Genomic DNA, 55700 nt, shown 5'->3' on the forward strand with positions numbered 1-55700 from the left:
GGGCGCACGGCCGCCTGCCGCCGCGCGCGGCTGGCCCTGGGCGGGACGCGAGCGGCCCGAGCCGCCGTTGCCGCCACGGCCGCCATTGCGATGGCCGCCGCGCATGTTGCGCGAGTCTTCGTCGCGCTCCTGGCGCTCGAACGACGCCGCGCTGGTGGCCGGAGGTGTCCAGCCTTCCACGGGCTTGCGCTCGATGGTCTTCTTGATCAGGCGCTCGATGTCCTTGAGCAGCTTGATCTCGCTGTTGTCGACCAGCGAGACCGCGGCGCCGGTGGCGCCCGCGCGGCCCGTGCGGCCGATGCGGTGGACGTAGTCTTCCGGCACGTTGGGCAGTTCGAAGTTCACGACCTGGGGCAGCTGGTCGATGTCCAGGCCACGGGCGGCGATGTCGGTGGCGACCAGCACGGTCACGGTGCTGTCCTTGAAGCCGGCCAGCGCGCGCGTGCGTGCCGATTGGCTCTTGTTGCCGTGAATGGCCGCGGCGGTCAGGCCGTCCTTGACGAGCTTTTCGGCCAGGCGGTTGGCGCCGTGCTTGGTGCGCGTGAAGACCAGCACCTGGTGCCAGCCGCTTTCACGGATGATGTGGCTGATCAGGTCGCGCTTGTGGTGCTGCTCGACCATGTGCACCGTCTGCGTGACGAGTTCGGTGGCGGTGTTGCGCGGGGTGACCGAGACTTCGCCCGGATTGTTCAGCACGCCGCGCGCGAGAGTACGGATCTCGTCGGAGAACGTGGCCGAGAAGAGCAGGTTCTGGCGCTGCTTCGGCAGCAGGGCGAGAATCTTGCGGATGTCGCGGATGAAGCCCATGTCCAGCATGCGGTCGGCTTCGTCCAGCACCAGGATTTCCACGCCCGACAGATCGACCGTTTTCTGGCCGCAGTGGTCCAGCAAGCGGCCCGGGGTGGCGACCAGGATGTCCAGCGGCTTGCGCAGCGCGGAGATCTGGGGGTTGATATTGACGCCGCCGAACATCACCATGGACGTCAGCGCGGTGTACTTGCCATAGGTCTGCACCGATTCGGCGACCTGCGCGGTCAGTTCACGCGTCGGGGTCAGGATCAGGCAACGGGGGCGGCCGGGCTTGCGAGCCTCGGGCTTTTTCTGCGACAACAGGTGCAGGATCGGCAGCGTGAAACCGGCGGTCTTGCCGGTGCCGGTCTGGGCGGCTGCAAGCAGGTCGCCGCCTTTCAGCACTTGGGGAATGGCCTGGGCTTGAATGGGCGTGGGCGCGGTGTAGCCGGTATCGGCAATGGCGCGCAACAGCGAATCAGCCAGCCCGAGGTCGGCGAAAGGGGAAGTGGTAGTCAAAACAGCTCCAGCGGCAGCCTGTCGCTCTATTTGAGAGACTCCAATCCAGGCGGTCGGTATAAGGAGAAAAGGGAAGCGCCCATCAGGGGCGAAGCTTGGCAGCGAAGGGCCTAGCGGACGTGCGCAGATTGGCTTGGCGCACGAAGTGGATTGTAGCTGATGTGGCGGCGCAGCACGTGGTCAAAAGGTCCCTATAGAATCAAACAGCAATATTTTGTATTAAATGCGAACAAAATAAGTGTTTTCCCTAGTCGGCCCTCCCTATAATCCGTCGGCTTTCATCTATTCAAAATAAAAGGGATGCAATGAAGAAATCGGCAATAGTTGGCATCGTCGTCGCGCTGGGCGCGGTCTGGACCGGCACGGCCTGGTACACGGGCCAAAAGGCCGAGGAATTCGTCAAGCAGGCCATCGAGGACTCGAACGTCGAGCTCAAGAAGGTCGCCGACAAATGGGGCATCAATGCCGTCGCCGAACTGGTCTCGTTCGACCGCGGCGTCTTCACCTCGGTGTCGCGCTACCGCATCAAGTTCACTACGCCTGCCGCCGACGGCAAGCCCGCGCAAGAGCGCGACGTGGTGTTCGTCGAACACCTGAGCCACGGTCCCCTGCCGTTCTCCAACCTGAAGTCGGGCAAGTTCATGCCGGCCATGGTGGCCAGCGACTTCGCGCTGGAAGAGACGGACACGGTCAAGGACTGGTTCGCCGCCGCCAAGGGCGCCGTGCCGCTCTCGGGCCACTACAGCGTCAGCTACGGCAAGGACATTTCCGGCAAATTCAACATGGCGCCGGTCGAAGTCGCCAAGGATGCCACCAAGCTCGTCTTCTCGGGCATGAAGGGCGACTTTGAATACGCCACCTCCACCAAGCGCGGCGTCTTCGACGTGGCGGCAGACAGTCTGGAGCTCTCGGGCCCGTCTGAAAACAGCGACATTACCGCCATGGCGGTCAAGGGCATCAGCCTGACCAGCGACCTGAAGCCGGCTGCCAACGAGATGTACGTCGGCAGCCAGAAGCTGACGTTCAAGGACTGGACGATCACGTCCCGCGAAAAGCCGCCCGTCCAGTTCAAGGACACGTCCATCGCCGTGGACATGACCGAAAACGGCCCGGCCATGGGTGCCAAGATGGCCGTGGACTTCGGCATGATCAACGTGCAGGCCAAGGACGTGGCCGGCATGAAGCTGGTCGTCGACGCGCAGAACCTGGACTCCAAGGCGCTGAAGTCGCTGAACGACGTCTATGAAGCCGCCTCGCGCCGCATGCTGCAAAGCCAGGGCGAAGAGCAGACGCCGCAGTTCACGGAAGAAGAAAAGGCCGTGCTCAAGACCAACTTCGAGCAGCTCTTGGCCGGCAACCCGACGCTGGCCGTGTCCCCGCTGGAAGTGCGCACCGCCAACGGCACGTCGACCTTCAACCTGAACCTGGCGCTGGTCAAGCCGGCCGCGCTGGAAGGCGAGGCCTCCGACATGGCGTTGCAGGCCCTGAAGAAGCTGGATGCCAAGCTGGTGCTGTCCAAGGGCAACCTGGCGGACCTGATGGCCATCGAACCGCAAATGCGCGGCGTGGCCGCCGAGCAGGCCGCGCAGACCGCCAAGGGCCAGGTGGAAATGGTCGGCACCATGGCCACCGCGATGGGTCTGGGCAAGGTCGAGAACAACAATATCGTCACCTACCTGAACTACGCCGACGGCCAGGTGGACTTCAACGGCAAGAAGATGCCGCTGCAGCAGTTCCTGATGATGGCGATGGGCGGCGTGATGGGCGGCATGCGCTAAGCTGCCGCAAAACGAATGGCGCGCCGCAATCGTCTCGGCGCGCCTGACACGGGCTGTCTTGCGACAGCCCGTTTTTCTTTGATGCGACCGATCGCGGCAATGGCGGGGTTTCACAAACGGACAGGGGCAACATGAACAAGCGGATCGTGGCGGGTGGCGTGTTGGTGGCGGCAGTGGCCGCTGCGTGGGTCGGCACCGCGTGGTACACGGGCAAGCAGATCGAAGCCCGGCTGGCGCAGGACGTGCAGGCGTTGAATGCGCAGGCGCAGCGCCTGGGTGCGAAGGTGGGCGTGCCCGTGACGCTGGAACTGCTGTCGTTCGAACGCGGCGTGTTTTCTTCCGAAGCGCGGTTCGGTGCGAAGGTCACGGTGCAGTCTGGGCCCAAGCCTGCCGAGAAGGCGTTTGCGTTCACGAGCAAGATCGAACACGGGCCGTTTCCCGCTTCGCGGCTTGCGTCGGGCGCTGTCGCGCCCGTGATGGCGGCGGGCCGGCTGCATATGACGGAGACGCCCGATGCCGCCGCGTGGTTTGCGGCTGCTGGCGGATCGGCCCCGGTGACGGCGAACTTCCTGATCGCTTATGACCGCGACTTTTCCGGCGATCTGGCGCTGGCGCCCGTCAAGTATGCCGCCGATCCGATCACGTTCGACTTCTCGGGTTTGCAGGCGCAGGTCGAACATGCCGGCGACGGCACGCGCGACGCGGTGTCCTTTGCCGTTGGCAAGGTTGCGCTGTCCGAAGTGATCAAGGGCACCCCCAACACGGTGACGCTCGATGAACTGGCGGTGTCGCATCAGGTGTCCAGCACCGCGGCGTCCTCCACGAGCAGCTCGACGCTGACGGCAAAGAAATGGACGTCCGATATGGACAAGCTGCCGCTCGGCCTGAAGGAAATTGCGCTGACGCTGGGCTCGGACGGAACGCCTGAGCGCATGACCGGAAAGATGACGCTGGACGTCGGCAGCATCAGCGTGCGCGGCCTGCATGTGGCCAAGTTGCGGATGGCGGCGGGCGGCAAGGACATGGACGTGGCCTCGCTCAAGGCATTTCAGGAGGCCACCGCAAGCGCGCCGATGCGTGGGGAAAAGGCCGATCCCTTATCGGGTGACGGGATGCTCGCCGCATCCCATCTGCTCAAGTTCCTCCTGGCTCGTCCCAGCTTCACGCTGTCGACATTGCAGGTCGACACGGCTCGTGGCACGTCGTCGCTCAGCCTGGATATCGGTCTGGATTCGCCGTCATTCTGGAAAAGAGACTCCATTGCCATCATCAAGGAAGTCGTGCGCAACGTGAGCGTGCGGCTCAAGCTGTCGCCGGAAAACATGGCCGATCTGATCGCGGCGCGGGCGGAACTGAAGGGCGCGACGCGTGAGGCAGCCCGGTCGGCGGCAGAGCGGGAAGCCGCGGGGGTGCGCGGCCTGGTCGCGGCAACGCCCTGGGGCCGTATCGAGGACGGCGTGATCCAGTTCGAGGCAGACTACCGGGATGGCCAAGTGGACATCAACGGCAAGCGCATGCCCATCGAGGTGTTCGTAAGCCAGTTGTTCATGCGCGGATCGCCGGGCGCCGACCCGGCTCGCTGAAATTCAGAACGGCAAGGCCCCTGCCGCCAGTTCGCCGTTGCGCAGCACAGCCACGTGAAAGCGCTTGTCGGCGGCCTTCATGATGTCTTCGGCGGGGTCGCCCTGCACCAGCAGCAGGTCGGCCACCTTGCCCTCAGCAATCACGCCGTGATCGGTCATGCCCATCAGGTCATGGCCGCGCGACGTGCCGGCGATCAACGCGTCAACCGGTGTCATGCCGAACTCGACCATGTACGCCAGCTCCATCGCGTTTTCGCCGTGCAGGTTGAATGGCGTGCCCGCGTCCGTGCCCAGCGCAATGCGCCCGCCCGCCTTGTAGTACATCTGGAACGATTCGCGATGCCGCTGTTCCACCGCGCGGGCCTTTTCCACCGCGTAGGCGGGAATGCCGTTGTCGGCATTGGCGATGATGTTGCGCACGGCGGCGATGGTCGGCACCAGATACGTCTCGGCCTCCAGCATCTCGCGCAGGCAGTCGTCGTCCATGAAGATGCCGTGCTCGATCGAATCGATGCCCGCGCGCACCGCATTCAGGATGCCCTGCGTGCCTTGCGCGTGACTGGCGGTGCTTTTGCGAAAGCGCTTGGCCTCGTGCACGCCCGCCTTCATCTCGTCGAAGCTGTAGTGCGCGTCCATGGGGCTGACGCCCGGCGTCATGACGCCGCCCGTGGCCATAATCTTCACGAGGTCGCAGCCCGCGTGGACCTGTTCGCGCACCGCCTTGACGACTTCCTCGCAGCCGTCGGCCACGCGGCCGATGCGGTTGCCGTGGCCGCCCGTCATGCAGATGATGCGGCCCGAGGCCTTGATGGCGGGACCGGGGAACACGCCACGCGCAATGGCGTCGCGCACGCCGAATTCCAGATAATCCTTGCCGCCGCAGTCGCGCAGCGCCGTGACGCCGCCGCGCAGGCTGGCCTGCGCGTTCTCCAGCGCGGTCAGCGTGATCTGCGCGGGGCCCTGCTTGCTCAATTGGGCGTTGGGGTCGGCGCCGCCCGTGTAGACCAGATGCACGTGGCAATCGGCCAGGCTCGGCATGAGCGTCATGCCGGTGGTGTCCACGCGGGCGCCTGCATAGCCTGAGAATTCCGCAGCGGGCGCCACGCGGGCCACGCGCGCGCCTTCGACCAGCACACCGTGTCCGGGTAGCGTCTGCCCTTCTCCGTCGAATACCTTGCCTCCGATGAAGAGGGTCTGTCGTGTCGCGGTCATGTCAGTAGGCTCCGGGGGCGCGCGGTGTCAGCTCACCACGTCCAGCCCCTCGCGGGACATGGACTGCAGGCGAGGCATCAGGCCGAGCAGGTGTTGGCTGTAGGGATGCTGCGGATGTTCGAACAGGGATTCGGTGTCGGCCACTTCCAGCAGTTCGCCGTGGCGCATCACGCCGACGCGGTCGCACATCTGCCGGATCACCGGCAGGTCGTGGCTGATGAACAGCATGGTCAGGCCCAGCTCTTCCTGCAGGTCCTTGAGCAGGTTCAGGATCTGCGCCTGGATGGACACGTCCAGCGCCGAGGTGGGTTCATCGCAGATCAAAAAGCGCGGCCGCGTGGCCAGCGCGCGCGCGATGCAGATGCGCTGGCGTTGCCCGCCCGAGAACTCGTGCGGAAAGCGTTCGGCGGCGCGGCTGCCCAACCCCACCACGTCGAGCAGGTCGGCCACGATGCGGCGCGTTTCGGCTTCGCTGGCGGCCAGCTTGTGAAAGCGGATCGGCTCGGCCACGATGTCCAGCACGCGCATGCGCGGGTTCAGCGACGAGAACGGATCCTGGAAGATCATCTGGATCTGCCGCCGGAACGGGTTCAGTTCCTTCTCGCCCTTGAGCGCGGTGAGATCGGTGCCGCCAAACGTGACCGACCCTTCGCTGGGCGTGTAAAGCCCCGAGATCAGACGCGCCACCGTCGATTTGCCGGAGCCCGATTCGCCGACCAGCCCAAAGACTTCGCCTTCGCCGATTGACAGGTTCACGCGTTTGACCGCGTCCAGCGTGCGCTGGTTGCGCTTGAAAAACGCGCTCTTGAGCACGAAGCGCATCGACAGGTCGCGCGCCTGGACCAGCGGGCCTTCGGTGCGCTTGCCGAAGTCGCGGCGCTGGCCCAGCCAGTGCGTGGCCAGGTCCAGCGGTTGCGCGGGCGTCTTCACGTCCTCGATGTAGGTCACCAGCGGAAAGCGCCTGAGCTTGATGTCCGGACGCGGCACGGCCGAGATGAGGCTGCGGGTGTAGGGATGATCGGGGTCGCCCAGGATCTTGGCCGTGGGGCCTTGCTCCACCAGCTTGCCGTGATACAGCACGGCCACGCGGTCGGTCACGTCGGCGATCACGCCCATGTCATGCGTGATGATGATCATGCCGACCTGCTCTTCGCGGCACAGCTTTCTGAGCAGATCGAGGATCTGCGCCTGGATGGACACGTCCAGCGCGGTGGTGGGCTCGTCGGCAATGATGACTTCGGGTTCGCAGCACAACGCCAGCGCAATTACCACGCGCTGTCGCATGCCGCCCGAGAACTGATGGGGATACTGCTGCACGCGCAGCTCGGGCTGGTCGATGCCGACCTGCGCCAGAAGCTGCACTGCGCGCTTTTTTGCCGCGTCGTGCGTCAGATCCAGATGCACCAGCATCGTTTCCACCAGCTGGCTTTCGACGGTCTGCAGCGGGTCGAGCGAGGTCAGCGGATCCTGGAAGATCATGCCGATGCGCCGGCCTCGAACCTTGCGCTTCTGCGCGGGCGTGAGCGTATCGATGCGCTCGCCGTTCAGCAGCACCGCGCCGCCCGCCAGGCGGCCGGGCGCTTCGAGCAAACCGATGACGGCATTGCCGATCGTGGATTTTCCCGCGCCGGATTCGCCGACCACGCCCAGGATCTCGCCTTTCTCAAGCGCGAGCGATACGCCGTCCACCGCCACCAGCGTGCCGCGGCGGCTGGGGAATTCGATGCGGATGTCTTCGATGTTCAGAAGGGCCATGACGTCCTCAGCGCAGCTTGGGGTTGAGCGCGTCGCGCAGCCAGTCGCCCAGCAGGTTGACCGACAGCACCAGCGCCACCAGCGCGATGCCGGGGAAGATGGAGATCCACCACATGCCCGAGAAAAGATAGCTGTTGCCGATGCGGATCAGCGTGCCGAGCGACGGCGCGGTGGGCGGCACGCCCACGCCCAGGAACGACAGCGTGGCCTCGGTGATGATGGCCACCGCCAGGTGGATGGTGGCAATGACCAGCACCGGCCCCATGACGTTGGGCAGGATGTGGCGGCGCAGGATGGTGATGGGGCCGATGCCGATCAGCTTGGCCGCCTGCACGTATTCCTTGTTGCGCTCGACCAGCGTCGAACCGCGCACCGTGCGCGCGTACTGCACCCAACCGGAAATGCCGATGGCGAAGATCAGCACATACAGCGCCAGCTGGTCGTGCATGTCGCGCGGCAGCAGGCCACGCGCCACGCCGTCGATCAGCAGCGCAACCAGGATCGCCGGAAACGAAAGCTGCACGTCGGCGATGCGCATGATGAAGCTGTCCACGCGTCCGCCCGCGTAGCCGCTGATGAGGCCGAGGGTCACGCCCAGCACCATCGAGAACAGCACCGAGGCAAAGCCGACCAGCAGCGACACGCGCGAGCCATACATCACGGCCGACAAGATGTCGCGGCCCTGATCGTCCGTGCCCAACAGGAAGTCGGGGCTGCCGCCCTCTTCCCAGGCCGGCGGCGTGTTGGCGTCCATGATGCTGAGCGACGCGAGATCGAAGGGGTTGTGCGGTGCCACGACCGGCGCGAACAGCGCGCCCAGCACGATGACCAGCGTGACGATCGCGGCGACGATGGCGCCGGGCGAACGCTTGAAGCTGTGCCACAGGTCGCTGTCGGCGGCGCGCGTGAAGAAGGGAGCGATGCGAGCAATCATGGGGTGAATCCTTTATTTGCTCTGCACGCGCAGACGCGGGTCCACGGCGAAGTAAAGCAGGTCGACGACCAGGTTGATGACCACGAACATGAAGGCAATCAGCACCAGATACGCGGCCATGACGGGGATGTCCACCATGCTGATGGCCTGGATGAACAACAGCCCCATGCCGGGCCACTGGAACACCGTCTCGGTGATGATGGCGAAGGCAATGATGGAGCCGAGCTGAAGCCCGGTGATGGTGATGACGGGCACCATCGTGTTCTTGAGCGCGTGGCGGAAATTGATCAGCCGTTCCGGCAGCCCGCGCGCCCGCGCGAACTTGATGAAATCGGCGCGCAGCACTTCCAGCATCTCGGCGCGCACCAGACGCATGATGAGGGTCATCTGAAAGAGCGCCAGCGTGATGGCGGGCATGATGAGCGCGAGCCATCCGGACTTGGTCAGAAAGCCCGTGGTCCACCATCCCAGGCTGACGACGTCGCCCCGCCCGAAGCTGGGCAGCCATCGCAACTGCACGCCGAAGAACAGGATGAGCAGGATGCCGATAAGAAAGGTGGGCAGCGAAATGCCGGCCAGCGAAATCGCCATGAATGCCTTGGACAGCACGCCGTGCCGCTTGAGCGCGGTGTAGATGCCCATCGGAATGCCCAGCGCCAGCGCCATGACGGCGGACACGAACGACAGTTCCAGCGTGGCCGGCATGCGCTCTTCAAGCAGCTCGCTGACCGGGCGGCGGTGGCGGTACGACATGCCGAAATCGCCCTGCACCGCGTTGGCGACGAAGTGGGCGTACTGCACGATGAACGGATCGTCCAGGCCGAGCTGTTCGCGCAGCTGCGCGCGTTGTTCGGGGGTGGTGTCCTGGCCGACCATGCTGGCGACCGGGTCGCCCACGTAGCGGAACATGGAGAACGCAATCAGCGCCACCGTCAACATCACGAGCACCGACTGCACCAGCCGCTGCGCAATAAAGGAAAGCATGTCTGAAAGCCCTTTGGTTCGGACGGCGCCGGGCCGCGTTCCGCGCGCGAGGCGGGGGTGGGGGCTGGGCCGGGCGCGTCCGGGCGGCGCGCGCCGCCCGGGGTGGCATCACGCGGCGTTTACGGCAGCACGACGTTGCGCAGGTCGAGCACGTCGTCGGCGCGCTGGATGACGGTGACGTTTTCCTTCACGCCCCACGACATGGGCTGCTGGTGCAGCGGCAGGTAGCCGAAGTCGCTGCGCACGATGCCAAAGGCTTCCTTGATCATCGCGTTGCGCTTGGCCTGATCGGTTTCGACGCCGATCTTGTTGGTCAGCTCATCGACCTTCTTGTTGCAGTAGCCGCCCAGGTTGAACTGGCCCGCGGCCGTCTTGGCGTCGCGGCACGAGGTCAGGTTCAGGAGCGTGTTGTGCGCATCGGTGGAGCTGGGCGTCCAGCCCAGCATGTACATGCTGGTCTGGTTGCCGGCCTGCAGCAGGATCTTGCCGAAGTACTTGGACTTGGTCTGCGCCAGCAGGTTGATCTTGATGCCCACGCGCGCCAGCATGCCGGCCACGGCCTGGCAGACCTTCTCGTCGTTGACGTAGCGGTCGTTCGGGCAGTCCATCGTCACGGTGAAGCCCTTGGGATAGCCGGCTTCGGCAAGCAGCTTCTTGGCGCGCTCGGGATCGGGCTTGTACGGCGCGCCGAACGATTCGTCATAACCGTTGATGGACGTGGCGATCAGGGTGCCCAGCGGCTTGGCCGCGTTGCGCATGATCTTCTCGTTGATGGCCTTGGTGTCCACGGCCAGCACGACGGCCTCGCGCACACGCGCATCCTTGAACGGGTTCTTGCCCTTCACGTCGGAGAACAGCAACTCGTCGCGGTCCTGGTCCATGCCGATGAAGATGGCGCGGGCTTCGGGCGCGGTCAGCGGCTTGACGCCCTTGGCGTCTTCCAGGCGTTTCCAGTCCTGCACGGGAACCGGCTGCACGACGTCCATCTCGCCCGAGATCAGCGCGGCCACGCGCGTGGCTTCCTGCGTGATCGGCTGGAAGACGACCTCGTCGATGTTGGTCTTGATGTCCTTGTTCCAGTAGCCGTCGTAGCGCTTGAGCACCGTCTTCACGTCGGGCTGGCGTTCGGTCAGCATGAAGGGGCCGGTGCCGTTGGCGTGCAGGTTGGCGTAGTTGCCCTGGTTGTCGCCCTTGACGTTGGTGGCCTCGGTGGTCTTGTTCTTTTCCGCCCAGTTCTTGCTCATGATGTACAGGAACACCCATTCGCGCGGCAGGATGGGGTTGGGCGTGGGCGTGGTGACTTCGATGGTGTAGTCGTCCACTTTCTTGATGTCGCTGGCCTTGGCGCCATAGCCCTTCATGTCCGAGCCCGGCGTCAGGCTGCGCTTCCACGAGAAGATCACGTCGTCGGCGGTGAAGGGTGAGCCGTCATGGAACTTGACGCCCTTGCGCAGCTTGAAGACCCATTTGGTGGGCTCGGGGTTTTCCCAGCTCTCGGCGAGCAGCGGCGTGAGCTTCAGGTTGCCGTCGTAGCCCGCCAGCGTTTCATAGATGTTGCCCTGGAACCCCAGCGTGAAGGTTTCGTTCAGGGCCATGGGGTCCATCGACGTGGCGTCGCCTTGATACGACCAGTGCAGCGTTTTGGCGGCCGCGCCGGCGCTGAAGGCCAGCGAGGCGGCCACGGCAGCGGCAAGCGCCGCCTGCTTGAAGTGGGGAAAAGTACGCATAGCCCTCATGCTCCGTGTGGTGCGCGGATTGCGCGACAGAAGTGACAGGGCCCCGGCCCCAAAGGGCATCCGGGGCATGGCGTTGCTGCTGGAGTCGATAGACCCAACCCCTTGTGATTGGCATGACGGGGACGGACCCGCGCCGATGCAGATCGAATCTTATCGACGCATTCGTTTAAGCGTCAATTGGTTTGGATTGGGGTAATCACGCGCTTGCCGGATGCCGTGAATGGTGCGTGCTGCGAGGCGCGCGGGCCGCCGGTCAATCTGCCGGAAGCGGCGCGGATGCTAGGGTTTTCGCCAATTCGAGCAGCATGCGCTTGCGCCGGTCGCTGTCTTCATGGTGTTTACCCAGGGCCGACCATTCCGGCCGGCTGCGCGCTTCTTTCAGTGCGTCTGGCAAGGGGCCCTTGCGCCAGGCCTCGTCGTCCGGAAGGTCCAGGCGCAACGGCTCGCGCGCGGCGTGGCCGCGGCGCTCCAGCGCTTCGATCAACTGCCGTTGGCGCAGTGCCAGCAACCGCAGCACGGCATCGTCGACACTGATCTCGCGGTAGCCGCGCAGCTTGCCCGCCACGCGCTTGCCCAGCTTTTCGACGCCCTGCCACAGACCGCCGGCCGCCGCGCCGATCAGCATGCCGGTGCCCAGGCTGAGACCCGCGCTCATGAGGTCGACGGCCGCGCCGGCCATCGCGCCCGCAGCGGCGCCCATGCCCACCTGCACGCCCATGTCCTTGAGCGCCTGCGGATGAAAAAGATCCATGCCCCAACGCTCGCCCTGCAAGGGCAACGCGTCGTCGGCGTAGTCCGAGGTGCGAAAGTTGTAGAGCGCGAGCAGCGCGTTGACGCAGGTCTGCTCGCGCTGGCGCACCTGGTCGCGCAGTTGGGTCGAGGCGGCGGCAAGCGCGGCGTCGTCGCTGGCGCTGGACACATGCAGCGCAGCCACATCGATCAACAGGTCCGCGACCAGCTCGTAGGCCGCGGCGTGACGTTCGCGGCGCTGTGCGGCCAGGCTGTCCGACAGCCGGGCCAGCGCGCCGGCGTGACGGTCCAGCAGCACGCCAAGCTTGGCGTACAGCTGTTGCTCGCCATCGAGCGGCGGCGCGATCGTGTCGAATTCCACGACGGCGTGCAGGCCCAGTCGCGCCATCGCATCACGCCACGCGTCGGCGCGGTGCGCCGGCGCATTGACGAAGTTCAGCACCGGCAATAGCGGGCGTCCGCAGGCGGCCAGGATGGCGAGTTCGTCGCGGTGCTTGCCCAGCACCGGATCGCGCGCGTCGATCACGTACAGCGCGGCGTCGCAGTCCAGCATCTTGGTCAGCACGCGCGCCTCTTGTTCGAAGCGGCCGTGCGCTTCGGGCGTGTCCAGGAAACGGCGGATGCGCGCGGGGCCGTCGAGCCGTTCGCCGGGGCGATCCAGCCGTTCCAGGTATTCCAGCAATGCGATGCTGTCTTCCATGCCGGGCGTGTCGAACCATTCCAGCACGGGCCGGCCATCCAGGCGCAGGCGGGCGCCTTCGACGTGGCGCGTGGTGCCGGGCCGGTCAGCCACTTCGCCGAAGGTGGTGTCGCGTGTCAGCGTGCGCAGCAGCGACGTCTTTCCGGTATTGGTGTGGCCAACGAGCGCGATCTTGATGAGTTCAGCCATGGCCGGTCTCCAGCCAGGTCAGCGGCGCAACAGGCGCCAGCAGGATGGCGTCGGCCGGCAGGCCCAGCGCCAGCAGACGGTCGCGCCAAAGCTCGGCGCGGGTTTCGGTGCCAGCCCCGGCGGGGACGTGGGCGCCGGCTTGCGGCAGGATCAGCCAGACCCGCGTCTGCGCCGCGTGCGCGGACAGGTCGGCGATCAGAGATAGCGTGCCGCGATCCGGCGTCTGGCGCGCATCGCACGCGATCAAAAGGCGCGCGGCAGCCGATTGCGCCAGCGCGTCCAGCACGCGGTTGCGTTCCTCGCGCGTGTCCAGGTTGCCCGCCTGGCGGATGCCGTCCGGCAGGTCCGCGGGCGGCCACGGCAGATCCGCGGGCAGTTCCAGCGCCAGCAGCACCGGTTGACCGCCCAGTCCGTCCAGCGCCGGCGCCCGCACGCGGGGTTCGTGCAGGGGATCGACGGGCCGGTCGATGCCGGTGGACAGCGCGGGCGGCTCAAGCCGGTCGCGCAGCGTGGAGAAACCGGCCAGCGCGGGGTCGATGCGCACGCGGCGCAAGGCGCGCAGCGTGGCCGCCACGCACAGCCCGCCGGCAATCAAGCGCGGCACGATGCCGTAGACCACGAGGACGCCGATCAGCCAGAGCGACCACTGCGCCTGCGCGCTGGCCGGCAGGACTTGCGTGCCGTCGCTGGCGCGTATGGTCGCGGCGTCGGGCACCGGAAAGCCCAGATGCGCCGGCAGCCAGCCGATGGCCTGCGTCAGCCACACGAACGACTCGGGCGCGAGCAGCGTGGTGGCCCAGACGAACCGGTAGCTGGCGGTGGACAGCACCACCAGCAGCGTCGCCAGCGCGGCGCACAGCGCCGTCAGCCACAACAGATGGCTGATGCTGCCGAACAAGCCGCGCAACGCGCCCGCGCGCGTCAGCAGGTTCAGGAAGGCCTGTGGCACCAGCGCGCCATCGGGACCGCGCGCGAGCTTGCGCGTGGCCCACAGCCAGAGGCGGCCCAGGCCGGTGACGGCGGCGGGCCGCAGCAGAAAGCTCGCCAGCCACAGCAGAAAAGTGAGCGCGTGCAGCCCCAGAAGTGCGCCCATCGCCCACAGCACGTTCACGGCCCGCGTGCCGTCGCCCAGCGCGCCCAGGGCGGCGGCCGCGCCGGAGAGCACGGCCAAGACGAACAGGACGGCCAGCATGACCACGGCGCTGCGGCGCCAGCCATCGACAAGGGGAATCAGATTTTCGCGTTGCGCCAGCAGCGCGGCGCGGGCAAGGATGCGCGCCGGCAGGCCGGCATCGAGCTGGCGCACCTGGCGCACCGCCTGCGCGTCCTCGAGCGGCCCCCAGTGCGCTTCGCGCAATCGGATCAGCTCGGCCAGCCAGTGCGCGCGCAAGGGGCGCTGAACGGCGCTGTCGATGAGGGGGGATGTATCGCGAGAGGTCGGGGACGGCATCGCGTCGGTGCAGGCGGGAGAAGGCCGGGAAAGGCCAAGTGAAGCCGCTAGGGCGATGCGCCATTGTAGACCGCGTGTTGCGGCCGGCGGCATCTCGGATCGGTGGGGTCAGTGGCTGGCGCGCGCGCTGCGATACTGGCCCGGCGTGACGCCGATGGCATCGCGAAAGACACGGGCAAGGTGGCTGGCGCTGCCAAAGCCGCTGGCTTGCGCAATGGCCGCCAGGTCGCCTTTGCCGGCCGCCAGCAGGCTGCGGGCGCGGGCCAGGCGCCGGCCGCGCACCCAGGCATGCGGCGGTTCGCCGAACGAGGCATGGAACATGCGGGCAAAGTGATACGTGGACAGCGCGGCGACGCCAGCCAGTTCGTCCAGCGTCAGGGCATCGGACAGATGCGCGTCCACATAGTCCATGACGCGGCGGCGCACGCCCGGCGCCAGGCCGCCGCGGAGCGGTTGCGGGGTCTTGCGCGTGACACCTTGCGTCAGCAGGTGGTGCAGCACGGTCTCGGCGGCGCTGCTGGCGGCCAGCCGGTCGGCGGGCTGGTTCCAATCCGTGCCCAGGAGGCGGCGGCAGACGTCGATCAGCGAGTCGTCCTGGATGTAGGTGCGGTCGCGCAGTTCCAGCGTTCGCGGTTCGCAGTCCAGCCGCATGACGGCTTCGCGGGCCAGCCGCTGCGGGGCGATGTACAGGTGCAGGAAATGCACGTTGTCGTTCATGCTCCAGCGGGAATGGTGCTCGGCGGGCAGCACGCAGAATTTGCCCGCGCCGCCATGCAGCGAGTCCTGGCCCACGCGAAACGACCGGTCTCCGCCCCGCAGGTATAGCGACAGCGTGTGATGGCCGGGCGTTTCGTAGCCCAGCGTTTCGCGGGCGGTGCGCGACCACTGCGATATCGCCATGCCCTCGCCCAGCGACGCGGCGCGCTCAAGCGTCGCGGTCGAGCGCGACAGCGTGCGGAAAACAGAGAAATCGGCCGGAGCCGTAGCGGGGGTGCCCATGGAAAGGAATGCTACTCCCGTCCACGCGCGCTTGACGCGCCCGATTCGGACAAAAGCGCAAGAACCGGCAATCGGGGCGTGGCGTCGGGGCGCACACTGGATGTCCGGCGATCAAACATGGCCGCCGATGTCCGTATCAGCACTTCGCGTGGCCTGCCGCGCCCGTCGCATCATGAATCTTTCCCTGTATCTGCTCACTGTCCTGATCTGGGGCTCCACCTGGATCGCCATCAAGCTGCAGCTTGGCGTGGTGGCCATCCCGGTGTCGATCTTCTACCGCTTCGCGCTGGCGGGCCTGCTGCTCTTCGTGGCGCTGCTTGTCCTGCGCAAGCTGCAAAAGCTGGACCGGCGCGGTCATTGGCTGTGCGTGGGTCAGGGCCTGTGCCTATTCTGCCTGAACTTCCTGTGCTTCTATTCGGCCACGCAGTGGATCCCCAGCGGCCTGGTGTCGGTGGTGTTCTCGGCCGCCACGCTGTGGAACGCGCTCAATGCGCGGCTCTGGTTCGGCACCCGCATCGCGCCGCGCATCATGGCGGCAGGCGCGCTGGGGTTCTGCGGCCTGGTGCTGCTGTTCTGGCCGGAACTGGCAAGCCAGCAGGCCAGCCACGAAACGCTGCTGGGCCTGGGCTTTGCGCTGTTGGGCACCCTGTGCTTTTCCACGGGCAACATGCTGTCGTCGCTGCAGCAGCGCGCCGGCATCCGGCCGCTGACCGGCAACGCCTACAGCATGCTTTACGGGGCGGGCATTCTGCTGGCCGGCTGCCTGGCCGCGGGCGTGCCGTTCAGCTTCGATTCGTCGCCGGCTTATGTGGGCGCGTTGCTGTATCTGGCCGTGGTGGGTTCCGTGGTGGGCTTTACCGCGTATCTGACGCTTGTCGGCCGCATGGGGCCCGCACGGGCCGCCTATTGCACGGTGCTGTTTCCGGTCGTGGCGCTAAGCATATCGACGGTGGTCGAAGGCTACCGCTGGACACCTTATGCAATCGCCGGCCTTGCGCTGGTGATGCTGGGCAACCTGCTCGTTTTCACGAAATGGTTGCCGTTTTCCAAGCGCTCGGCGCTGGCCGGCCGCGCCTGAGCCCATTGCCGCGCTAGGCCGCCAGCTTGCGCAAGGCCTGCAGCAGGCGATCGATTTCGTCGCTGCTCGTCAGATAGCTCACGGACGCACGGGCGATCCGGTCCAGACCACGGGCCTGCATGTCCAGCGGCGTGTACGGCACGCCGTTGCTGCCGATGGTGATGCCCTGTGCGGCCAGCGCACGCTGAACATCGGCCGCGTCATGTCCGGCCAGGTTGAAGGCGACCAGCCCTGATTGCTCGCGCCCCTGGTCCAGCATCGACACGCCGGGAATGGCCGCCAGTTCGGCGCGCAGCGCCTGGGCAGTGGCGTCGATGGTGGCGCGGATCGTGTCCAGGCCCAGATCCAGTGCTTCGCGCAGGGCATTGGCCAGGCCGCAACGCAGCGCCAATGAATTCTCGGCGGATTCCAGGCGTGCGGCATCGGCGCGCAGTACGGGTTCCCCGTCCACGCCCAGCGGCGCGGAGTGCGTGTCCACGAAGGCGGGCGTGAGCCGATCCAGGAATTCGCGCCGCACATACAGCAGCCCGGTGCCGCGGGGTCCGCGCAAGGCCTTGCGGCCCGCGCCGCTCAGCACGTCGCAATCGACTTGCCGCACGTCGATGGGAATCTGCCCCACGGCCTGGGCGCCGTCCACGAAATAGGGAATATCGTGCTTGCGCGCCACGCGTCCGATCGCGGCGGCCGGATTGATGAGGCCGCCGTTGGCGGGCAGCCACGTCAGCGCAATGAGCCGCACCCTGTCGTCCAGCATGGCTTCCAGCGCCTGCGGGTCCACGCAGCCGCTGTCGTCCGAGGGGATGGTCTCCAGCGTGGCGCCCGCGCGCTGCGCGATAAGCCGCATGGCCGCCAGGTTGCCGCCCCATTCGTGACGGCCCACCAGGATGCGGTCACCGGGCCGCCAGGCCGGCAGCGCCGCAAAGGCGGCGCCCCAGCCCGGCGAGTTGCCGCCGGTCAGCGCGATCTCCTCGACCTGCGCGTTCAACAGCTGCGCGGCCAGCGTGCGGGCCGCTTCGGTCAGGTCTCGCGCCGCCACGCCCGCTTCCATCGGCCCCTGCGCCGCTTCACGCTTCAGATGCGCGTGAATGGCCTGAATCGTGGCCGTGGACGGCAAGGATGCGCCGGCGTGATTGAAATGCACAGAGCTTTGCGTGCCGGGCGCGTGGGCGCGAAGCGCCTGGATGGCGCTCGGGGTCAGGGGGGCGGTCATGGCGGTTCCTGTCGGGGGGGCGTATCAGGCCGGGGTCAGCGCGATAACGGCCTCGACTTCCACCGACACGCCCTGCGGCAGGGCAGCAACGCCGACGGCGCTGCGCGCATGGCGTCCGGCGTCGCCGAATACGTCGACCATCAGGTCCGATGCGCCGTTGGCGATAACGCTTTGGCGATTGAAGTCCGGGGCGCTGGCGACGAACACGCCCAGTTTCACGACACGAGCCACGCGGTCCAGACGGTCGCCCGTGGCGGCAGCGATCTGCGCCAGGATGCCCAGCGCGCTGGCGCGCGCAGCCTGAACGCCGTCGGCGTCAGACACCTGGTGGCCCAATTGGCCCAGATACGCGGCCTTGCCATCCTTGCGGGAGATCTGGCCCGAGATGTAGAGCAGGTTGCCCTCCTGGACAAACGGCACATAGTTCGCGGCCGGGGCGGAGGCGGGATCCAGGGTCAGGCCAAGCTCGGCAACGCGGGCGGAAATGCTGCGGGTCATATCGAATCACCTATGGAAAAAGGGAAAGCGCGTCTTGACGCTCCCCCGATGCTATCGGCCGCGGCGTGGCCTGACCAATCAATTCTTGCGAAGTAGGTATGAGTAAAACTAATGTGTGTGCGCCAGCCAGTCGTGCAGCGCCTGGACCGGCGCGCTCAAGGCCCCGCGGGGCGTGACGAACCACCAGCCGATGCGCGGGTCTTGCAGCACCGCGCCCGGCAGGGCTTGCACCAGCGCGCCGCTGGCCAGGTGCGAGGAGATCAGCCGCTCGCGGCCCATCGCCAGGCCCTGTCCGGCCAGCGCGGCTTCGACGACGATGTTGTAGTCGTGCAGACGCACCGTGCGGGCCGCACCCAGGTCGAATCCAAACTCGTGCGCCCACGCGTCCCATTCGAACTGATGCCGCGCGTGAGAGACCAGCAGCGGATGGCGCAGCAGATCGGCGGGCGTCTTCGGCCGCTTCCTGCCCGCGACCAGTGCGGGCGCGCATACGACAGACAGGCGTTCGGTCATCAGCAACGTGCTGCGCACGCCGGGCCAGCCGCCACGGCCATATCGGATCGCGGCGTCGACCTCTCCGCCCGCCACATCGGCCAACGCGATGTCGGGTTGCAGTTGCAGATCGATGTGAGGATGCGCGGCCGCAAAGGCGGGCAGGCGCGTCGCCAGCCAGCGCGTGGCGAACGACGCCAGCAATCCGATTCGCAGTGTGTAGCGCGCCGGCTCGGGCGCGCGCAATGCGTCGGTGCCCTGGCGCAGCAGTTCAAATGCCGCATGCACGCTGCGGAAATAGTTCTGGCCCGCTTCGGTCAGCGCCACGGCGCGTGTGCGCCGCTCGAAGAGCGCGACGCCCAGTTCTTTTTCCAGGCGCTGGATGTGATGGCTGATGGCGCTTTGCGTGACGAACAGATCTTCCGCGGCTTGCGAAAAGCTCAGCCGCCGCGCCGCCGCTTCGAAGGCGCGCAGGGAAACCAGGGGCGGCAGGGATCGCGACGAACGCATCGGTGTGCAGGGCGGGAAGGTGCGGACCCGGGCCATGCTACGCGATGCACACGGCTTGGCAACCTGGGCGTTGACAACCCGGGCCTGGTCGCGACCCCGCGCGCCAATGCAAAAAGCCCGCAAACACGTTGCGGGCTTTTTTAAGGGTACTGCGGTACTGCAAATTCTTGGCTCCCCGAGCTGGGCTCGAACCAGCGACCTGCGGATTAACAGTCCGTCGCTCTACCGACTGAGCTATCGGGGAACAGGTAGAGGGGGCGAATTATGCACAAAAAATCGGAAGAATGCAAAGCGAGGCGGAAAATTGCGGTTTTGGCTGGTGAAGCCGGCCCTGTTTTTCAAGCTTGCCGTCATCCCGATCCCGTATCATGGCCCCCAAGAAGAAGGAAGGCTCGCAACCTCTCTCGTCTTTTCTGGGTTCACGTCATGTCTTCGTTCGACATTCAATTGCTGCTCACCGCCCTGGTGAGCGTTCTGGTCCTGGTCGCGCTGATCGTCTCGCGTCTACGCATGCATCCGCTGCTGGCGCTCCTGATCGTATCCATCGGCGTCGGCTTTGCAACCGGCATGGCCCCGGGCGCCATCGTCAAGAGCCTGACCGATGGCGCCGGCAAGACGCTGGGCGCCGTGGGCGTGGTGATCGCGCTGGGCGCCATGCTGGGCAAGATCCTCGCGGATTCGGGCACCACCGAACGCCTGGCCAACGCCATCCTGCGCCACACCTCTCCTCGCCTGATTCCGTGGGCGATGACGCTGGTGGCGTTCGTCATCGGCATCCCCATGTTCTTCGAAGTGGGCCTGGTGGTGATGCTGCCGCTGATCTTCAGCGTGGCGCGCAAGCTGGAAAGCCAGGCGCGCTTCAAGGGCTCGGCGTACGTGTACGTGGGCGTGCCGGTGATTTCCGCGCTGGCAGCCATGCACGGCATGGTGCCCCCGCATCCCGGCCCGCTGACCGCCATTGCCACGCTCAAGACCACGGTGGGCCCCACGATGATCTACGGCTTCATCGCGGCGCTGCCGGCCATGATCTTCGGCGGGCCGCTCTATGGCGCGTTCATCGCCCCGCGTATGACGACGCGGCCGGACGAGGCCCTGCTCGAGCAGTTCACTGCGTCTGCCGACAGCCCTGGCGGCACTAACGCGCCCAGCGTCGGACTGGGCGTGCTGGTGGCGTTGCTGCCGGCCCTGCTGATGCTGGTCCACGCCGTGGCCGAAATGTTGCTGCCCAAGGACTCGAGCGTGACGCATGTAGCTGCGTTCCTCGGCAACCCCGTCGTCGCCATGCTGTTGGGCGTGCTGTTTGCGGCCGTGACGCTGGTCTTCCTGCGCGGCGGCGACGCGGAAAAGCTGCGTGGCGCGCTGGGCCAGAGCTTGAAGCCCATCGCCGGCATCATGCTCATCATCGCCGGCGGCGGCGCCTTCCAGCAGGTCCTGACGAACGCCAAGGTCGGCGACGCCATCGTGCACCTGACACACCAGTTCGCTTTCCCGCCGCTGATCCTGGGCTGGCTGATCGCCATGCTGCTGTCGGTCTCCACCGGCTCGGCCACGGTCGGCATCGTCGGCGCGGCGGGTTTGCTGGCGCCGCTGGCTGGCGCGGACCCCACCCTGAATTTGCCGCTGCTAGCCCTGTCCATCGGCTGCGGTTCGCTGTTCTTCAACTACGCGAATCACGCGGGATTCTGGATGGTGAAGGAATCGTTCGGCATGACCATGGGCGAAGCCACGAAGACGATTTCCGTGGTGCAGTCGATCGTGTCGGTGGTGGGGTTGGTGATGGTGCTGCTGTTTAATATGTTGCCGGCGCTGGGGTGATGCGGGTGGGAGCGGATGCGCGTCAGGCGCGAGCCGCCTTTTCATGACTAACGCTGGGGGTCATGGATGAACCCCGGGCGCGACTCAGCGCTTGGACGCGGGCTCGCAGGGTGGGCTCGGCTCGGTAAAGCGATCAAGAAATCCGTGGCGCGTCACTATCCGCTCAATTTTCGCGCCAGGCCCGATGCAGACGTCGATTCGCCTGAATGGTTTGGTGATTTCCAGCGAGTCAGTGCCTTGGCTGGGAAATGTCAGCAGCAGCCACATGTCGGGCTTTGGAAACATGGCCGTGTATTGGGCCGACGTCTCGCCCGGGCTCATACCAAATTTCGCCGTGTTGTCGTTGTCGTTAAAAAAAACGCCAATTCGATCCGTCGCCCGCTCGGAGTAGTGCAACACCACGATCGGCGAGAACGTGCCCCACAACGCTATGCAACTCCAAAGCACCGCAAGAATTCCGACGATAACTCCGAAGAATTTGAGTAAGAAGCGCATTACGTCCCTTTGCGAACGCAGTTGTGGATCTCTTTGGCGTGATGCTCATCATTCCCCCAAGGTAACGGTACGGACTCAATGAATTGCAGGAGAGTTGCTGTCGTCAGTTCGTGGGGTCTGGCCCGATCATAAAGATTGCAGCCCAACTTGATCGAAACATGATCTTGCACATCGTCAGCGCTGGCAGGCCAGGGCCCGTTTTCCGGATGGTTTTGCATGGTTGGCCATCGCGTTTCCTTCAGGGCATTGTAGGTGTCCAAAAGCGCCTGTGCGATGCCTGCCGAATTGATGAGTTCGGCACTATCAAAGCCGAGCGCAACGCCCACGTATCCATAATGGATGTTGGACCAGATGTCATAGTAATAGTCAAAAGAGCCGTACTTCTGCCAACCTTTGTTGAGGCGGGGACCGAGCATTCGCCGCAAAATGGACTTGTGGTCCCAGGGGCGACTTGGGCCGATGATGTCGGCAAAAAGCATGTACGCGGAAAGCTGCTGTTCAACCTTCCTCTCGATGTAGGTTTTACGCGCTGACAGCCTGAGATACCAAGGTGCATTTTCCAGTTCTTTGTAATACGCCCTGATGTCATAGTGGTTGGCGTCATGGATCTGCCGACCGCGAATGGAAAATGGATTGGTCTTCATCTCACGGACGATGTACTCGGCCAGCTGTATTGCCGTGTCAGGGTGATCACAGCCGGTACGTTGGTGTTCGTTGGAGAGCCTCTGCCCCGACAATGCCTGACCTGTCAGCGAGCTTTCCGTGGATGCGCTACCGTCGACCGATGCACTAACGATGCCACCCGGATCTAGGTACACAACCGCAAAAGTTTGACTCGCGATCAGCGAAGCGCCGCATGACGTTTTCATGCCGTCGACTGCAACAAAGCTATCGTCGATAGCGAAAGTGGCGACACCTTCGGCGATGGGAAAAACGCCCTCGCAGCGAGGGCAAGTCACCATGTGCCCCATTCCCGCAGCGGCACGGCCAAGAACGTCATAGGAGGAGAACCCCTCCGTCACCGTCCCTCCATGCGTGGTCTTGTCGCCTACACGAACAATCGGGCGGCCATTCATGATTAATCCTTCGGGATTCGCAGAGCGCTTAGAACAACACTGCGTCGAACGTCGGACAATCAGAAGAATTTGGAAAACGCATCGAAGGCGGGCCGCCGGCCAATGGGGCGGCTGCCCCACTGCAAAAAAAAGGCCGATCCACAAGGAATCGGCCTTTTTGCTGGGGTATTTCTCTGGTGCCGGTGAAAGGAATCGAACCCTCGACCTTCTCATTACAAGTGAGCTGCTCTACCAACTGAGCTACACCGGCGATGCGTGCCGGGGCACGCGCAGGGACTGCATTGTAATGAAAAAAATGCAGCCCCTCTCGTGGGGTCGTTATTTGACGATGGTCAGGCGCGGGCGCTTGGGTTCGTCGTCGTCGCCGTCGTCGTCGCCAGGGGCGGGATTGGCGTCAGAGCCTTCCGGGGCGGCAGGGGCCGGCGAGGCGCCCTGGGCGCCGGCTTCGGGCGGCTCGTAGGGCTGGACCTCGAAGCCCATGCCGGCGCCGGTTTCGCGCGCATAGATGGCGCTGACGGCGCCCACGGGAACGTAGACGTTTTCGGTCACGCCGCTGAAGCGGGCCTGGAATTCAATGAATTCGTTGCCCAGCACCAGACGGTTGGTGGCCAGCGTGCCCACGTTCAGCGTGATCTGGCCGTCGCGCACGTGGGCGACGGGCACCATGGTGTGCTCGTCGACCTGCACGGTGATATACGGCGTGTAGCCGTTATCGGTGCACCATTCGTGCAGTGCGCGGATCAGATACGGTTTGGTCGAAGTTTCACCCATTACACAACCAGCCTTAGCGACGCATCACTTTTTCCGAAGGCGTCAGCGCTTCGATGTAGGCCGGGCGCGAGAAGATGCGTTCGGCGTACTTTTGCAGCGGAGCCGCATTCTTGGGCAGTTCGATGCCGTAGTGGTCCAGGCGCCAGAGCAGCGGTGCGACGGCCACGTCGAGCATGGAGAATTCCTCGCCCAGCATGTACTTGTTCTTGAGCAGCATCGGGGCCAACTGGGCCAGACGGTCGCGGATGTTCTGGCGAGCGTTGGCGAGCTTCTTTTCGTCGGGCTTGGCGCTGCGGTCTTCCAGCGTCGAGACGTGAACGAAGAGTTCCTTCTCGAAGTTGTAGAGGAACAGACGCGTGCGGGCGCGCATGACCGGGTCGGCGGGCATGAGCTGCGGGTGCGGGAAGCGCTCGTCGATGTACTCGTTGATGATGTTCGACTCGTACAGAACCAGGTCGCGTTCGACCAGAATGGGCACTTGACCGTACGGGTTCATCACCGAGATGTCTTCGGGCTTGTTGTACAGGTCGATGTCGCGGATCTCGAAATCCATACCCTTTTCGAACAACACGAAGCGGCAGCGTTGCGAAAACGGACACGTGGTTCCGGAATAGAGCACCATCATGGCGGTAAGTCCTTTATTGAAAAACGAAAGGCCAGCGCCTAAATCTAGCAGGCGCTGGCCCCAATTGCCAGGCAGGATAGGCGTACGGCCCTATCCGCCTCTTCCGTCCCCGATAGACGGGGTGGCTGGGGAACCTGGCGGGGCGTTACGGTTAGCGCACGTGTTTCCAGTACGAGGCATTCAAGCGCCACGTAACAAAGAAGAACAGGAGCAGGAACAACATGACGCCGACGCCGATGCGGACACGCAGTGTCTGGACGGGCTCGGCCATCCAGGACATGAATGCGGTCAGATCAGCGACGTCGTTGTCGTATGTTGCGGTTTGGGCCGGGTTGGCGGCCTTGAATTTGGCATCGAAGGTGGCATGGCCATGGTGATTGGCTAACGGCTCGGCCTTCACCGTGGCAAAACCCTGTGCATCGTACACCGTTGTGACGCGTTCCCAGGTTTTGGGGGCGCCGTCCTTGCCTTCGACCTCGTGGACAGCGACCGTGGTCAGCTCGCGCGGACCCTGTTCCTGCCAGAGGGCATGCGGCATGCCGACCGACGGAAAGACCAGGTTGTTCCAGCCCGTGGCGCGCGACGTGTCGCGGTAGAAGGTGCGCAGGTAGGTGTACAGATAGTCGGATCCCGAGGGGCCGGCGTTCACGGATTTGGCGCGGGCGATCACGGACAAGTCCGGGGGCGTCGTGCCAAACCAGGCCTTGGCGTCCTTTGGCGTCATGGCGACGTGCATCATGTCGCCAATCTTTTCGCCGGTGAACAGCAGGCTTTCCTTGATCTGCTGGTCAGTCAGACCGATGTCCCTGAGCTTGTTGTAGCGCATCGACGACGCGCTATGACAGTTCAGGCAGTAGTTGACGAACAGCTTGGCGCCGTTTTGCAGCGACGCCATGTCGTTGACGCGGTAAGGCGCCTTGTCCAGCGGATAGCCGCCCCCGGCGGCAAAGGTAGCGGTACACGTGAGCATCAAGGCCACGGCACCAATCAGCTTCTTGATCATGGTTAGTCCGTTATTCTCGTTGGCTCAGTGGGCGTGGAACGTGACGCGGTCGGGCACTTGCTTGAAGGTGCCCAGGCGGCTCCATACCGGCATCAGAAAGAAGAAAGCCAGGTACAGCAGCGTGCCGATCTGCGACGTCAGGTTCAACGGCGGACTGGGCGGCTGAGTACCGATGTAGCCGAGCACCAGGAAGTTGACCATGAAGATGCCGTAGATCCACTTGTGCCACGTGGGGCGGTAGCGGATGGACTTGACCGGCGAATGATCCAGCCAGGGCAGGAAGAACAGGATGACGACCGTGCCGCCCATGGCCACCACGCCCCAGAACTTGGCGTCGATGACGCGCAGCAGCACGGCGACGACGATAAGGATGCCGGGGACGGCGATGCGCATGAAGCCCTTCAGGTTGCTCTTGGCAAACAGCACGATGGCGCCCAGCACCGACGCGCCCGCCAGCACCCACGTGAATTCATCGGTGGTGGCACGAAGCATCGAGTAGAACGGCGTGAAGTACCAGACCGGCGCAATGTGCGGAGGCGTCTTCAGCGAGTCAGCGGGAATGAAGTTGTTGAACTCGAGGAAGTACCCGCCCATTTCCGGAGCGAAGAACACGATGGCCGCGAACACCAGCAGGAAGCCCGCCACGCCCACCAGGTCATGCACCGAGTAGAACGGATGGAACGGGATGCCGTCTTTCGGGCGGCCGTACTTGTCCTTCGGGCCCTGCTTGATCTCGACGCCGTCCGGGTTGTTGGAGCCGACTTCGTGCAGCGCCACCAGGTGCGCGGCGACCAGGCCGATCAACACCAGCGGAATGGCGATGACGTGGAAGGCGAAGAAGCGGTTCAGCGTGGCGTCGGACACGACGTAGTCGCCGCGGATCCAGATGGACAGTTCAGGGCCGATGAACGGGATGGCCGCGAACAGGTTCACGATCACCTGGGCGCCCCAATACGACATCTGGCCCCACGGCAGCAGGTAGCCGAAGAATGCTTCGGCCATCAGACAGAGGAAGATCGCAACGCCGAAGATCCACACCAGTTCGCGGGGCTTGCGGTAGGAACCGTAGAGCAGGCCGCGCAGCATGTGCAGGTACACGACGACGAAGAACATCGAGGCGCCGGTCGAGTGCATGTAGCGCACCAGCCAGCCCCACGGGACTTCGCGCATGATGTATTCGACGGACTGGAACGCGCGCTCGGCGTCCGGCTTGTAGTGCATGACCAGGAAGATGCCGGTCACGATTTGCAGCACCAGCACCAGAAGCGCCAGCGAGCCAAAGAAATACCAGAAGTTGAAATTCTTGGGTGCGTAATACTCGGACAGATGGGCTTTCCAGGTGGAGGTCACCGGAAAGCGCCGGTCCAGCCAGCCCAACAGGCCTGTCGTCTCGACGGTTTTCTCGCCAGCCATGTAACGGCTCCTTCTCTAATACGTGGCGTATTGTTTTTACTTACGTAGATCGGGAAAAAAGCGCGACGCGAGCGTCAGGCCTTGTTGTCTTCATCGACGCCCACGATGATGCGGGTGTCGCTGAGGTACTGGTACGGCGGAACTTCGAGATTATCGGGAGCAGGCTTGTTCTTGAAGACCCGGCCAGCCAGGTCGAACGTGGAGCCGTGGCAGGGACAGAGGAATCCGCCTTGCCAATCCGCGCCCAGACCGCCGCCGCCACCCGTTTCGAAGTGCGCGGTGGGCGAGCAACCCAGGTGCGTGCAGATGCCGACGCAGACGAAGAGCTCGGGCTTGCGCGAGCGGGCTTCGTTTTCGGCATAGGGAGGGGTGAAGCCGGGCCGCTTGGATTGCGGGTCGGCAAGCTGGGGGTCCAGCGCTTTCAGTCCGGCGAGCTGCTCGGGCGAGCGGTGGATGATCCACACCGGTTTGCCGCGCCATTCGACCGTTTTCATGGCGCCGACGGGAATGTCGCCGATATCCACTTCAACGGGCGCCCCGGCCGCACGGGCTTTTTCAGAGGGGGAAAACGTGCTCACAAGCGGCACTGCCGTTGCGACACCTGCTACGCCGCCCACAGCACAGGCGGTGGTAACCCAGAAACGTCGCGAAGGATCAGGTGGCAGGTTGGGATCAACCGCACCGTCATCGTCATGCACCAGCGTATCCTGACTCATCTTCCTATCCTTGTTGATGCGCCCGCTCAACGAGTAGCATCACTTCTGCGGCATCGGGTTCGCGGGAATATGTAACAACATAGCAACCGCGTATTATAGGCCAGCCTACCCCAGGCGTATCACGAATGGAGCGGATTTATGAGCAAATCGACTGGTTTCGTCAAAGAGTTTCGAGATTTCGCGGTCAAGGGCAACGCGGTCGATCTGGCCGTCGGTGTCATTATCGGCGCGGCCTTCGGCAGGATCGTCGACTCGCTGGTGCGGGACATCATCATGCCCCTGGTCAATTTCATCCTGGGCGGATCGGTCGATTTCTCGAATAAATTCCTCGTCCTGTCGATGCCCGAGGGCTATGCCGGTCCGATGACCTACGCGGATCTGACCAAGGCTGGCGCCAACGTGTTTGCGTGGGGCAACTTCGTCACCATCATCATCAATTTCGTCCTGCTGGCGTTCGTGATCTTCTGGATGGTCAAGGCCATCTACAAGGCCCGCAACAAGCAGGAGGAAGCGCCGGCGCCGGCCAAGACGCCGGAAGACGTCGCCCTGCTGCGCGAAATCCGCGACCTGCTCAAGCGGCCGTAAATGAAAAAGCGTCCTTGATTGGACGCTTTTGTTTCTTGCAAGGGCGGCAGGGTCAGGCGGGATTGTCGATATCCACGAATTCGACCTTAACGCCGAAGCGCTCGGCCACGGCCTGTCCCAGCGCCTGGACGCCGTAGCGTTCGGTGGCGTGGTGGCCGGCCGCGATGAAGCCAACGCCGGTTTCACGCGCCAGGTGCACCGTGGATTCCGAGACTTCGCCGGTGATGTAGACGCTTGCGCCCGCGTCCACGGCGTCGGCCATCATGCCCTGGGCGCCGCCCGTGCACCAGGCGATGGTCGCCAGCGGCTGGTCCGGATCGCCCACGACGAGCGGCGGGCGGCCCAGGCGTTGCGCCACGCGCTCGCCCAACTGGCCCAAGGTCTGCAGGCCGGTGGCCTCGCCCAGCCAGATCAGCCCGTCCTGGCCGCAGGTCAGGGGCGCGCCATCGTCGCGCCGCGCGGGGGACAGGCCCAGCACGCGCGCCAGCTGCGCGTTATTGCCCAGCGTGGGGTGCGCATCCAGCGGCAGATGATAGGCGTACAGATTCAGGTCGTTCTTCAGCGTCAGGGCCATGCGGGTGCGACGGGTGCCGATGACGCGGCGGTCTTCGTTGCGCCACATCCAGCCGTGATGCACCAGCACCGCATCCGCGCCGCGTTCGACGGCGGCGCGCAGCAATGCTTCGCTGGCCGTCACACCGGTGATAATGTGTCCAACCTCGGATCGGCCTTCCACCTGCATCCCGTTGGGACAGTAGTCCTTGAAACGGGCCGCCTGCAGGGTGTCGTCCAGCCAGCTGGCCAGGACGCGGGAGTCCACTTTATTCATTGCTAGTCCTATCAGAAACATGCGCCGATATTGGCTGATCTTCGCTCAGGCCGTCACGGTCTGCCTGGGTATTCTATTCGTGGTGACGACGTTGCGGCCCGACCTGCTGCGGGTGAACGGGCCCGGCGCGGTCCTGCCGGCCACCGCGGCGTCCGTGCGCGCGCCCGCCGGCGACGTTGGCGCGGTGTCGTACGCGGACGGCGTGGCAAAGGCGGCGCCCTCGGTGGTGAACGTATTCACCACCAAACACGTGAACGTGCCGTTGATCCCGCTGCCCGATGACCCGGTGCTGCGCCAGCTGTTTGGACAGATGCCGGGCGTGAGCCGCCGGGAGGCCTCGACCAGCCTGGGCTCGGGCGTGATCGTGAACGCGGACGGCTACGTATTGACCAACTATCACGTGGTGCAGGCCGCGGACGCCATTGAGGTGGCCCTGCGCGACGGGCGGCGCGACACGGCCAAGGTCGTGGGCGCGGATCCGGACACGGACCTTGCGGTGCTCAAGTTGTCCAGCCTGCGCGAGCTGCCGGCGGCGACGCTGGCGTCCGACAAGGGCCTGCGGGTGGGCGACGTGGTGCTGGCAATCGGCAATCCGTTCGGCGTGGGACAGACGACGACGCAGGGCATCGTGTCGGCGCTGGGTCGCAATGGCCTGGGCCTGAATACCTACGAGAACTTCATCCAGACCGACGCGGCGATCAACCCCGGCAATTCCGGCGGCGCGCTGGTGGACGCCTACGGCAACCTGGTGGGCATCAATACCGCCATCTATTCGGAATCTGGCGGGTCGATGGGCATCGGGTTTGCCACGCCGATCGAGATCGCGCGCAAGGTGATGGACGATATCGTCAAGACCGGTTCGGTCAAGCGCGGCTGGCTGGGCGTGGAGCCGCAGGACGTGACGCCGGAACTGGCGCGGGCCTTTGCGTTGCCGCGCGACACGACGGGGGTGATCATCGCCGGCGTCATGCGCGATGGCCCGGGCGCGCGCGGCGGCTTGCGCGTGGGCGACATCGTGCAGTCGGTCAATGGCAAGCGGGTGGCGGACACGACCGGCCTGCTATCGGAGATTGCGCAGGTGCCGCCCGGCCAGCGGGCCGCGCTGGGCATTTTGCGCGGCGGCAAGCCCGCGGAACTGGCGGTGGTGGTGGGTACGCGACCGGGAAAGCCGCGCTAGGCGCATTTACGCGCCGCCGCACGGGCGGCGCCGGGGCTGACGCCGGTACCGGGCTTGTCAGACAGTTCGCGCACCAGCGCCAGGATCAGCCGCTTGGTGCTGTCGGGTTGCGGCGCAAGCCGCGCACAGATTTCGGCGCAGTAGCCATCGACGCCATTGGCCGCGGCGTCTGGCAGCCGGGGCGTGGGGTTTGCCCCGGGCGCGGCGGGCACCACGCCGTCTGTCAGCCACGGCACGCTGGTGCCCAGGGCGTGCGCCAGCCGCACGAGCGTATTGCGGGCGGGCGAATAGCGGTCTTCGCGGGTAAGAATGCGATGAATGCAGGACTGCGGCACGCCCGACAGGCGCGCAAGCTGGTTCTGGCTATGGATGCCGCGCCACCGCATGAGGGTGCGCAGTCTTTGAGAAAGCGACATGACTGCAATGTAGGACTGCGGTCAGAGGCCGACAAGGTAAAACGGTCCGCTTTTATGCGGACCGTCTTGGTGGCTATGCGCCCGAGGTCAGTGGCGTTCGGTCAGGGAGTCCGACGCTGCGTCGTCCGCTGACGCACTTTCCTTTGGCGTGACCATGCGGGCGCAGATCAGTCCGACCTCGTAGAGCAGGCAAAGCGGCACCGCCAGCATGAACTGGCTGACCACGTCGGGCGGGGTGACCACGGCGGCGATGATGAAGGCGCCCACCACCACGTAGCCGCGCGCGGCCTTCAGCTTGGAGAGCTCGACCACGCCCATCTTGACCAGCAGCACGACCGCCACCGGCACTTCGAACGTGATGCCGAACGCCAGGAACATCGTCATGACGAAGCTGAGATAGGCCTCGATGTCCGGCGCCGGCGTGATGGACTGCGGCGCGAACGTGGCGATGAAGTGGAACACCGTGCGGAACACCACGAAATAGCAGAACGCCATGCCCGCGATGAAGAGAAACGTGCTGGATACGATGAGCGGCAGCGCCAGGCGCTTTTCGTGCCGGTATAGCCCGGGGGCCACGAAAGCCCAGGCCTGATACAGCACCACCGGCAGCGCCAGGATGAACGCGGCCATCATCGTGACCTTGACGGGCACCATGAACGGCGTGATGACGCCCGTGGCGATCATGCGGGTGCCTTCGGGCAGCGAGGCCAGCATGGGCGCGGCCAGCACGTCGTAGATGGCCGACGCGCCGGGATAGATGAAGAGCACGATGAACACCGCCACCACGGCGCCGACAGCGCGCAGCAGACGGGTGCGCAGCTCGACCAGATGAGAGATGAAGGTCTCTTGCTGGCCTTCTTCTTGGGTTGCGTCCTGGGTCACGACGAAGTTCCGGAAGGCGAGACGGGCTTGGCGGCAGGCGCGGCGACGTCAGCCGCGGTCGCGCTGGGCGCCGGGGCGGGTTGATGTTGGGGGGCGGCCGGGCGCGGGTCGGCGTTGGGCGCGGGTTGGGGCTCGGCGGCAGGCAGGTCCAGGTCCAGATTGTGGTTCTGGCTGGGCGGGGCGATTGTGCGTGCGGGCTCGGCGGGCGTGTCCGCGGCGGGCGCCTGCGTGGCAGTCGCCGTGGCCGGTGAGGCGGGGGCGGCCTTGCCGCTGGCTTCGCGGGCGACTTCGTCCAATTCGGCGCGGAACTGCTGCACGGGTTCCTGCAGCGAGGCCCCGGTCTCGTTCAGCGATTGCTGCACGCCCTGGGCCGCGTCTTCCATTTCAGTCTTGAACTTGCGGAGTTCGTCGAGTTCGATTTCGCGCTGGATATCGGACTTGACGTCATTGACGTAACGCTGCGCGCGGCCCAGCAGGTGACCGACGGTGCGGGCAACCTTGGGCAGGCGTTCGGGGCCGATGACGATCAGGGCGACGACGCCGATCACCATCAGTTCAGTGAGGCTGACATCAAACATTCGACGGCCGCTCGGGAATTGAAGCAATAAGGGCCGGCCCGTTCAGGGCTGGCCCGGAGGGAGGCTGGCTGACGCTCAGGAGTTGGACTTTTCCTTGGCCTGCACGTCGATGGTGTCGCCGGCAACGCGCTGCTGCGTGACCGGTTCGGCGGGCTTGTCGCTGTTGGCTTCCTTCATGCCGTCCTTGAACCCTTTGACCGCGCCGCCCAGATCGCCGCCGATGTTGCGCAGCTTCTTGGTGCCGAAAATCAGCGCGACGATGACCAGGACGACCAACCAATGCCAAATGCTAAAACTACCCATGATGATTCTCCGAATTACGCAGTGGGGGCCACGCGCCCTTTCCAGGGACGCGAGCCGCCGATGATGTGGAAATGCAGATGCGGGACTTCCTGGCCGCCTTCGACGCCAGAGTTGATCATGATGCGAAATCCGCCATCGGGGCCCGGACGGCAACCGTTTTCGGCGGCAAGCCGCGGCGCCAACGACATCATTCTACCCAACCAATCTGCGTCCTCGCCCGTAATATCCTGCATGGATGTGACATGACGTCGAGGGATCAGCAGTAAATGGACCGGCGCGGCCGGATTGATATCGTGAAATGCAACAAAGTCCTCGTCCTCGTAGACCTTCTTGGACGGGATGTCGCCGGCGGCGATCTTGCAGAAAAGGCAGTTGTCGCTCATGGGTTTGGTTTCCGTGGTCAGTCCTTCGGGCGGCTTGCCTTTTCCGCCAGGCCCGACAGGCCCTCGCGGCGGGCCAGCTCGGCCAGCACGGCTTCAGGCCGCAGGTTGAAATGCGTCAGTGCCACCAGGCAGTGGAACCACAAATCGGCGGTTTCGCTGACGATGCGGTCGGGCACGCCATCCTTGGCGGCCATGACCAGTTCCGTGGCTTCTTCGCCGATCTTCTTCAAAAAGGCGTCGGGGCCCTTGGCCAGCAGCTTGGCCGTGTAGGAAGCCTGGGGATCGCCGCCGTTTTGCGGGCGGCGCGTTTCCAGCGTGTCTGCGATGCGCGCCAGGATGTCGGCGGCGGTCAGGGTCTGATCGGTCATTTGTAGATGAGTTCCGGGTCTTTGAGCACCGGATCCACCGTGACCCACGACGCATGGTCGGTCTGACCTTCCAGGCGGCGGAAAAAGCAGCTGGCGCGGCCGGTGTGGCAGGCGATGCCGCCTTGCTGGTGGACCTTCAGGAGGACCACGTCGCCGTCGCAATCCAGGCGCAGTTCGTGCACTTCCTGGACGTGGCCGGATTCTTCGCCCTTGCGCCACAGACGCTTGCGCGAGCGCGACCAATAGACCGCGCGGCCGGTGGCGGCCGTTTCGGCCAGCGATTCGCGGTTCATCCAGGCGACCATCATGATCTGGCCGTTTTCGGCGTCTTGGGCGATGGCGGGGATCAGGCCGTTTTCGTCGAAGACGACGTCGGCCATCCAGGCAGGTTCGTTGCTCATGTTCAGTCCAATCGTACGGCGATGCCCTGTTCGGCCATGAATCGCTTGCACTCGCCGACGGTATGCTGGCCAAAATGGAAGATGCTGGCGGCCAGCACCGCGCTGGCGCGGCCGGTGGTGACGCCGTCGGCCAGATGCTGCAGGTTGCCGACGCCGCCGGAGGCAATGACGGGCACCGGTACCGCGTCCGAGACGGTGCGGGTCAGTTCCAGGTCGAAGCCGGACTTGGTGCCATCGCGGTCCATGCTGGTGAGCAGGATTTCGCCCGCGCCATAAGCGGCCATGCGGCGCGCCCACGCCACGGCGTCCAGGCCGGTGGCCTTGCGGCCGCCGTGCGTGAAGACTTCCCAGCGCGCCGGTTCGCCGGGCGCAGACACGCGGCGGGCGTCGATGGCCACGACCACGCACTGCGAGCCGTGATAGTCCGAGGCGGCGCGAACCAGGTCGGGATTGGCTACCGCGGCGCTGTTGATGCTGATCTTGTCGGCGCCGGCGTTCAGCAGACGCTGGATGTCGGACACCTGGCGCACGCCGCCGCCCACCGTCAGCGGAATGAAGACCTGCGAGGCCACCTGCTCGATGATGGGCAGGATCAGGTCGCGGCCGTCGCTGGTGGCGGTGATGTCCAGGAACGTGAGTTCGTCGGCGCCCTGCTCGTTGTAGCGGCGGGCGATCTCGACGGGGTCGCCCGCGTCGAGCAGGTTGACGAAGTTCACGCCCTTGACGACGCGGCCGGCCGTGACGTCAAGGCAGGGAATGATGCGGCGGGTCAGCGCGTTGTGCATGGACGCGCCGGCCCCGGGGGTGCTGCTGGATGTGGTCATTTTGCCAATTCGTCGGCGCGCGCCTGCGCGGCCTGGAAGTCGAGCGTGCCTTCGTAGATGCTGCGGCCCAGGATGGCGCCTTCGACACCCTCTTCCTCGACGGCGCACAGCGCCTCGATGTCCTGGATACCGGCGATGCCGCCCGAGGCGTACACGGGAATGCGCACGTGCTGGGCCAGGCGTACGGTGGCTTCGACGTTGACGCCCGACAGCATGCCGTCACGGCCGATGTCGGTGTAGATGATGGCTTCGCAGCCGTAGTCTTCGAACTTCTTGGCCAGATCCAGCACGTCGTGGCGGGTCAGCTTGCTCCAGCCATCGGTGGCGATCTTGCCGTCGCGGGCGTCCAGGCCAACGATGATCTGGCCGGGGAAGGCGCCGCAGGCGTCCTGCAGGAAGCCCGGATTCTTGACGGCGGCCGTACCAATGATGACGTAGGAGATGCCGGCGTCGAGGTAGCGTTCGATGGTGTCCAGGTCACGGATGCCCCCGCCGATCTGGACGGGAATGTCGTCGCCGACGGCGTCCAGGATCGCCTTGATGGGCGCTTCGTTCTTGGGCTTGCCGGCGACGGCGCCGTTCAGGTCGACCAGATGCAGGCGGCGGGCGCCCTGGTCAAGCCAGCGGGTGGCCATGGCGGCGGGGTCTTCGGAGAACACCGTTGCATCGTCCAGGTCACCCTGGCGCAGGCGCACGCAACGCCCGTCTTTGAGATCGATGGCGGGGATCAGCAGCATGGTTGGCAGCGAGAAAAAAAATGGGGTTGAACGGGCTGGCGCACGGGGCTCGGGGCCTACGGCTGCCAGTCTACAAAATTGCGATACAGGCGCAAACCGTGCTCGGCGCTCTTTTCGGGGTGGAACTGCACCGCGAAAATGTTAGCTGCCGCCACCGCGCAGGTAAAGGTGACGCCATAATCGGTTTCACCAACCGTCAGGCCCGGATCGGCCGGATCGGCGTAATAACTATGGACGAAGTAGAAGTGCGAGTCGTCCGGAATGCCTTCCCAGATCGGGTGAGACCGGGTGTGGCGGACCTTGTTCCAGCCCATGTGCGGCACCTTCAGGCGCTCGGGGCGGGTGTCCGCCAGACCTGCCGCGCCGGTGTCGGCCAGGCAGGCTTCGTCGTCGGCGGGGATCAGGTCGGCAAAGCCGGGGCCGGAAAAGCGGCGCACGACGCCCGGGAACAGTCCCAGGCAAGTGGTGGCGCCCTCTTCGCTGGCGTCGAACAGCATCTGTTCGCCAACGCAGACGCCCAGCAGGGGCTTTTCGCGGGCGGCGCGCACGACGGCGTCGCGCAGCCCGGATTCGTTCAGGGTGCGCATGCAGTCCGCCATCGCGCCCTGGCCCGGAAACACCACGCGGTCGGCGGCGGCGATTTCCTGGGGCTGGTTGCAGATGCGGATGTCGGCGTCAGGCGCGGCGTATTTCAGGGCGCGTGCGACGGAATGGAAATTGCCCATTCCGTAGTCGACGATGGCGATAGTGGTCACTTCTGTCTGCCTGGTGCGGTGCGAAGGGGATGGCTTGCCTGGGTTGCGTACCTTACAGCACGCCCTTGGTGGACGGCACGACGTCGCCCATGCGCGGGTCGACTTCCAGCGCCATGCGCAGCGCGCGGCCACAGGCCTTGAACACGGTTTCCGCCTGATGGTGCGAGTTGAAGCCGCGCAGGTTGTCGATGTGCATCGTGATCAGCGCGTGATTGACCAGGCCCTGGAAGAATTCGCGCGTGAGGTCCACATCGAAGCTGCCGATGTGCGAGCGCGTGAACGGGATGTGATATTCCAGGCCGGGGCGGCCGGAGAAGTCCACCACCACGCGCGACAGCGCTTCGTCCAGCGGCACGTACGCGTGACCGTAGCGGCGCAGGCCGGCCTTGGTGCCCGCGGCCTTGGCGATGGCCATGCCCAGCGTGATGCCCACGTCTTCCACCGTGTGGTGCGCGTCGATGTGCAGGTCGCCCTCGGCCTTGATGTCCAGGTCGATCAGGCCGTGACGCGCGATCTGGTCCAGCATGTGATCCAGGAAGGGCACGCCCGTGTCGATCGTCTGCTTGCCGGTGCCATCCAGGTTGATGGCCACGCGGATGCGGGTTTCGTTGGTGTTGCGGGTGATTTCTGCGGTACGCATGTTAAGCACTCAAGATCTCTTGCAGGGCGGATAGCAAGGCGGCGTTCTCGGCCGGGGCGCCCACCGAGATGCGCAGGCAGTTGGCCAGCAGCGGGTGGGCATTGGAGAAGTTGCGAATCAATATTTTGCGCGTTTTCAGGGCAAGATGCACGGCGTTGCCGTCGAGCTTGCCGGAAAAGCGGGCCAGAATGAAATTGGCCGCGGAAGGGAATACCCTGACGCCGGGCAATTGCGCAAGCGCCGCGGCCAATGGCTCGCGGTCGGCGCGCAGCCGGGCCGCCTGTTCGTCCAGCACGGCCTTGTGCCGCAGCACGGCCTGCAGCGTGGCCTGCGTCAGCACGTTCAGGTTGTAGGGCGGGCGCACCTTGTTCAGCTCGGCGATCCAGGCCGGATCGCCGGCCAGGTAGCCGAAGCGCAGCCCGGCCAGGCCGATCTTGGACACGGTGCGCATGACGACCACGTTGGGAGCCTCCAGCACGCGCGGCATCCAGGTGCAGTCCGCGAACGGCTGGTAGGCCTCGTCGATCACCACAAGCCCCGGCGCGGCCTGGATGATGGCGTCCACGTCCTCGCGCGACCAGAGACCGCCGGTAGGATTGTTGGGCGTGGCCAGGAACACGAGCTTTGGCTGATGCTGGCCGATGGCCGCCAGCATGGCGGGCAGGTCCAGGGTCAAGGCATCGGTCAGCGGCACGCCCACGAAACGCGCGTGGTCAAAACGCGCAGCCATGTCGAAGTACACGAACGACGGCCAGGGCGACAGCACCACGTCGCCCGGATTGCAGCACGCCTGGACCATCAGGTGGATGAGCTCGTCCGAGCCGTTGCCAAACAGCACGTCCGCGCCATCGGGCACGCCGAAGGCCGTCTTGACGGCGGCCTGCAGCGCGGAGAGATCCGCGGACGGATAGCGGTTCAGCGGCGTGTCGCGGACGGCGCGCGCGATGTCATCGCGCACGGCCTCGGGCAGCTCGTACGGGCATTCCATGGCGTCCAGCTTGATGCAGCCTTCGGCATGGGCAACGGGGTACGCCGCCAGCTCGCGGATGTCGGCGCGGACGGTGCCTTTGACGCGGCCGGCGACGTCCGCCGGTCCCGCGCTCATGCCTTGTCGACCCGGTACTGGGCGCTTGCGGCATGCGCCTGCAAGCCCTCGCCCAGCGCCAGTTCGGCGGCGATGCGGCCCAGCGTCTGGGCGCCGGCGTGCGAGACCTGGATCAGGCTGGAACGCTTCTGGAAGTCATACACGCCCAGCGGCGACGAGAAGCGCGCCGTGCGCGAGGTGGGCAGCACGTGGTTCGGGCCGGCGCAGTAGTCGCCCAGGGCTTCCGAGCTGAAGCGGCCCATGAAGATGGCGCCGGCGTGGCGGATGCGGGCGGTCCAGACTTCGGGCTGCTCGGTGGAGATTTCCAAATGCTCGGGGGCGATGTCGTTGGCGATCTGGCAGGCTTCTTCCAGGTCGCGCACCAGGATCAGCGCGCCGCGGTTGGCCAGGCTGACGCGCAGGATGTCGGCGCGCGGCATGGTGGGCAAGAGGCGGGCGATGGCCGCTTCGACCTCTTCGATGAAGGCGGCGTCGGGACAGAGCAGGATGGACTGGGCGAGCTCGTCGTGCTCGGCCTGCGAGAACAGGTCCATCGCGATCCAGTCGGCCGGCGTCTTGCCGTCGCAGATGACCAGGATTTCGCTGGGGCCGGCGATCATGTCGATGCCGACCACGCCGAACACGCGGCGCTTGGCAGCCGCGACGTAGGCATTGCCCGGGCCGACGATCTTGTCCACGGCCGGCACGGTGTCGGTGCCATAGGCCAGCGCACCCACGGCCTGCGCGCCGCCGATGGCGAACACGCGGTCCACGCCGCCGATGGCGGCGGCGGCCAGCACGATGGGATTGCGCACGCCGTCTGGCGTGGGGGTGACCATGACCAGCTCCTGCACGCCCGCGACCTTGGCCGGAATGGCGTTCATCAGCACGGACGACGGATACGCGGCCTTGCCGCCGGGCACGTACAGGCCCACGCGGTCCAGCGGCGTGACCTGCTGGCCAAGCAGCGTGCCGTCGGCTTCGGTGTAGGTCCAGGTCTCGGCGCGCTGGCGCTCGTGGTAGGCGCGCACGCGATCGGCGGCGGCTTCCAGCGCATTGCGCTGCGCGGCCGGCAGCCCGGCCAGGGCCGCATGCCAATCGGCCTTGGGGATCTCCAGCGTATGCGCTGCCGCGTCCGGCATGCGGTCGAACCGCTGCGTGTATTCCACCAGCGCGGCGTCGCCGCGGGTGCGCACGTCGGCCAGGATGCTGGCGGCGGCGCGGTCGATGGATTCGTCCTCGGTGGCCTCGAAGGCCAGCAGCTTGGACAGGGCGGATTTGAATCCGGGATCGCGGGAGTCGAGACGATTGATCAGGGCCATGGCGTCATGGAGCAAAGCAGGTAACGGTATCGGCCGCCGCGCCGGGCGCGGCGGGCGGGAATCAGACGTTGCGGGAGGCCGCCCTTGCGAAGGCATCCAGCAGCGGCTGCAGGCGGTCGCCGCGGGTTTTCAAGGCGGCCTGGTTGACGATCAGGCGCGACGAGATCGGCATGACGTCTTCCACGGCGACCAGGTCGTTGGCGCGCAGCGTGCCGCCGGTGGACACCAGGTCGACGATGCAATCGGCCAAGCCGACGAGCGGCGCCAGTTCCATCGAACCATACAGCTTGATGATGTCCACGTACACACCCTTGGCCGCGAAGTGTTCACGGGCTGACTGCACGTACTTCGTGGCCACGCGCAGGCGCGCGCCCTGGTGGACCGCGGCGTCGTAGTCAAAGCCGTTGCGCACGGCCACGGCCAGGCGGCACTTGGCGATGTTCAGGTCGATGGGCTGGTACAGGCCGCCGGGCTGTTCCTTGGCGTGCTCGATCAGCACGTCCTTGCCCGCGATGCCCAGGTCGGCCGCGCCGTACTGCACGTAGGTGGGCACATCCGAGGCGCGCACGATGATCAGGCGCAGGCCGGGATCGCTGGTGGGCAGAATGAGCTTGCGCGAGCTTTCGGGGTTCTCGGGGACTTCGATGCCGGCTTCCGCCAGCAAAGGCATGGTCTCTTCGAAGATGCGGCCCTTGGACAACGCCAGGGTCAGGGGGGTGACGGAGGCATTGCTCATTGAGCCTGTTCCTTGCCGGTAACTCGTTGGATATCCGCGCCCAGGGCGCGCAGTTTCACTTCCATCTGATCGTAGCCGCGATCCAGGTGGTAGATGCGGTCGACCAGCGTATCGCCATCAGCGGCCAGGCCGGCGATGACCAGGCTGGCCGAGGCGCGCAGGTCGGTCGCCATGACCGTTGCGCCCGACAGGCGCGGCACGCCGCGCACGACAGCAGTGTGGCCGTCGATGTCGATCTGGGCGCCCATGCGGCGCAGTTCCTGCACGTGCATGTAGCGGTTCTCGAAGATGGTCTCGACAATGACCGACGTGCCGTCGGCCACGGTGTTCAGCGCCATCAGCTGGGCCTGCATGTCGGTGGCAAAGCCCGGGTATTCGTGCGTGCGGAAACCCACGGCCTTGGGGCGCTTGTCCATCGCGCCGCGGATCCAGCCGGGACCGGTCTCGATGGTCAGGCCCGCTTCGGTCAGCTTGTCCAGCGTGGCGCCCAGGATGTCGGCATCCGCGTTCTTGAGCAGGATGTCGCCGCCGGCCGCGCCCACCGCGCACAGGAAGGTGCCGGCTTCGATGCGGTCGGAGATGACGCGGTGCTCGGCGCCGTGCAGGCGCTCGACGCCGTCGATCACGATGCGGTCGGTGCCGTGGCCCTGGATGCGGGCGCCCATCTTGATGAGCAGTTCCGCCAGGTCCACCACTTCGGGCTCGCGCGCCGCGTTTTCCAGCACGGTGCGGCCCTCGGCCAGCACGGCGGCCATCAGCAGGTTTTCCGTGCCGGTGACCGTGACCATGTCGGTGCGGATGGAGGCGCCCTTCAGGCGCTTGGCGCGCGCCACCACAAAGCCGTGCTCGATGCTGATTTCAGCACCCAACGCGGCAAGGCCCTTGATGTGCTGGTCGACCGGCCGCTGGCCGATGGTGCAGCCGCCGGGCAGGCTGACGCGGGCCTCGCCGAACCGCGCGACCAGCGGGCCCAGCACCAGGATCGAGGCGCGCATCGTCTTGACCAGGTCGTACGGCGCTTCCAGGCTGTCGACGTTGCCGGCCTGCAGCGTGACGATGCCGTCGTCGGCGCGTTCGGCGCGCACGCCCATGCGGGCCAGCAGGCGCAGCATGGTGCCGGTGTCGTTCAGGCGCGGCACATTGGACAGAACCAGCGTGTCGGCGGTCAGCAGACCCGCGCACAGGATCGGCAGGGCCGAGTTCTTGGCGCCGGAAATCGAGATCTCGCCATGCAGCCGCGCGCCGCCGGTAATGCGAAGCTTGTCCATTATTCGCCCGCTTTCTGGTATTCGGCGGGGGTCAGGGTGCGCATCGACAGGGCGTGGATCTCGGCTTTCATGCGGTCGCCCAGTGCGGCGTAGACAAGCTGGTGGCGCTGGATCAGGCGCTTGCCTTCGAAGGCCGTGCTGACGATGACGGCGTCGAAGTGCGACCCGTCGCCCTGCACGTCGAGATGTTCACAGGGCAGGCCGTCAGCGATGTATTGGCGGACTTGCGCGGGAGTGGGAAGCATGGACGTCAGTTCCTGAGTTTGTAGCCGCTGGCCAGAAGCCGCAGCGCGTAAGCGGAGAGCGCAAGGAACACCGCCGTCACCACCGCCAGGCTGTGCCAGGGCGAGACGTCCGACACCGAGAAGAATCCGTAGCGGAATCCGTCGATGGTGTAGAAGATGGGGTTCCAGTGCGAGACGCTTTGCCAGAACGGCGGCAGCGTATGGATGGAATAGAACACGCCGGACAGGAAGGTGGCCGGCATGATCAGGAAGTTCTGGAAGGCCGCGAGCTGGTCGAATTTTTCGGACCACAGGCCCGCGACCAGCCCCAGCGTGCCCATGATGCCGCACGCCATCACGGCAAAGACCAGCACCCACAGCGGATGCGCGGGCGCGAGCGGCACGAAGAACAGCGCCACGGCCCACACGCACAGGCCGACCGCCAGACCCCGCGCGATCGCGGCCAGCACGTAGGCGCCGAAGATGTCCCGGTGCGACAGCGGCGGCAGCAGCATGAACACCAGGTTGCCAGTGATGCGGCTCTGGATGAGCGACGACGACGGATTGGCGAACGCGTTCTGCAGCATGCTCATCATCATGAGCCCGGGAATCAGGAATGACGTGTAGGGCACGGTGCCGTACACCGTGACGCGCCCTTCCAGCACGTGCGCGAAGACCAGCAGGTACAGCAGCGCGGTGATGACGGGCGCGGCGATGGTCTGGAAGCTGACCTTCCAGAAGCGCAGCAATTCCTTGCGCAGCAGGGTCGGAAAGCCGGAGCCGGCGTCCAGGCGGGGCTGCACCAGCGGCTGGCCGGTAGGCGTGGCGGGCTGGGTCATGATGAGATCTCTTCGGGTTGCAGGGCGCGCGCGCCGGGCTCGTCGTCCTGGTGCATGATGCGCACGAAAGCGTCTTCCAGATCCACGCCGCCCACGCGGGCAAGCAGCGCCTGGGTGGTGTCCAGCGCCACGACGCGCCCGCCCTTGAGCATGGCGATGCGGTTACAGAGCGCCTCGGCCTCTTCCAGATAGTGCGTGGTGAGCATGATGGTGTGGCCGGCCTTGTTCAGCCGCGAAATGAACTCCCACAGCGTGCGGCGCAGGTCCACGTCCACGCCCGCGGTCGGCTCGTCCAGCACGATGACTGGCGGGCGGTGCACCAGCGCCTGCGCCACCAGCACGCGGCGCTTCATGCCGCCGGACAGCGCCCGCATGTTGGAATTGGCCTTGTCGGCCAGGCCCAGGTTGAACAGGATCTCGTCGATCCAGTCGTCGTTCTTGCGCAGGCCAAAGTACCCGGACTGGATGCGCAGCGTCTCGCTCACGGTAAAGAACGGGTCATAGACCAATTCCTGCGGCACGACGCCCAGCGCCCGCCGCGCCGACTTGTAGTCGGCCACGACGTCGTAACCACAGACGGTGGCGCGGCCCGAGGTGGCGTGCGCGAGGCCCGCCAGGATGGAGATGAGCGTGGTCTTGCCCGCGCCGTTGGGGCCGAGCAGGCCGAAGAACTCGCCGTGCTCGATGTTCAGGCTGACGTTGTCCAGCGCCTGAAAGCCGGGCCGGGGCGCGCGCCCGAGCAGTTTCTGCCAGCCGCGCTGGCGCGGCGAGTAGATCTTGGAGACGTTTTCTAGGCTGACGGCGGACATGACGGGGGGAGATGGCCCGGAAAGAGCGAATTGACCATTATATAAGCGCGGTGCGGCAGGAGCCCTGATGGCCCCGGTGGCAAAGGGGACGCCCCGCTTGTAGCGTCCCCAAAAACAATCGGCCCGGCGGCCCCCCGAGGGGACGCGCCGGGCCGAGCTGAGCCTGAACGGGTCTTTACTTGTTGCGCTGGTTCAGCGCCTGGATCAGGCCGTCGATGCCGTTCTGGTTGATCTGCTGGGCGAACTGGTTGCGGTAGTTCTCGATCAGCCAGATGCCTTCGACGTTCATGTCGTAGATCTTCCAGCCCTGCGGGGTCTTTTCCAGGCGGTAGTCCACGCCCACCGGCTGGCTGTTGGACTGGCTGATCAGCGTGCGCACGACCACGTCGTCGGCCTTGGGATCGCCGCGGAACGGCAGGCCGGTGATGGTGGTGCTGGACGTGACGCGGGTCAGCGCGCCGCTGTACGTGCGGATCAGCGTGCCGCGAAAGGCCTCGGCCAGCGCCGTTTTCTGCTGGTCGGAGGCCTGGCGCCAGTAGCGGCCGGCGGCCAGGCGCGTCGTCTTCTGGAAGTTGACGTACGGCAGGATGTGCTGGTCGACGACCTGGTTGATGCGGGCGGTGTTGCCGGCCCGGACCGCGCCGTCAGCCTTCAGGACATCCAGGGCCTCGTTGGCGGCAGCCAGCACGAATTGTTCGGGCGGGCCGTTGGGATCCGGCTTGGCTTGTGCGGCTGACGCGGCCGTGGCGGCGGACAGGCCGAGCAGGCCCGCGAACATCAGTCGCTGCAACAGGGAGGGAACGGAAAATCGCATCAAATCTCCTTCAGTACCGAAAGCGCAATCCGACAGCTTACTTGTTCGCGGGTTGCGGTGCAGGCACGGGGGCCGGCGCGGGGGCGGCGGGGGCGTCGTCGCCGTCGTCTTCGTAGTTGGGCAGCGAGCCTTCGTCATCCACGCGATGGCCCAGGACCATGGCGGCGCGGCGTTGCAGGAAGGCGTCGCGCACGAAGCTGTACGGGTCCAGCGCCACGCGGTCGATGGTGTCGGTCGTGTCGAGCAGGTTGGCGCGCGTGTCGACGATGCGCAGGCCCCACAGCGAATTGCGCAGGCGGACGTTGTCGATCGAGTCCACGCCCATGTAGCCGTAGGTGGTGCCGTACAGGTCGCCGACCAGGCCGACGCCGTCACGCACGCTGGAGGCGCCGAAGAACGGCAGCACCAGGTACGGACCTTGGCTGAAGCCCCAGACGCCGAGCGTCGTGCCGAAATCGTTGGGGATCTTGCGCGCGCCATTGGCCGAGGCGACGTCGAAGCAGCCGCCCACGCCCATGGTCGTGTTGAACAGGAAGCGGCCCAGCGTGTTCACGAAGTCGTGGCCGCGGCCCTGCAGGAAGCTGTTGGTGCCGGACCACAGGTCGCCGACGTTGCTGAAGATGTTGTGGATGCAGCTGCGCACGGGCTGCGGCGTCACGAACGTGTAGGCCTGCGCGACCGGCTTGAACACCGCGCGGTCGACCGTGTCGTTGAACTGGTAGACGCCACGGTTGAAGCCTTCCCAGGGGTCGCGCGGATCCGGATTCTTGGGTGCGGCGCAGCCGGCCATCAGCGCGCCCGCCGCTGCGACGGTGGCAATTCGGGAAATAGCTTTCTTATTCATGATCCGGGTATCCCTATCAACATTCTTTTGTTATCGCGACCGCGAGACGCAGCGTAGTAACGGCTTGTTTGTGCCGGGCCTTTAATCCTGCGCCTTGGGAGCGCCTTCCGGCGCGGCGGTCGTGCCCTGCTTTTCCGCCGACCCGTACAGGAATTGGCTGATCAGCTGCTCCAGGACCACGGCGCTTTGTGTATAGCGGATTTTTCCGCCGTCGGTAAAGTTATCTTCCTCGCTTCCGGCGGTCAGGCCCAGGTATTGCTCGCCCAGGAGGCCCGAGGTCAGGATGGCGGCCGACGAGTCCTTGGGGAACTGGTATGCCGTTTCCAGATCGACCGAAACGATGGCCTGGAAGGTCTTGTCGTCGAAGGAAATGTTCGTGACCCGGCCCACCACCACGCCGGCGCTCTTGACCGGCGCGCGCACCTTGAGGCCGCCTACGTTATCGAAGTTGGCCGTCACGGTATAGGTCGGGGCAAAGGAAAAGGTGCTCAAGTTGCCGGCGCGCAACGCCAGGAATCCAAGCGCGATCGCGCCCAGCAATACAAACAGGCCTACCCAGAAGTCGGTTTTTTCGCGTGACATGATCGATCCGTATCAATTTCCAAACATCAAGGCGGTGAGCAGGAAGTCCAGCCCCAGCACCGCCAGCGAGCCCACGACCACGGTGCGCGTGGTGGCGCGGGCAACGCCTTCGGGGGTGGGCTTGGCCTGCCAGCCTTCGTAGAGCGCCACCAGCGTCACCGTGACGCCGAAGACGACGCTCTTGATGACGCCGTTGGCGACGTCTTTCCATACATCGACGCCGTTCTGCATCTGCGACCAGAAGGCGCCGGCGTCCACGCCGATGAGCAGCACGCCCACGACCCAGCCGCCCAGAATGCCCACCATGGAGAAGACCGCAGCCAGGATGGGCATGGCGATGATGCCGCCCCACAGGCGCGGCACGAGCACCCGGCGTATCGGGTCCACGGCCATGACTTCCATGGCCGACAATTGTTCGCCCGCTTTCATCAGGCCGATCTCGGCCGTGAGCGAGGTGCCGGCGCGGCCCGCAAAGAGCAGCGCGGTGACCACCGGCCCCAGCTCGCGCACCAGCGACAGGGCCACCAGCAGGCCCAGGGCCTCTTCGGAGCCGTAGCGGTTCAGCGTGTAGTAGCCCTGCAGGCCCAGCACGAAGCCCACGAACATGCCGGAGACGGCAATGATCAGGAGCGAATAATTGCCGATGAAGTGGACCTGCTGCGACACCAGGCGCGGGCGGGACAGCGCGATGCCGCTGCGCGCCAGCATGGCGCCGAAGAACCGGGTGAAATAGCCGATGCCGGCGACGTGGGAACGCACCCATTGGCCCAGCACGGCGATGGCGTTGTTGGATCCGCTCATGCTTTGCGCCCTTTCTGTTGCGACAGCCACTTCTGGAAGGCGGGAGTTTCGGGATATTGGAATGCCACCGGGCCGTCCGGCTGGCCTTTCAGGAATTGCTGGACGTAAGGGTCCGGCGAGGCCGCGAGCATCTGCGGCGTGCCGGAGGCGGCGAGCTGGCCGCGGCCCACGAGGTAGACCTGGTCTGCAATGGCAAAGGATTCCTGCACGTCGTGGGTGATCAGCACCGAGGCGCAACCCAGACGGTCGGCAAGGCTGCGGATCAGGCGGGCGGTGATGCCCAGCGAGATCGGGTCCAGCCCCGCGAAGGGTTCGTCGTACAGGATCAGTTCGGGTTCCAGGACCACGGCGCGGGCCAGCGCCACACGCCGGGCCATGCCGCCGGAGATTTCCGAGACCTTCAGGTGGGCGGCGGCGCGCAGGCCCACGGCATCCAGCTTGTCGAGCACGCGGTCGGTGAGTTCGGCCTCGGGAAGGCGCGTGTGCTCGCGCAGGGGAAAGGCCACGTTCTCGAACACGTTCAGGTCGGTGAACAGCGCGCCCTGCTGGAACAGCACGCCCATGCGCTTGCGCAGGGCTTGCACTTCGTCGCGGGATGCGGCGCCGATATCCTGGCCGAACGCCAGGACGCGGCCCTGCTGGGCGGTGATCTGGCCGGTGGCCGCGCGCAGCAGCGTGGTCTTGCCGGAGCCCGACCCACCCATGACTGCCACGACCTGGCCCGCCCGGACGTCCATGGAAATATCGCGCAAGACGGTGAAATCACCGTAGCCAAGCGCCACACCTTCCAGGCGCAGGGCGAATTCCGGGGTGCTGCTGGTTTGAGCGGGCATGGGCAACGAAAGGGAGTTTCGGCGGCGGAGCTTGCCGTGCTGTCCTGCCGGCAAGCGGGCCGGAGAACCTGGCCGGCGCGGGCAAGACAGGCTGCGTCGGGAAGCGCCCTGTTACTCAGATGCCGGGGACGAGCTCAAGCGTCGGCTCCCGGCGGCGAGGCGACATTGTAGCCCGAGGCTGTGCAATCACAATCGGACCGGCCGCACGTGGAACAGTGTTTTCAATTCCACGGACAATCCGGCGGGCGGCTGGCTGCCATCTTTCTAGGCGTCACGGGTGTCTGACACCCCTGGAACGCCAGCCCAGCGCACACGCCTCTGACCCGGGTGTCAGACACCCTTTTTCGCGGCCCCGCCTTGTTCCTTCAGCGACGTGCACGCGCCGCCGCGGTTTCCCGGGCCAGACGCTGAATCAAATCCGCCGTCGATTCCCGCCGCGCCAGCGGCGCACCCTGGCCGGCCCACAGGGACAGGACGTTGATGTTGCCGCTCTTGCCGCCCGCCGTGCGCATCGGGCGCGTCAGCGCGTTCTGCAGCGGATACGGCAGGATGTCGCCGCCGATGGCGTCCGCGTCCCGCATGAAGGCGTTGGCGATGCCGCGCGCGGGGCGGCCGGAAAAGGCGCGGGTGACCCGGGACTGTTCAGCGCGGGAGGCGGGCAGGACGGCCTTGTAGGCCTCGCTGATGCCGGATTCGTCCGTCGTGAGAAAGGCCGTCCCCATTTGAGCCAGGTCGGCGCCCAGTGCAAGGGCGGCCGCGATGCCGCGCCCGTCCATGATGCCGCCCGACGCAATGACCGGGACCGAAACGGCGTCGGCCACCTGAGGCACCAGAGCCATCGTGCCGATCAGGGACGCCTCGAAGGCATCCAGGAATGTGCCGCGGTGGCCGCCCGCCTCGGCGCCTTGCGCCACGATGGCGTCCACGCCGTCCTGCTCCAGCGTCTGGGCCTCGCGCACCGTGGTGGCCGTCCCCACGGTCAGGATGCCCAGCTCGCGGCAGCGGGTCACGGCCTCGGCCGGCAGGCGGCCGAAGGTGAAGCTCAAGACGGCGGGACGGATCCGCAGGATGGCCTCGAGCTGGCCGGCCAGCGGGTCGCTTTGCGGACCGGGCGCCTCGGGGGCGGGCAGGCCCAGTTGCGCGTGGTAGCGGGCCATCAGGCCCAGCATTGCATCCGCATTGCCCGTCATGGGTTGCTGCGGCACGGACGCGAACAGATTGATGGCGAACGGTCGGTCCGTACGCGCACGGATCGCCGCGGCCGCCGCTTCGATCTGTTCGGGCGTCATGTAAGCCGCCCCAAGCGATCCCAGGGCGCCCGCCTTCGATGCCTCGGCCACCAGTTCCACCGTGGTGGCGCCGCCCGCCATGGGCGCCTGGATGATGGGATGGTCCAGCTTGAGCAGTTCAATCAGAGGGGATGCCATGGGAAAACTCCTGGGAGGTTATTGAAGCTGGATGTTTCCAGCCTTGATGACGTGCGCCCACTTTTCGCTTTCGCTCTTGATGAACGCGGCGAATTCCTCGGGCGTGCCGCCGCCGGCCTGGCTGCCGGTGTCGGCGATGGCCTTTTGCACATCCGGTTCCTTCAGGATGCGGTTGAACTCGGCGTTCAGCTTGGCGATGATCGGCGCGGGCGTGCCGGCCGGCGCGACGATGCCCTGCCAGTTGTAGGACTCAAAGCCCGGCAGGCCGGATTCGGCCATGGTGGGCACGTCGGGCAGCACGGCCAGGCGCTTGGCGGACGTGACGGCGATCGGGTGGATCTTGTTGCCCTGGATGGCGGGCAGCGCGGAGTAGCCCATTTCGAACATCATCGAGATGTGGCCGCCCATCAGGTCGGTGGCGGCCAGGCTGCCGCCCTTATAGGGCACGTGGATGATGTCGATCTTGGCCTGCTCGCGGAACATCTCGCCCGACAGGTGATGCGCGCCACCCACGCCGGACGAACCGAAAGTCAGCTTGCCCGGCTGCTTCTTGGCCAGCGCGATCAGGTCGGCCAGCGTCTTGACCGGCAGTTCGTTGTTCACGCTCAGTACCAGGGGGCTGTTTTCGATCAGGATGATCGGCGCCAGGTCCTTTTGCGGGTTGTAGGGCATTTCCTTCATCAGGGACGGGTTGACCGCCATCGGGGCCAGGTTGCCCGTGCCGATCGTGTAGCCGTCCGGCGCCGCCTTGGCGATGAGGTTGGTGCCGACCACGCCGCCGGCGCCCGCCTTGTTCTCGACCACCACAGGCTGGCCCAGCGACTCGCCCAGCTTGCGCGCCAGCAGGCGCACGCGCGTGTCGGCAAACCCGCCGGGGGCATAGGGGACGATCATGGTCACCGGCTTGGCGGGCCATTCGGCGGTCTGGGCCTGGGCGGCGCCGCCAAAGGCGGCGGTGGCGGCCAGGGCGGCAATCAGGGGGCGTAGTGCTTTCATGCTGGGGACTCCTCTTTTCCTGCTTTTTAATTGCTGTGTGATTGGCCCGAGGGGCCGATGGCATTATGCCCAGCGCCATTGCCCTCTGTCGTGACTTTTCCCAGCCCCCAGGCCGACAGCGCCAGCAGCGCCGCGCTCGCAGCCAACACCTGCGGCAACCCGGCGCCCCAGCGCGCCGCCCACGAGGCCAGCAAGGGCCCCAGGATCTGCCCGGCAGCGAACGCCGCCGTCATGATGGCCGCCGCCCGCGGCCCCGCCGCGCCGGACAGGCGGCGCGCGGTCAGCATGCCCGCCTGCGTGATCACCATGAAGGTGCCCCCCACCAGCAGCGCCGCCAGAATCACGGCGGCAATGTGGTGCCACAGCGCCACGGCCAGCATGCCGGCCGCCATCAGCGCCTGCGCTCCGCGCCACACCTGCCGGTCGTCACGGCCCCGCGCCAGCCGGGGTACCAGCAGGCAGGACAGCGCCGCAGCCATGCCAAAGATCGGCCACGCCCACCCGAAGATCGCCGGATTGGGAAAGATCTCCTTGGCCATGGCGGGCAGGAAGGTCGCGGGGATGATGTATCCAACCCCGAACACGCCGTAGTGCAGCGACAGCGCGGCAATGCCCTGCGGCAGTCGCGCCGGTGGCGCCCCGGCGCCCGTCTGGCGGACCGGGGGCGATTGCCGGCTCAGGCCAGCCCACGCCGCCGCGGACAGCGCCAGCGCCAGGACGCCCAGCGCGGACCAGGTCAGGTTGGCGTCCGCGCCCCAGCCCATCAGGGCCAGGCACGCCAGTCCCGTGAGCGCGATGCCTGCGCCCACGCCGGCGTACGTCACTGCGGACGCCGAGGCCTCGCGCGCGTCGCCGGCGGGAACCGGCCGCCACGCCACCACGCAGATGAAGGCGCTGGCGCTGGCATAGCCCGCGGCCAGCCGCAGCGCCGACCAGCCGGCCACGTTGTTCACAAGCGGCATGGCAAGCGTCAGGGCGGCCACCGCGGCCAGGCTGGCCGCCAGCGTGGCGCGCAGCCGGCGCACGGGCCAGACGATCGCGGCCAGCGCGCCCAGCAGGTAGCCCGCGTAGTTGGCCGACGCCATCCAGCCGCCCTGCGCGAGCGACAGACCAGACTCCTGCGCCATCAATGGCCAGACCGGCGTGAAAGCGAAGCGTCCGATGCCCATGGCGGCCGCCAGCGCAAGCGCCGCGGGCCACGCCAGTCGGGTGGCGGTGGCCGAGGGGTCGAGGGAAGGGTAAGCAGGCGTTGACATGGCCTCACTCTACGGCTGTACTAATATCTTGAATAGTGAATTATTAAGAACGTGAGTTCCCAAAATGAGAAACTTGGATCTCGACGCGTTGCAGATCTTCAAGACGGTCGCCGACCAGGGCGGCGTGGCGCGCGCCGCCGCGCACCTGAACCGGGTCCAGTCCAACGTCTCGACTCGCCTGAAGCAGTTGGAGACGTCGCTGGGAACGCCGCTCTTTCGCCGGCAGAACCGCCGCCTGGTGTTGTCGGATCAGGGCCGGGTGCTGCTGTCTTATGCGGACCGGCTGCTGCGCCTGTCCGACGAAGCGCAATCGGCCGTCCGGGACGGCGCCCTGCAAGGCGTGCTGCGCATCGGCACCATGGAAAGCACGGCGGCCGCCCGCCTGCCGCCCATCCTGGCGGCCTATCACGAGGCCTGGCCTAAGGTGCGTATCGAACTGGTCACCGGCACGTCGGGCGCACTGGCCGCAAAGGTGCGCAATTACGAGATCGAGGCTGCGTTCGTCGCGCAGCCCTTCCCCGCGGACGGCCTGGCAGCGATGGATGCGTTCAAGGAAGAATTGGCGCTGATCTCGCCGCTGGCCTGGGCGCCCATCCGCAGCGCGAAAGATTTGGTCAACCGCAGCGTCATCGCCTTTGCGGCGGGCTGCTCGTACCGGCGGATCCTGGAGTCGTGGCTGAACCAGGAAGGCATTGCGCCGGACAAGGTGATGGAGTTTGCGTCGTATCACGCCATCGTGGCGTGTGTGGCCGCGGGGACCGGTGTGGCGATCGTGCCGCGGTCGGTGCTGGCGGTGCTTGGGGCGGAGCATTCGGTGCGCGTGGGGGCGCTGTCTGGTTCCCACGGGCATGCGCTGACCCAGCTTGTCTGGCGTGCCGATGACGACACGCCGGCGTTGCAGGCCCTGCGGAGCCGGCTGCAGGCGCGGCAGGATTGACCGATGCGCGCGAGGCCGCGCGCATCGTCAGGGGCCGCGATCAGAAGCGGTAACCGACGCCCAGCGTGGCCACCCACGGATCGATCCGGGCGGTGCCGACGCGTTCGCCGTCCAGCGTCACCTTGGACTTGATGTCGATGTAGCGGATGTCGGCGTTCATGAACCAGCGGTCGTTGATCTTGACGTCCGCGCCCAATTGCGCGGCCACGCCCCAGGAATCGCCCAGCTTCAGGTTCGAGCCCTTCAGCGCGCCTTCGCCCTTGGTGTCGAAGAAGTGCGTGTAGTTGATGCCCACGCCGATGTACGGCTGGATCATGCTGTCGGGCAGGATGTGCCATTGCAGGCTGAGGGTGGGGGGCAGTTGCTTGGTGGAGCCGATCTTGCCCAGGTTGCTGCCGTTGACGTCATGCTGGAAGGGCCAGGCGCCCAGCAGTTCGATGCCGATGTTGCGGGTGGCCATGTAGGCCAGGGTGAAGCTGGGGCGCACGTTGTTGCTCACATCCAGCTTGACGCTGCCGTCGAGCACCGAGCCATTGTTTTGCGAGGGGCGGACTTGCGTCACGCCAACGCGGAACAGCACGTCGCCCGCTTCGTGGGCATGGGCAGGTGCGGCAAATGCGCCGGCAGCGATCAAACCGGCAATGGCGGTGGCGCGGATACGCCCGTTCAGCGAAAACATTTTCTTCTCCGATCTTTCCGTGTGGGGTGAGCCGACAGGTTCTCAGACCGCCCCGTCCCCCAACTTGACGTGTGTCAAATCGTGAAAAGACCGTTTTTAGAAAGTGGTTATGCCGCAACAGGAATGTGTGTTTTCGCCGCACAAAACAAACGCCGCCGGCGCGCAAGGCGTCCGGCGGCGTTGATAGGTCGTGTTGCGATCAACGCGGCAGATCGCTGCTTCCCATGAGGTAGGCGTCGACCGAACGCGCGCACTGGCGGCCTTCGCGGATGGCCCAGACGACGAGCGACTGGCCGCGGCGCATGTCGCCGGCGGTGAAGACCTTTTCCACGCTGGTGCGGTAGTCGTCGGTGTTGGCGCGCACATTGCCGCGGCCGTCGCGATCCACGCCGAACGCGTCCAGCACGTTCTGCACCGGCGACACGAAGCCCATGGCCAGCAGCACCAGGTCGGCCTTGATCTCGAATTCCGAGCCCTCGACCTCGCGCATCTTCATCTGGCCGGTGGCGTCGTCCTTGAACCATTCGACGCGCGCGCCGACCAGTTTTTCGACCTTGCCGTTGGCGCCCTTGAGCAGCTTGGTGGTCACCGACCAGTCGCGCTCGCAGCCTTCCTCGTGCGAGGACGACGTGCGCATCTTCAGCGGCCAGTACGGCCACGTCATGGCCTTGTTCTCGGACTCAGGCGGCTGGGGCATCAGTTCGAACTGCGTGACCGACGCCGCGCCGTGGCGGTTGCTGGTGCCGACGCAGTCGGAACCCGTGTCGCCGCCGCCGATCACCACCACATGCTTGCCCTTGGCCAGCGTCTGGTTGGTGAGGCGGTCGCCCGCCACGGCCTTGTTCTGCTGGCGCAGGAAATCCATGGCGAAGTACACGCCTTCCAGCTCACGGCCAGGCACCGGCAGGTCGCGCGGCGTCTCGGAGCCGCCGCTCATCACCACGGCGTCGAATTCGGCCATCAGCGATTGCGGCGTGCGCACGGTCAGGCCATCGGCCACCGGATCCTTCGGGTTGCCGACGTAGGTCGACGGCGCGAATTCCACGCCCTCGGCTTCCATCTGCGAGATGCGGCGGTCGATCTGGTGCTTTTCCAGCTTGAAGTCGGGGATGCCGTAGCGCAGCAGGCCGCCAATGCGGTCGCTCTTTTCGAACAGCGTCACCGAGTGGCCCGCGCGCGCCAGTTGCTGCGCGCACGCCATGCCGGCAGGGCCCGAGCCCACGACGGCGACCTTCTTGCCCGTCTTGCGCGCCGGCACTTGCGGCGCCACCCAGCCTTCGGCCCAGCCCTTGTCGATGATCGCGTGCTCGATGGACTTGATGCCCACCGCGTCGCTGTTGATGTTCAAGGTACAGGCGGCTTCGCAGGGCGCCGGGCAGATGCGGCCCGTGAACTCCGGGAAGTTGTTGGTGGAGTGCAGGACGTCCAGCGCGCGGCGCCAGTCCTGCTTGTACACCAGGTCATTCCAGTCCGGGATGATGTTGTTGACCGGGCAGCCGTTGTTGCAGAACGGGATGCCGCAGTCCATGCAGCGTGCCGCCTGCTGCTTGGCCTGGTCATCGGTCAGGTGCAGCACGAATTCGCGCCAGTTCTTCAGCCGCTTCTGCGGGGCCTCGGAGGCCTCCTGCAGGCGCTGGTATTCCATAAAGCCAGTGATCTTTCCCATGGTATCCCTCACGCAGCCATTTGTTGCGGGTTGGCTGCACGCCACATTTCACCCAATGCGCGGCGGTAGTCCGTCGGCATGATCTTCACGAATTTGCCGCGCGAGGCTTCCCAGTCGCCCAGGATCTCGCGAGCACGGTAGCTGCCGGTGTAGCGGAAGTGGTCTTCCACCAGGCGGCGCAGGATGGTCTCGTCCGTCTCGCGTTCGCCACCGCGCTGCGCGCTGTGCCAGATGTCGATGTTGTTCAGCGACTGCTGCTCGGCGTGCGGCACGACCGATTCCAGTTCCACCATCGACAGGTTCACGCGGTGCTTGAGCGTGCGGTCCGGATCCCAGACGTACGCCACGCCACCGGACATGCCCGCCGCGAAGTTGCGGCCGGTGGAACCCAGCACCACGACGGTGCCGCCAGTCATGTATTCGCAGCCGTGGTCGCCGGTGCCTTCCACCACGGTGGCAGCGCCCGAGTTGCGCACGGCAAAGCGTTCGCCGGCCACGCCGTTGAAGAACGCTTCACCGGCCAGCGCGCCGTAGAGCACGGTATTGCCAGCGATGATGTGGTCGGGACCGAAACCGCGGAAGTCGTTGGGCGAGCGCACGATGATGCGGCCGCCGGACAAACCCTTGCCCACGTAGTCGTTGCCTTCGCCCACCAGGTCCATCGTGATGCCGTGCGCCAGGAACGCGCCGAAGCTTTGGCCGGCGGTGCCGTTGCACTGGATGTGGATGGTGTCGTCGGGCAGGCCCTCATGGCCGTAGCGCGAGGCCACGGCGCCCGACAGCATGGCGCCGATCGTGCGGTTGCGGTTGCGCACCGGCACGATGAACGAGACCTTCTCGCCCCGCTCCAGCGCCGGCTTGCTGCGCTCGATCAGCAGGTGATCCAGCGCACCCGCCAGGCCGTGATCCTGCTCTTCGGTCTGGTGCACTTCGGCGTCGGACTGGGTCTGGTGGAACACGCGGGTGAAGTCCAGCCCTTGCGCCTTCCAGTGCTCCACGCCCGAACGCATGTCCAGCAGATCGGCGCGGCCGATCAGATCGTCGAACTTGCGGATGCCCAGCTGGGCCATGATTTCGCGCACTTCCTCAGCGATGAAGAAGAAGAAGTTCACGACGTGCTCGGGCTTGCCCTGGAATTTCTTGCGCAGCGCCGGATCCTGCGTGGCCACGCCCACCGGGCAGGTGTTCAGGTGGCACTTGCGCATCATGATGCAGCCTTCGACGACCAGCGGCGCGGTCGCGAAGCCGAATTCGTCGGCGCCCAGCAGCGCGCCGATGACGACGTCGCGGCCGGTCTTCATCTGACCGTCGGCCTGCACGCGGATACGGCTGCGCAGGCGGTTCAGCACCAGCGTCTGCTGCGTTTCGGCCAGGCCCAGTTCCCAGGGCGTGCCCACGTGCTTGATGGACGACACCGGCGAGGCGCCCGTGCCGCCGTCATGGCCGGCGATCACGACGTGGTCGGCCTTGGCCTTGGCCACGCCCGCGGCCACCGTGCCCACGCCGACTTCGGACACCAGCTTGACCGAGATCGAGGACTTGGAATTGACGTTCTTCAGGTCGTGGATCAGCTGCGCCAGATCTTCGATCGAGTAGATGTCATGGTGCGGCGGGGGCGAGATGAGGCCCACGCCCGGCACCGAATAACGCAGCTTGGCGATGTATTCCGACACCTTGTGGCCAGGCAGCTGGCCGCCTTCGCCGGGCTTGGCGCCCTGCGCCATCTTGATCTGGATCTGGTCGGCGGACGACAGGTACTCGGCGGTCACGCCGAAACGGCCCGAGGCCACCTGCTTGATCTTCGAACGCAGCGAGTCGCCCTTCTTCAGTTCGACGTCGGCTTCGATGCGGTCCGTGCCCAGCACCGAGGCCAGCGTGTCGCCGTCCTTGATGGTGCTCTTGCCTTCGCGCATTTCGGCGCGGTAGCGCAGTTCGTCCTCGCCGCCTTCGCCGGTGTTGGACTTGCCGCCGATGCGGTTCATGGCCACGGCCAGCACCGAGTGCGCTTCGGTCGAGATCGACCCCAGCGACATGGCGCCGGTGGCAAAGCGCTTGACGATTTCCTTGGCCGGCTCGACGTCGTCCAGCGGAATGGCGCGCGACGGATCGAAGCGGAATTCGAACAGGCCGCGCAGCGTCATGTGACGGCGGCTCTGGTCGTTGATGATCTGCGCGTACTCCTTGTACGTGCGGTAGTTGTTGGCGCGCGAGGCGTGCTGCAACTTGGCGATCGAATCCGGCGTCCACATGTGCTCTTCGCCGCGGACGCGATAGGCGTACTCGCCGCCGGCGTCCAGGTCATTGGCAAGCACGGGGTCGGCGCTGAAGGCGGCGCGGTGCTGGCGCAGCGCTTCCTCGGCAACCTGGAAGATGCCGATGCCTTCGATGTTGGAGGCGGTGCCGGTGAAGTACTTGTTCACCAGGGCGCTTTGCAGGCCGACGGCTTCGAAGATCTGCGCGCCGGTGTAGGACATGTACGTGGAAATGCCCATCTTGGACATGACCTTGTTCAGGCCCTTGCCCAGCGCCTTGATGTAGTTCTTCACGGCCTTTTCGGGGTCATTCATCTTGCCCAGCGATTCGAGCGCCAGGTAGGGGTGAATGGCTTCGGCGCCGTAGCCGCCC

Annotated in this window: 56 protein-coding genes and 2 tRNA genes (1 of these 58 running past the window's edge); 7 read left to right on the forward strand and 51 right to left on the reverse strand. The window is 65.9% G+C overall.

Going from position 1 to position 55700, the window contains the following annotated elements; genetic code table 11:
• Positions 1-1308, reverse strand: a 1308-nt coding sequence (locus HV786_RS24320; RefSeq protein WP_254599511.1) for a DEAD/DEAH box helicase, incomplete at its 3' end; no start/stop codon positions are given.
• 305 nt (positions 1309-1613) lie between these two features.
• Between HV786_RS24320 and HV786_RS24325 the strand changes: the two genes are divergently transcribed.
• Both HV786_RS24325 and HV786_RS24330 read left to right on the forward strand, forming a co-directional pair.
• The gene (locus tag HV786_RS24325) at positions 1614-3086 is read left to right on the forward strand and encodes a YdgA family protein (RefSeq protein ID WP_128829728.1); all 1473 of its coding nucleotides are present in this window, start codon (positions 1614-1616) and stop codon (positions 3084-3086) included.
• 131 nt (positions 3087-3217) lie between these two features.
• Positions 3218-4669, forward strand: coding sequence for a YdgA family protein (locus tag HV786_RS24330; protein ID WP_128829729.1), 1452 nt, complete (start codon positions 3218-3220; stop codon positions 4667-4669).
• A 3-nt stretch (positions 4670-4672) separates the two neighbouring features.
• On the opposite strand, the gene HV786_RS24335 is transcribed toward HV786_RS24330, so the two are convergent.
• The 8 genes from HV786_RS24335 to HV786_RS24370 all read right to left on the reverse strand — a co-directional run bounded on the left by HV786_RS24335 (position 4673) and on the right by HV786_RS24370 (position 15378).
• On the reverse strand, positions 4673-5881 hold the full coding sequence (locus tag HV786_RS24335; RefSeq protein WP_128829730.1) for a metal-dependent hydrolase family protein: 1209 nt from the start codon (positions 5879-5881) through the stop codon (positions 4673-4675).
• Positions 5882-5908: 27 nt separating this feature from the next.
• Positions 5909-7636, reverse strand: a complete 1728-nt coding sequence (locus HV786_RS24340; RefSeq protein ID WP_062840160.1) for a dipeptide ABC transporter ATP-binding protein — start codon at positions 7634-7636, stop codon at positions 5909-5911.
• Between the two features lie 7 nt (positions 7637-7643).
• Positions 7644-8570 (reverse strand): ABC transporter permease, encoded by a 927-nt coding sequence (locus HV786_RS24345; RefSeq protein WP_056327764.1) that lies wholly within the window; start codon positions 8568-8570, stop codon positions 7644-7646.
• Between the two features lie 12 nt (positions 8571-8582).
• A complete protein-coding gene (locus HV786_RS24350; RefSeq protein ID WP_056327765.1) occupies positions 8583-9554 on the reverse strand; it encodes an ABC transporter permease in 972 nt (323 codons plus the stop codon).
• Positions 9555-9673: 119 nt separating this feature from the next.
• Complete coding sequence (locus tag HV786_RS24355; protein WP_175211962.1) at positions 9674-11281, reverse strand: ABC transporter substrate-binding protein; 1608 nt, start codon at positions 11279-11281, stop codon at positions 9674-9676.
• Between the two features lie 262 nt (positions 11282-11543).
• Positions 11544-12929 carry a GTPase/DUF3482 domain-containing protein gene (locus HV786_RS24360; protein ID WP_128829231.1) on the reverse strand — a complete coding sequence of 462 codons (1386 nt, stop codon included), beginning with the start codon at positions 12927-12929 and terminating at the stop codon, positions 11544-11546.
• Complete coding sequence (locus HV786_RS24365) at positions 12922-14379, reverse strand: DUF2868 domain-containing protein (RefSeq protein ID WP_175211963.1); 1458 nt, start codon at positions 14377-14379, stop codon at positions 12922-12924. The genes HV786_RS24360 and HV786_RS24365 overlap by 8 nt, the downstream gene beginning before the upstream one ends.
• A gap of 108 nt (positions 14380-14487) precedes the next feature.
• Positions 14488-15378, reverse strand: a complete 891-nt coding sequence (locus HV786_RS24370) for a helix-turn-helix domain-containing protein (RefSeq protein WP_175211964.1) — start codon at positions 15376-15378, stop codon at positions 14488-14490.
• Between the two features lie 172 nt (positions 15379-15550).
• Here HV786_RS24370 and HV786_RS24375 point away from each other — a divergent pair, with 172 nt between their 5' ends.
• Positions 15551-16456, forward strand: coding sequence for a DMT family transporter (locus HV786_RS24375; RefSeq protein WP_128829731.1), 906 nt, complete (start codon positions 15551-15553; stop codon positions 16454-16456).
• 13 nt (positions 16457-16469) lie between these two features.
• Here HV786_RS24375 and HV786_RS24380 read toward each other — a convergent pair whose 3' ends face one another.
• The 4 genes from HV786_RS24380 to HV786_RS24395 form a co-directional block, all read right to left on the reverse strand.
• Entirely contained in the window at positions 16470-17666 is a 1197-nt protein-coding gene (locus HV786_RS24380) for an aminotransferase class V-fold PLP-dependent enzyme (RefSeq protein WP_175211965.1), read from the reverse strand.
• 24 nt (positions 17667-17690) lie between these two features.
• Positions 17691-18164: a RidA family protein gene (locus tag HV786_RS24385; RefSeq protein WP_128829732.1), complete on the reverse strand. Its 474-nt coding sequence runs from the start codon at positions 18162-18164 to the stop codon at positions 17691-17693.
• Positions 18165-18272: 108 nt separating this feature from the next.
• Positions 18273-19166, reverse strand: coding sequence for a transcriptional regulator GcvA (gcvA, locus tag HV786_RS24390; RefSeq protein WP_128829814.1), 894 nt, complete (start codon positions 19164-19166; stop codon positions 18273-18275).
• A gap of 168 nt (positions 19167-19334) precedes the next feature.
• Positions 19335-19410, reverse strand: a tRNA-Asn gene (locus HV786_RS24395).
• Between the two features lie 182 nt (positions 19411-19592).
• On the opposite strand from HV786_RS24395, the gene HV786_RS24400 reads away from it, so the two are divergent.
• Positions 19593-20981 (forward strand): GntP family permease, encoded by a 1389-nt coding sequence (locus tag HV786_RS24400; protein ID WP_128829733.1) that lies wholly within the window; start codon positions 19593-19595, stop codon positions 20979-20981.
• Between the two features lie 84 nt (positions 20982-21065).
• Here HV786_RS24400 and HV786_RS24405 read toward each other — a convergent pair whose 3' ends face one another.
• The 8 genes from HV786_RS24405 to petA all read right to left on the reverse strand — a co-directional run bounded on the left by HV786_RS24405 (position 21066) and on the right by petA (position 27080).
• Positions 21066-21476 carry a hypothetical protein gene (locus HV786_RS24405; protein WP_128829734.1) on the reverse strand — a complete coding sequence of 137 codons (411 nt, stop codon included), beginning with the start codon at positions 21474-21476 and terminating at the stop codon, positions 21066-21068.
• On the reverse strand, positions 21476-22552 hold the full coding sequence (locus HV786_RS24410; RefSeq protein ID WP_158216749.1) for a polymorphic toxin type 44 domain-containing protein: 1077 nt from the start codon (positions 22550-22552) through the stop codon (positions 21476-21478). The genes HV786_RS24405 and HV786_RS24410 overlap by 1 nt, the downstream gene beginning before the upstream one ends.
• Positions 22553-22726: 174 nt before the next feature.
• Positions 22727-22802, reverse strand: a tRNA-Thr gene (locus HV786_RS24415).
• A 68-nt stretch (positions 22803-22870) separates the two neighbouring features.
• Complete coding sequence (locus HV786_RS24420; protein ID WP_062840171.1) at positions 22871-23323, reverse strand: ClpXP protease specificity-enhancing factor; 453 nt, start codon at positions 23321-23323, stop codon at positions 22871-22873.
• A 13-nt stretch (positions 23324-23336) separates the two neighbouring features.
• A complete protein-coding gene (locus HV786_RS24425) occupies positions 23337-23948 on the reverse strand; it encodes a glutathione S-transferase N-terminal domain-containing protein (RefSeq protein ID WP_006388039.1) in 612 nt (203 codons plus the stop codon).
• Positions 23949-24099: 151 nt separating this feature from the next.
• Positions 24100-24951: a cytochrome c1 gene (locus tag HV786_RS24430; RefSeq protein ID WP_128829736.1), complete on the reverse strand. Its 852-nt coding sequence runs from the start codon at positions 24949-24951 to the stop codon at positions 24100-24102.
• Between the two features lie 24 nt (positions 24952-24975).
• Entirely contained in the window at positions 24976-26364 is a 1389-nt protein-coding gene (locus HV786_RS24435) for a cytochrome b (protein ID WP_056320424.1), read from the reverse strand.
• Positions 26365-26438: 74 nt separating this feature from the next.
• Positions 26439-27080, reverse strand: a complete 642-nt coding sequence (gene petA / locus HV786_RS24440) for a ubiquinol-cytochrome c reductase iron-sulfur subunit (protein WP_128829737.1) — start codon at positions 27078-27080, stop codon at positions 26439-26441.
• Positions 27081-27218: 138 nt separating this feature from the next.
• On the opposite strand from petA, the gene mscL reads away from it, so the two are divergent.
• Positions 27219-27665 (forward strand): large conductance mechanosensitive channel protein MscL, encoded by a 447-nt coding sequence (gene mscL / locus HV786_RS24445; RefSeq protein ID WP_105236917.1) that lies wholly within the window; start codon positions 27219-27221, stop codon positions 27663-27665.
• Positions 27666-27717: 52 nt separating this feature from the next.
• On the opposite strand, the gene HV786_RS24450 is transcribed toward mscL, so the two are convergent.
• The gene (locus HV786_RS24450; RefSeq protein WP_175211966.1) at positions 27718-28494 is read right to left on the reverse strand and encodes a Nif3-like dinuclear metal center hexameric protein; all 777 of its coding nucleotides are present in this window, start codon (positions 28492-28494) and stop codon (positions 27718-27720) included.
• 19 nt (positions 28495-28513) lie between these two features.
• Between HV786_RS24450 and HV786_RS24455 the strand changes: the two genes are divergently transcribed.
• Positions 28514-29671, forward strand: a complete 1158-nt coding sequence (locus HV786_RS24455; protein WP_175211967.1) for a trypsin-like peptidase domain-containing protein — start codon at positions 28514-28516, stop codon at positions 29669-29671.
• Here the strand turns inward: HV786_RS24455 and HV786_RS24460 are convergent.
• From HV786_RS24460 to HV786_RS24585, 26 genes are all read right to left on the reverse strand, one after another.
• Positions 29668-30087 carry a helix-turn-helix domain-containing protein gene (locus HV786_RS24460; RefSeq protein WP_128829738.1) on the reverse strand — a complete coding sequence of 140 codons (420 nt, stop codon included), beginning with the start codon at positions 30085-30087 and terminating at the stop codon, positions 29668-29670. The two genes, HV786_RS24455 and HV786_RS24460, sit on opposite strands and share 4 nt — an antisense overlap.
• An 87-nt stretch (positions 30088-30174) precedes the next feature.
• Complete coding sequence (gene tatC / locus HV786_RS24465; RefSeq protein WP_128829739.1) at positions 30175-30969, reverse strand: twin-arginine translocase subunit TatC; 795 nt, start codon at positions 30967-30969, stop codon at positions 30175-30177.
• On the reverse strand, positions 30966-31547 hold the full coding sequence (gene tatB / locus HV786_RS24470; RefSeq protein ID WP_175211968.1) for a Sec-independent protein translocase protein TatB: 582 nt from the start codon (positions 31545-31547) through the stop codon (positions 30966-30968). Before tatB ends, tatC begins: the two co-directional genes overlap by 4 nt.
• A 75-nt stretch (positions 31548-31622) precedes the next feature.
• On the reverse strand, positions 31623-31850 hold the full coding sequence (tatA, locus tag HV786_RS24475) for a Sec-independent protein translocase subunit TatA (protein WP_056320404.1): 228 nt from the start codon (positions 31848-31850) through the stop codon (positions 31623-31625).
• Between the two features lie 14 nt (positions 31851-31864).
• Positions 31865-32233 carry a histidine triad nucleotide-binding protein gene (locus tag HV786_RS24480; protein ID WP_056320402.1) on the reverse strand — a complete coding sequence of 123 codons (369 nt, stop codon included), beginning with the start codon at positions 32231-32233 and terminating at the stop codon, positions 31865-31867.
• A 17-nt stretch (positions 32234-32250) separates the two neighbouring features.
• Positions 32251-32601, reverse strand: a complete 351-nt coding sequence (locus HV786_RS24485; RefSeq protein WP_128829740.1) for a phosphoribosyl-ATP diphosphatase — start codon at positions 32599-32601, stop codon at positions 32251-32253.
• Positions 32598-33002 (reverse strand): phosphoribosyl-AMP cyclohydrolase, encoded by a 405-nt coding sequence (gene hisI, locus HV786_RS24490; RefSeq protein WP_056320398.1) that lies wholly within the window; start codon positions 33000-33002, stop codon positions 32598-32600. The genes HV786_RS24485 and hisI overlap by 4 nt, the downstream gene beginning before the upstream one ends.
• Before the next feature lie 2 nt (positions 33003-33004).
• A complete protein-coding gene (hisF, locus tag HV786_RS24495; RefSeq protein WP_128829741.1) occupies positions 33005-33826 on the reverse strand; it encodes an imidazole glycerol phosphate synthase subunit HisF in 822 nt (273 codons plus the stop codon).
• On the reverse strand, positions 33823-34563 hold the full coding sequence (gene hisA / locus HV786_RS24500; RefSeq protein WP_006224535.1) for a 1-(5-phosphoribosyl)-5-[(5-phosphoribosylamino)methylideneamino]imidazole-4-carboxamide isomerase: 741 nt from the start codon (positions 34561-34563) through the stop codon (positions 33823-33825). The genes hisF and hisA overlap by 4 nt, the downstream gene beginning before the upstream one ends.
• A 56-nt stretch (positions 34564-34619) precedes the next feature.
• Complete coding sequence (gene hisH / locus HV786_RS24505) at positions 34620-35318, reverse strand: imidazole glycerol phosphate synthase subunit HisH (protein ID WP_062840181.1); 699 nt, start codon at positions 35316-35318, stop codon at positions 34620-34622.
• Between the two features lie 52 nt (positions 35319-35370).
• On the reverse strand, positions 35371-35958 hold the full coding sequence (hisB, locus tag HV786_RS24510; protein ID WP_008160445.1) for an imidazoleglycerol-phosphate dehydratase HisB: 588 nt from the start codon (positions 35956-35958) through the stop codon (positions 35371-35373).
• A gap of 1 nt (position 35959) precedes the next feature.
• Entirely contained in the window at positions 35960-37063 is a 1104-nt protein-coding gene (gene hisC / locus HV786_RS24515; protein WP_128829742.1) for a histidinol-phosphate transaminase, read from the reverse strand.
• Entirely contained in the window at positions 37060-38364 is a 1305-nt protein-coding gene (gene hisD, locus HV786_RS24520; protein ID WP_056320387.1) for a histidinol dehydrogenase, read from the reverse strand. Before hisD ends, hisC begins: the two co-directional genes overlap by 4 nt.
• Before the next feature lie 61 nt (positions 38365-38425).
• Entirely contained in the window at positions 38426-39100 is a 675-nt protein-coding gene (hisG, locus tag HV786_RS24525; protein WP_056320385.1) for an ATP phosphoribosyltransferase, read from the reverse strand.
• Positions 39097-40368: a UDP-N-acetylglucosamine 1-carboxyvinyltransferase gene (gene murA, locus HV786_RS24530; protein ID WP_056320441.1), complete on the reverse strand. Its 1272-nt coding sequence runs from the start codon at positions 40366-40368 to the stop codon at positions 39097-39099. The genes hisG and murA overlap by 4 nt, the downstream gene beginning before the upstream one ends.
• Positions 40368-40613, reverse strand: a complete 246-nt coding sequence (locus HV786_RS24535; protein WP_056320382.1) for a BolA family protein — start codon at positions 40611-40613, stop codon at positions 40368-40370. The genes murA and HV786_RS24535 overlap by 1 nt, the downstream gene beginning before the upstream one ends.
• Positions 40614-40618: 5 nt before the next feature.
• Entirely contained in the window at positions 40619-41431 is an 813-nt protein-coding gene (locus HV786_RS24540; protein ID WP_128829743.1) for an ABC transporter permease, read from the reverse strand.
• On the reverse strand, positions 41428-42240 hold the full coding sequence (locus HV786_RS24545) for an ABC transporter ATP-binding protein (protein WP_128829744.1): 813 nt from the start codon (positions 42238-42240) through the stop codon (positions 41428-41430). The genes HV786_RS24540 and HV786_RS24545 overlap by 4 nt, the downstream gene beginning before the upstream one ends.
• Positions 42241-42415: 175 nt before the next feature.
• Positions 42416-43054, reverse strand: a complete 639-nt coding sequence (locus tag HV786_RS24550) for an MlaC/ttg2D family ABC transporter substrate-binding protein (protein ID WP_056320376.1) — start codon at positions 43052-43054, stop codon at positions 42416-42418.
• Positions 43055-43091: 37 nt separating this feature from the next.
• Entirely contained in the window at positions 43092-43898 is an 807-nt protein-coding gene (locus tag HV786_RS24555; protein WP_056320374.1) for an MlaA family lipoprotein, read from the reverse strand.
• Between the two features lie 81 nt (positions 43899-43979).
• A complete protein-coding gene (mlaD, locus tag HV786_RS24560) occupies positions 43980-44480 on the reverse strand; it encodes an outer membrane lipid asymmetry maintenance protein MlaD (RefSeq protein WP_056320371.1) in 501 nt (166 codons plus the stop codon).
• A 12-nt stretch (positions 44481-44492) separates the two neighbouring features.
• Positions 44493-45281, reverse strand: a complete 789-nt coding sequence (mlaE, locus tag HV786_RS24565) for a lipid asymmetry maintenance ABC transporter permease subunit MlaE (RefSeq protein WP_056320369.1) — start codon at positions 45279-45281, stop codon at positions 44493-44495.
• Positions 45278-46114, reverse strand: coding sequence for an ABC transporter ATP-binding protein (locus HV786_RS24570; protein ID WP_128829745.1), 837 nt, complete (start codon positions 46112-46114; stop codon positions 45278-45280). The genes mlaE and HV786_RS24570 overlap by 4 nt, the downstream gene beginning before the upstream one ends.
• A gap of 365 nt (positions 46115-46479) precedes the next feature.
• Positions 46480-47541, reverse strand: a complete 1062-nt coding sequence (locus HV786_RS24575) for an NAD(P)H-dependent flavin oxidoreductase (protein WP_128829746.1) — start codon at positions 47539-47541, stop codon at positions 46480-46482.
• Positions 47542-47559: 18 nt separating this feature from the next.
• Positions 47560-48537, reverse strand: a complete 978-nt coding sequence (locus HV786_RS24580) for a Bug family tripartite tricarboxylate transporter substrate binding protein (protein WP_062840186.1) — start codon at positions 48535-48537, stop codon at positions 47560-47562.
• A 26-nt stretch (positions 48538-48563) separates the two neighbouring features.
• On the reverse strand, positions 48564-49793 hold the full coding sequence (locus tag HV786_RS24585; protein WP_175211969.1) for a YbfB/YjiJ family MFS transporter: 1230 nt from the start codon (positions 49791-49793) through the stop codon (positions 48564-48566).
• A gap of 64 nt (positions 49794-49857) precedes the next feature.
• Between HV786_RS24585 and HV786_RS24590 the strand changes: the two genes are divergently transcribed.
• The gene (locus HV786_RS24590) at positions 49858-50730 is read left to right on the forward strand and encodes a LysR family transcriptional regulator (protein ID WP_128829747.1); all 873 of its coding nucleotides are present in this window, start codon (positions 49858-49860) and stop codon (positions 50728-50730) included.
• A 40-nt stretch (positions 50731-50770) separates the two neighbouring features.
• Here the strand turns inward: HV786_RS24590 and HV786_RS24595 are convergent, their stop codons facing one another.
• From HV786_RS24595 to HV786_RS24605, 3 genes are all read right to left on the reverse strand, one after another.
• Entirely contained in the window at positions 50771-51409 is a 639-nt protein-coding gene (locus HV786_RS24595) for an OmpW/AlkL family protein (protein WP_062840189.1), read from the reverse strand.
• A 199-nt stretch (positions 51410-51608) separates the two neighbouring features.
• Complete coding sequence (locus HV786_RS24600; protein WP_056320351.1) at positions 51609-53075, reverse strand: glutamate synthase subunit beta; 1467 nt, start codon at positions 53073-53075, stop codon at positions 51609-51611.
• An 8-nt stretch (positions 53076-53083) separates the two neighbouring features.
• Positions 53084-55700, reverse strand: partial view of a glutamate synthase-related protein gene (locus HV786_RS24605; RefSeq protein ID WP_063954053.1) — the 3' portion only. It continues 2123 nt past the right edge of the window; 2617 of the gene's 4740 nt are visible here — the last part of the coding sequence; its start codon lies off the right edge, out of view; the stop codon is at positions 53084-53086.

Source organism: Achromobacter mucicolens, assembly GCF_902859725.1.
GTDB lineage: Bacteria > Pseudomonadota > Gammaproteobacteria > Burkholderiales > Burkholderiaceae_B > Achromobacter > Achromobacter mucicolens.

Bases quoted from the DNA above. Each gene is read 5' to 3' on its own strand.
- HV786_RS24325 (WP_128829728.1), top strand. From the start codon at position 1,614: ATGAAGAAATCGGCAATAGTTGGCATCGTCGTCGCGCTGGGCGCGGTC.
- HV786_RS24330 (WP_128829729.1), top strand. From the start codon at position 3,218: ATGAACAAGCGGATCGTGGCGGGTGGCGTGTTGGTGGCGGCAGTGGCC.
- HV786_RS24335 (WP_128829730.1), bottom strand. From the start codon at position 5,881: ATGACCGCGACACGACAGACCCTCTTCATCGGAGGCAAGGTATTCGAC.
- HV786_RS24340 (WP_062840160.1), bottom strand. From the start codon at position 7,636: ATGGCCCTTCTGAACATCGAAGACATCCGCATCGAATTCCCCAGCCGC.
- HV786_RS24345 (WP_056327764.1), bottom strand. From the start codon at position 8,570: ATGATTGCTCGCATCGCTCCCTTCTTCACGCGCGCCGCCGACAGCGAC.
- HV786_RS24350 (WP_056327765.1), bottom strand. From the start codon at position 9,554: ATGCTTTCCTTTATTGCGCAGCGGCTGGTGCAGTCGGTGCTCGTGATG.
- HV786_RS24355 (WP_175211962.1), bottom strand. From the start codon at position 11,281: ATGCGTACTTTTCCCCACTTCAAGCAGGCGGCGCTTGCCGCTGCCGTG.
- HV786_RS24360 (WP_128829231.1), bottom strand. From the start codon at position 12,929: ATGGCTGAACTCATCAAGATCGCGCTCGTTGGCCACACCAATACCGGA.
- HV786_RS24365 (WP_175211963.1), bottom strand. From the start codon at position 14,379: ATGCCGTCCCCGACCTCTCGCGATACATCCCCCCTCATCGACAGCGCC.
- HV786_RS24370 (WP_175211964.1), bottom strand. From the start codon at position 15,378: ATGGGCACCCCCGCTACGGCTCCGGCCGATTTCTCTGTTTTCCGCACG.
- HV786_RS24375 (WP_128829731.1), top strand. From the start codon at position 15,551: ATGAATCTTTCCCTGTATCTGCTCACTGTCCTGATCTGGGGCTCCACC.
- HV786_RS24380 (WP_175211965.1), bottom strand. From the start codon at position 17,666: ATGACCGCCCCCCTGACCCCGAGCGCCATCCAGGCGCTTCGCGCCCAC.
- HV786_RS24385 (WP_128829732.1), bottom strand. From the start codon at position 18,164: ATGACCCGCAGCATTTCCGCCCGCGTTGCCGAGCTTGGCCTGACCCTG.
- gcvA (WP_128829814.1), bottom strand. From the start codon at position 19,166: ATGCGTTCGTCGCGATCCCTGCCGCCCCTGGTTTCCCTGCGCGCCTTC.
- HV786_RS24400 (WP_128829733.1), top strand. From the start codon at position 19,593: ATGTCTTCGTTCGACATTCAATTGCTGCTCACCGCCCTGGTGAGCGTT.
- HV786_RS24405 (WP_128829734.1), bottom strand. From the start codon at position 21,476: ATGCGCTTCTTACTCAAATTCTTCGGAGTTATCGTCGGAATTCTTGCG.
- HV786_RS24410 (WP_158216749.1), bottom strand. From the start codon at position 22,552: ATGAATGGCCGCCCGATTGTTCGTGTAGGCGACAAGACCACGCATGGA.
- HV786_RS24420 (WP_062840171.1), bottom strand. From the start codon at position 23,323: ATGGGTGAAACTTCGACCAAACCGTATCTGATCCGCGCACTGCACGAA.
- HV786_RS24425 (WP_006388039.1), bottom strand. From the start codon at position 23,948: ATGATGGTGCTCTATTCCGGAACCACGTGTCCGTTTTCGCAACGCTGC.
- HV786_RS24430 (WP_128829736.1), bottom strand. From the start codon at position 24,951: ATGATCAAGAAGCTGATTGGTGCCGTGGCCTTGATGCTCACGTGTACC.
- HV786_RS24435 (WP_056320424.1), bottom strand. From the start codon at position 26,364: ATGGCTGGCGAGAAAACCGTCGAGACGACAGGCCTGTTGGGCTGGCTG.
- petA (WP_128829737.1), bottom strand. From the start codon at position 27,080: ATGAGTCAGGATACGCTGGTGCATGACGATGACGGTGCGGTTGATCCC.
- mscL (WP_105236917.1), top strand. From the start codon at position 27,219: ATGAGCAAATCGACTGGTTTCGTCAAAGAGTTTCGAGATTTCGCGGTC.
- HV786_RS24450 (WP_175211966.1), bottom strand. From the start codon at position 28,494: ATGAATAAAGTGGACTCCCGCGTCCTGGCCAGCTGGCTGGACGACACC.
- HV786_RS24455 (WP_175211967.1), top strand. From the start codon at position 28,514: ATGCGCCGATATTGGCTGATCTTCGCTCAGGCCGTCACGGTCTGCCTG.
- HV786_RS24460 (WP_128829738.1), bottom strand. From the start codon at position 30,087: ATGTCGCTTTCTCAAAGACTGCGCACCCTCATGCGGTGGCGCGGCATC.
- tatB (WP_175211968.1), bottom strand. From the start codon at position 31,547: ATGTTTGATGTCAGCCTCACTGAACTGATGGTGATCGGCGTCGTCGCC.
- tatA (WP_056320404.1), bottom strand. From the start codon at position 31,850: ATGGGTAGTTTTAGCATTTGGCATTGGTTGGTCGTCCTGGTCATCGTC.
- HV786_RS24480 (WP_056320402.1), bottom strand. From the start codon at position 32,233: ATGAGCGACAACTGCCTTTTCTGCAAGATCGCCGCCGGCGACATCCCG.
- HV786_RS24485 (WP_128829740.1), bottom strand. From the start codon at position 32,601: ATGACCGATCAGACCCTGACCGCCGCCGACATCCTGGCGCGCATCGCA.
- hisI (WP_056320398.1), bottom strand. From the start codon at position 33,002: ATGAGCAACGAACCTGCCTGGATGGCCGACGTCGTCTTCGACGAAAAC.
- hisF (WP_128829741.1), bottom strand. From the start codon at position 33,826: ATGACCACATCCAGCAGCACCCCCGGGGCCGGCGCGTCCATGCACAAC.
- hisA (WP_006224535.1), bottom strand. From the start codon at position 34,563: ATGCTGCTGATCCCCGCCATCGATCTCAAAGACGGGCGTTGCGTGCGC.
- hisB (WP_008160445.1), bottom strand. From the start codon at position 35,958: ATGCGTACCGCAGAAATCACCCGCAACACCAACGAAACCCGCATCCGC.
- hisC (WP_128829742.1), bottom strand. From the start codon at position 37,063: ATGAGCGCGGGACCGGCGGACGTCGCCGGCCGCGTCAAAGGCACCGTC.
- hisD (WP_056320387.1), bottom strand. From the start codon at position 38,364: ATGGCCCTGATCAATCGTCTCGACTCCCGCGATCCCGGATTCAAATCC.
- hisG (WP_056320385.1), bottom strand. From the start codon at position 39,100: ATGAGCAATGCCTCCGTCACCCCCCTGACCCTGGCGTTGTCCAAGGGC.
- murA (WP_056320441.1), bottom strand. From the start codon at position 40,368: ATGGACAAGCTTCGCATTACCGGCGGCGCGCGGCTGCATGGCGAGATC.
- HV786_RS24535 (WP_056320382.1), bottom strand. From the start codon at position 40,613: ATGCTTCCCACTCCCGCGCAAGTCCGCCAATACATCGCTGACGGCCTG.
- HV786_RS24540 (WP_128829743.1), bottom strand. From the start codon at position 41,431: ATGACCCAGCCCGCCACGCCTACCGGCCAGCCGCTGGTGCAGCCCCGC.
- HV786_RS24545 (WP_128829744.1), bottom strand. From the start codon at position 42,240: ATGTCCGCCGTCAGCCTAGAAAACGTCTCCAAGATCTACTCGCCGCGC.
- HV786_RS24550 (WP_056320376.1), bottom strand. From the start codon at position 43,054: ATGCGATTTTCCGTTCCCTCCCTGTTGCAGCGACTGATGTTCGCGGGC.
- HV786_RS24555 (WP_056320374.1), bottom strand. From the start codon at position 43,898: ATGAATAAGAAAGCTATTTCCCGAATTGCCACCGTCGCAGCGGCGGGC.
- mlaD (WP_056320371.1), bottom strand. From the start codon at position 44,480: ATGTCACGCGAAAAAACCGACTTCTGGGTAGGCCTGTTTGTATTGCTG.
- mlaE (WP_056320369.1), bottom strand. From the start codon at position 45,281: ATGAGCGGATCCAACAACGCCATCGCCGTGCTGGGCCAATGGGTGCGT.
- HV786_RS24570 (WP_128829745.1), bottom strand. From the start codon at position 46,114: ATGCCCGCTCAAACCAGCAGCACCCCGGAATTCGCCCTGCGCCTGGAA.
- HV786_RS24575 (WP_128829746.1), bottom strand. From the start codon at position 47,541: ATGGCATCCCCTCTGATTGAACTGCTCAAGCTGGACCATCCCATCATC.
- HV786_RS24580 (WP_062840186.1), bottom strand. From the start codon at position 48,537: ATGAAAGCACTACGCCCCCTGATTGCCGCCCTGGCCGCCACCGCCGCC.
- HV786_RS24585 (WP_175211969.1), bottom strand. From the start codon at position 49,793: ATGTCAACGCCTGCTTACCCTTCCCTCGACCCCTCGGCCACCGCCACC.
- HV786_RS24590 (WP_128829747.1), top strand. From the start codon at position 49,858: ATGAGAAACTTGGATCTCGACGCGTTGCAGATCTTCAAGACGGTCGCC.
- HV786_RS24595 (WP_062840189.1), bottom strand. From the start codon at position 51,409: ATGTTTTCGCTGAACGGGCGTATCCGCGCCACCGCCATTGCCGGTTTG.
- HV786_RS24600 (WP_056320351.1), bottom strand. From the start codon at position 53,075: ATGGGAAAGATCACTGGCTTTATGGAATACCAGCGCCTGCAGGAGGCC.